Here is a 55976-nt window from a genome sequence, read left to right as displayed (position 1 = left end):
TATCCGAGGTCGAATTGCTCGGCGATCTCAGCATCCGACAGATACTTTTTTACGTCTGCGTCCTTTTTCAGCAGGTCGAGAAAATCGCCTTCACCACGCCATACCGGCATGGCGTTGCGCTGGACCAGCCTGTAGGCGTCCTCGCGGCTCGCGCCCTTCTGCGTCAGCGCGATCAGCACGCGCTGCGAATGCACCAGCCCGCCGAGTCGATCGAGGTTCTTCTGCATGTTGGCAGGATAGACCAGCAGCTTGTCGACCACGCCTGCGAGCCGGTTGAGGGCGAAGTCGAGCGTGACCGTGGCGTCCGGGCCGATCATGCGCTCGGCCGAGGAGTGCGAGATGTCGCGCTCGTGCCAGAGCGCTACGTTCTCCAGCGCCGGCGTCACGTAGGCGCGCACCATGCGGGCAAGCCCTGTGATGTTTTCGGTCAGCACGGGATTGCGCTTGTGCGGCATCGCCGACGAGCCCTTCTGTCCCTCGGAGAAGAACTCCTCGGCCTCAAGCACTTCGGTGCGTTGCAGATGGCGGATCTCGGTGGCAAGCCGTTCCATCGATGCGGCAATGACACCGAGGGTTGCGAAGAACATCGCGTGGCGGTCGCGCGGAATCACCTGCGTCGAGACCGGCTCGGGACTCAATCCCATCGCCCTGGCAACGTGCTCTTCAACGCGCGGATCAATCTGCGCGAAGGTGCCGACCGCGCCGGAGATCGCGCAGGTCGCGACCTCCTTGCGGGCAGCGATCATGCGCTCCCTGGCGCGCGAGAACTCGGCGAAGGCGTATGCCATCTTGAGGCCGAAGGTGACGGGCTCGGCATGGATGCCATGCGAACGTCCGATGGTCGGCGTCATCTTGTGCTCGAACGCGCGCGTCTGCAGCGCGGCAAGCAGCTTGTCGATGTCGGCAATCAGGATGTCGGCTGCGCGGGTGAGCTGCACGTTGAGGCAGGTGTCGAGGACGTCCGACGACGTCATGCCCTGATGCACGAAGCGAGCCTCGGGACCGACGATCTCGGCCAGGTGAGTGAGGAAGGCGATGACGTCGTGCTTGGTCTCGCGTTCGATCGCGTCGATGCGCTCCACGTCGAATGTCGCGTCCTTCGCCTTGGCCCAGATGGTTTCGGCTGCCTGCTTCGGAATCACCCCGAGTTCGGCCTGGGCGTCGGCGGCGTGAGCTTCGATCTCGAACCAGATCTTGAAACGGGTCTGCGGCTCCCAGATCGAAGCCATTTCCGGGCGGGTGTAGCGGGGGATCATCGACGATCCTTGATGTTTTGAGGATTATGCCTCGCTTTAGCAGAGCCGTCGTGAGGAGACAAACGATGCGGAACTGGCGTTGCTTTCGCGAACGGCCTATCGTCACGTCATGCGTTTGAAATCGAGCATATGGGTCTCCGCCTATCTTCGCCGCTGCCAGAGCGAGGGTATCTTCGGTGCGGTTCGCCGGCGCGGGGCGGAGGAGGCCGGCGCCGTGTTCGTCAAGATCGCGCTTATGAACGGCAATGCAATGCTGTACGCCCCGGCGCCGCAGGCCGTATACGACGACAGCCGGCCCATCGAGCGGGTTTTTGTCCCGTCGTCGAGCGCACCGGTTGCCGAGCAGGCGGTGGAAGAGCGCCTCGCCAAGGAAGTCGGGTTCGATCCGGACGCCTGGATCGTGGAAATCGAAGACAGGGCCGGGCGGCACTTTCTGGATTTGGCGCCTTCATGACAGACGCGGCCTTCGCCAGCGGCGAACTCCGCGACCGAGGGCCGCAGCGCTGCCGGACGACAAGCCTTTCTTTTTGCTCCCGGCTACCCATGTTACAGTCGTTTCCCCCTGCCGGGGAATAAAGGAACACCACATGAAATCGACCCAGCGGGCATTCGGCTTGATGAAGGCCTTCGCCATCGTCCTGTCGTTGGCATTTCCGTTGATGCTCGCCGTTTCTTCGGCGGACGCTCGCATCGGTGGAGGGAAGAGCTACGGCTCGCGCGGCTCGCGCACATTTTCCGCGCCGCCGGTCACCAATACCGCGCCGAACGCGGCGCGTCCGTTCGATCGCACCATGACACAGCCCGGCCGTCCGGGTGCAGGCACGGCGGCAACCGGCGGCTTCAATCGGCCCGGCATGGGCATGCTTGGTGGCCTTGCCGCCGGCTTTCTAGGCGCGGGCCTGCTCGGCATGCTGTTCGGCGGCGGCCTGTTCGGCGGTCTCGGCGGCCTGTCGTCCATCATCGGGCTCTTGCTTCAGATCGGCCTGATCGTTCTCGTCGTCCGCTTTGCGATGTCATGGTGGCAACGGCGCAACGCGCATGCCTATGCCGGACCAGCGCCGACCCCGGGTCCCGCTGCCCAGGCAAATCCACGCAGCGGTTTGGGTTTCGGTTCAACGGCGTCCGCTGCGCCGCTGGAAATCACCCCGTCGGACTATGAGGCTTTCGAACGTCTGCTCGGAGAAATCCAGACGGCGTGGTCGAACGAGGACGTCAACACCCTGCATACGATGGCGACCCCGGAAATGGTGTCGTACTTCACCGAGGATCTTCGGGCCAACGACGCCCGTGGCGTCGTCAACAAGGTGTCCAACGTCAAGCTGCTGCAGGGCGATCTTGCGGAGGCCTGGCGCGAGGGCAATACCGATTACGCCACGGTGGCGCTGCGCTATTCGCTGGTCGACAAGACCGTCGAGCGCGCGAGCGGCCGGGTGGTCGAGGGCGGCGATCAGCCGCAGGAGGTGACCGACGTCTGGACGTTCGCCCGCCGTGGAGGCGGAAAATGGGAGTTGTCGGCTATTCAGCAGACCTGATCCGCGGCCGTGACTTTTCAACAGAAGGCGCCACGACAACCTCGTGGCGCCTTTTTTGCGTTGAACGAAGGGCCGGATTGCGCGTTATCGCGAGATTAATCCGCAGCGCGCAGACGCCATAAATCGATCGGAGAAGGCAATGATTGCAACAGACAGGATTCTTCCGCGAATTTGTCTTGGCCTCGTCACCGCAATGCTGACGGTGGCTGCTCAGCCGGCCGGCGCGCAGACGGCCAACATGAGCTTCTTCGTGACCAGCGTCGGTATCGGCAACGGCGGCAATCTCGGCGGACTGGCCGGCGCGGACAATTATTGTCAGACGCTTGCGCAGGCTGCGGGCGCGGGCGCGAAGACATGGCACGCCTATCTGTCGACCCAGGCGGCCGACGGCAAACCGGCCGTCAACGCGCGCGATCGCATTGGCAGCGGGCCGTGGCAGAACGCCAAGGGCGTCGTGATCGCGAAGGATATTGCCGAGCTTCATGGCGCCAACAACCTCACCAAGCAGACGGCATTGAGCGAGAAGGGCGAGATCATCAACGGCCGCGGTGACAAGCCCAACCGCCACGACATGCTGACGGGGTCGCAACCTGATGGCACCGCGTTCGCGGGCACTGACGACCGGACTTGCAAGAACTGGACGAGCAGCATGCAGGGATCGGCGATGCTTGGACATTCCGACCGTCAGGGCTTGAGCGATGATCCCGTAGCGAAGTCATGGAATTCGTCGCATCCTTCGCGCGGACCAGACGGCGGCTGCAGCCAGAACGATCTCAAAAGCACCGGCGGTGACGGGCTGTTTTATTGTTTCGCTGTCAATTGACGCGGACGTCCCCGGCGTGATCGGCCTCCGGCCCTGGCCTGACGGCTCGGTCCACTCGTGATGGCGCAGTGAGAATCGCGCTCGCCCGAGTGAGCTGTGCCACGGGAAGGGTGTCATGACTTACGAGCTCTATTACTGGCCCGGCATCCAGGGGCGCGGCGAATATGTCCGGCTCGCGCTGGAGGAGGCCCGCGTCGATTACACCGATGTCGCGCGAACGGATCGCGGCATGTCTGCGATGACGCGCATGATGGATATGGAAAGCGGCACGCCGCCCTTTGCGCCGCCGTTTCTGAAAGCCGGCAAGCTGGTGATCGGCCAGACCGCCAACATCCTGCTCTATCTCGGCTCACGTCTTGGCCTTGCGCCGAAAGCCGATGCCGGCCGGCTTTGGGCTCATCAGTTGCAGCTCACCGTCATGGACTTCGTGGTGGAGATTCACGACACCCACCATCCGCTGGGACCAACGTTGTATTATGAGCACCAGCGCGCGCCCGCTAAACGCCGAACCGATGAATTCTGGAAGGAGCGGGCGCCGAAATATCTCGGATACTTCGAGCGGCTACTCGCGGATCGCGGCGGCAGCTTTATCATCGGCCGCAGGCTCACCTACGTCGATCTTTCATTGTTCCAGATCGTCGCGGGTTTGCGCTATGCCTTCCCGAAGCGGATGAGCCGCTTCGAAAGCGATATCCCGGCGCTCATTGATTTGCACGATCGCGTTTCGCACAGGCCGCATATCAATGCCTATCTCGCGAGCGACCGCCGGATTGCCTTTAATGAAGACGGCATCTTCCGCCGTTACAAGGCACTCGATCTTTAGAAGCTGCGCCCGTCGACCGGCGTCAGGGTAAGCTGGGACAACTCGATGCCGTCGATGCAGCTCACATTGAGCGCCACGACCTCGCTCCCGTCGGGCTTCTTGCCGCGCGCGAACACATCGACACCGCAGTCGACGCAGAGTTGGTGCCGGATGGCGCGCTTGTTGAACAGATATTCCTTGAGATTGTCTTCGCCAGCCCGGAGCTGAAAGCTTTGCGGTGGCAGGAACGTGAAGTGAAGGCCTTTCTTGGTGCAGATCGAGCAGTTGCACGCGCTGACCATCGCGAGATCCGTCGTGCATTCGAAGCGCACCTGACCGCAATGACAGCCGCCGGTATATGTTTTCACATCGGGCATTTGGCTCTCCGTCCAGAAGGAGCGATCAGACTACCAGACTCCGGGCAATAGCCGGTAGCGAACCTCCGCGACGTAGTTCCGATAGTCGGGCAGGCCCGCGATCAGAGCTTCTTCCTCGATCACAGCCCGTATCGCGAATAGCCCGATGAAGATCGGAGTGATTGCGGCACCCCACCATGATCCCAGAAGCAGGGAGACTCCGAAGAAAAAGAAAATCGCGCCGCTGTACATCGGGTGCCTGACCAGCGCGTAGGGACCCGTGCGGACCACCCGATGTCCGCGCTCTGCCTGTATCTTCACCACTGGCGCTGCGAATGTGTTCTCCCGCATCACCCAGAACGACATGGCGATCGACAGCACGAACAGCGCGAAGCCAAGGACCTGGAACCGGAAGCTCATATCTGACCACTGATTACGCTCATCGAGGCCCATGACGATGAGCCAGATCACGGCAACAGGTCCGAACACCATGATGAAAAGCTTGTCCGCTTTCGGCTGGTCCTCCTGTATCATCGGCCGCAGGCGCTCGATCAGCAATCCGGGATTGATCTTCACGAACCACAATCCACCAAGGACGCCGACGCCGCCGAGCGTCGCCAGAAACACCCAGGCCGCCCGCCAGCGCAGGCTGCCTGCCGGTATGAACAGCAGCGCGCCCAAGGCAGCCATCCAGATCGTGTTCTGGACCATCAACCGGCGGATCAGGTCGCGCTCGTCATCCATGCGTTCCGCATTACCGCGTCTTCACGGCGAACTTGCGACAAGCTCGCCGGCGGCGAGATTCGAGCCGGTGGCGGTTTCCGCGCCGGGCTGCCGTCACTCGTCATTGCCGCGGGACACGGCGATGGCGGCGCTTGTCCTGGTGCGGGTGCAATGCATGTTCAGTCGCCGATAGCGCGTGCGGACGTCGTCGCCGTGCAACAGGCCCATGCGCTTGATGCAGCGGGTGACGCCTTTCAGTGTGTCGGCCTTCGGGATCGTGAAGATGATGGCGGAGGCCTGCGCCACCAGATCGTAAAACTCCGGCTTCGGCTTGCGGCTGTCCGCGCCAGCGATCAGTTCGTTGGTGAATTTTCGGTTCTGACAACCGAGGATCAGTTGTTGGGTTGCGGGATGCGACAGGAAGATGGCGTTGGCGGCGGTCTTGCCGATACGCAGACCGTCGATCTGGCTCTTGAGTTGAGCGGCGAGATCGTCGCAGCGGTCGGCGCGCGCCGGCGAAGAGGCAAAGGCCATCGCGGCCGCGAGGCAGAGGCTGGCGGTGAGGGAAGGGCGCAGGCTTGTCATTTCAGGAATCTCCAAACGGAAATAATCAAGCTGGCTGATGCGCGCTGGTGAAATTCGGATCGCTTCCCACGGCATATTCCGGAAATATCGGGCCGGAGAAAAGACGATTCACGGCTCCAGCGTCACCCTCGGACCATCGTTGCTTTCGACGTGAACATAGCGCGGCGCGATCGGACGGCCTCGTCCGCTGGCAACCGTTACGATTTCTTCGAGCGGCGCGGCCTGAACATCAGCCGCCGGCCGCGAAAGGATCAGATCGGCATGAAGCAATCCCTCGGACTCGAGGCCGGTAGGGTCGATTTGCGCGGCCGCAAGTGTTGCCAGGCTGTTCTCAAACTCTTCGGCGTCGCGGAAACGGCGCTGGATAAAGGTCACCCCGCTCAGTCGTTCCGTGACCAGGCCGCGCTGCGCGAACGTTTTCGCAAGCGCGTCGTAAGGAAACATTCGCAGCACGAAGGAAATGATCCACGGCTTCTTCTCCGTCGCGTCGAGAAGCCTGCTGAATGTTTTGTCCGTTACGTAACCGATGCAGCCCGTCGACATGATGACATCGACGGGGCGGATAATACGCGCGCTTTCCGCTGAAAGCGCTTCATTTTCAAGGTCGGCGACGACGCCCTGATCGAGCAGCCCGACGCGCGTCGCGTAGCGGACGGCCGGCGCCGAAACGTCGAGGCCGATGAAGCGGGCGAGCCCGTGATCGGGCCAGCCCGCATAGAAATTGTGATCGAGCCGCATCAACTCTTCGGAACTGATCGCCTTTATTTCGCGCCGGGCGTAGCGGTGACGCAAACCTCCGAATGTCAGCGGGAATCGATGCACGGCGGCATTGATGCCGTATGAACAGCCGACGTCGAGGACGACGGGCTCGGCATTGGTCGCAGAAGCTCTGGCGGATAGAATCTGACGAATGACGGGCTCGGCTACATCCGTGATCATATAGTCGAGATCGCCGAGGACCGAGAAATACGACCTCGGATCGTCCTGGATATAGATGTCGTCGAAAACTGCTTTCGCTTGATTTATCCGTGAGAATTCCGCCCTCAGCAATGCTTCGTCCTTTTCCGAAAGTTCAATGGCCACTCCGCGCGTCTGACGCGAATTCTTTATCGCAGAAACCAAAGCGAAGATAAACCCGCCATAGTGTGATGGCTTGCGCAATCGGGACAGCACCGACAACGAGAGTGCGGCTTCTCACCGCAGCGCTAGCTCTTCAACGGCTTTATCGTTGCGGCATAGTCGTGTTGCGGCGCGATAGATATCGAGCCGGAAACAGCGCTGGACGCACCTGTCAATCCACGCATCCTCTTGTAAAACCGTGGGAAGGTCCGATCAGGAAAGGCGAAACCCCTGACAATGCCTGCGGAATCATGGCAAACAAGATGCTTGTGATTCCTCCAGTTAAGCCAGAGCATTAGTTCAGCCGACCATGCCCGAGATTTCTCCGAACAAGCCTTATCGAATCGGCCGCTCCCGCACCGGGCTCGGCCTCTTCGCCACCAAGCCCATCAAGAAGGGCACGAAGATCATCCGGTATTTCGGTCCGCTGCTCGATTGCAACAAGAAAAAGGACGACGCGGTCGAGAACAAATACCTGTTCCAGATCACCAGCCGCTGGACCATCGACGGTTCGGTGCGCAAGAACATCGCGCGCTACATCAACCATTCCTGCAAACCGAATGCGGAATCCGACGTTCGCAAGAAAAAGCGGCGTGTCGATATCCGCGCCATCAAGGACATCGCGCCCGGCGAGGAGATCAACTACGACTACGGCACCGACTACTTCAAGGAGTACCTGAAGCCGATCGGGTGCAAGTGCGAGGCGTGCGAGAAAAAACGCAAGAAATTGCGGGCCGCAGCGCGGGAGGAAAAGAAGCGTGTCAGGGCGAGGGCCGAAAAGCGGGCCGGGCCCGCACGCGGCCGCAAGCTCAATGGCCACAAGGCGGTCGGTTCCGTTACAAGAAAAGCGAAGGCCGGATCGGCGGCTGTAAAGACCGGCACCGCAAAAAAACGTTCCAAGCCGTCGCGTTGATCTTGACCCAGTCCGGTTAGGTATCCTCGTAAAGCGCCGATCGCGGCGGGCTAATGGGCGTGGTTTTTCCGAGAACGCCGCGCCGTTTTTCGCCGGTGTGATCCGCTTGTGGTGGGATGGAAATTCCGCGATCCCCCTGACCTCGGTGTTGCCGAGAGACTATATGTGGGCGTGTAATCGGGCCGCAGGTAACAGGCCGCATGGGAGCACGACCATGACCGCCAGCATTGTCGGATGGGCGCATACGCCGTTTGGCAAACTCGACTGCGAAACCGTTGAAAGCCTCGTGGTGAGGGTAGCGATCGAAGCTCTGACCGATGCGGGCATTGCCGCGCGCGATGTCGACGAGATCGTGCTCGGGCATTTCAATGCCGGCTTCTCGCCGCAGGATTTTACCGCGTCGCTTGTCTTGCAGTCCGATCCGGAACTTCGCTTCAAGCCGGCGACACGGGTGGAGAACGCCTGCGCCACCGGATCGGCGGCTGTGCATCAAGGTATCCGCGCCATCGCGTCGGGCGCGGCGAGGATCGTGCTGGTTGTCGGCGTCGAGCAGATGACGCGCGCGCCCGGTCCCGAGATCGGACGCAATCTGCTGCGCGCCTCCTACCTGCCTGAGGATGGCGATACTCCTGGCGGCTTCGCCGGCGTGTTCGGCAAGATCGCGCAAGCCTATTTCCAGAAATACGGCGACCAGTCCGATGCGCTGGCGATGATCGCGGCGAAGAATCACAGGAATGGCGTCGCCAATCCATACGCGCAGATACGCAAGGATTTCGGCTACGACTTCTGCCGTTCCGAGAGCGAGAAGAATCCGTTCGTCGCCGGGCCGCTGAAGCGCACCGACTGTTCGCCGGTGTCGGACGGCGCCGCCGCGCTGGTACTGATGGATGCGGAGGCGGCGAAAACCGCGCGCAAGGCGGTGACCATCCGCGCGACTGCTCACGCGCAGGATTTCCTGCCGATGTCGAAACGCAACATCCTTGATTTCGAGGGCTGCGCGGTGGCCTGGCAGCGGGCGCTCGCAACGGCTGGCGTGACGCTGTCCGATCTCTCCTTCGTCGAGACCCATGATTGCTTCACCATCGCCGAACTAATCGAATACGAAGCCATGGGCCTGACGCCGAGGGGGCAGGGCGCACGCGCCATCAAGGAGGGCTGGACAGGCAAGAACGGCAAGCTGCCGGTCAATCCGTCCGGCGGCCTCAAAGCTAAAGGCCATCCAATCGGTGCTACCGGCGTCTCCATGCACGTGATGAGCGCGATGCAGCTCGCCGGCGAAGCGCCGGGGGGCATGCAGATAAGCGACGCGAAACTCGCCGGCATCTTCAACATGGGCGGCACGGCAGTCGCCAACTATGTCTCGATTCTTGAGCCGGCCAGGTAACTGGCTAAGTGGTAAAGAGCTTTTCGTCGGAGGCGTAGCAGAAGGAGAGGCCGTCAGTTCCAGCGTGCGCCTTTTTGGGTTGCGCGTGGAAGCTCTTTCAAGACCTGAAAATACAGGTCAGGATGCACGGACGACCTTGCAGACCCGCCGGGAGGAAACATGCGCACCATCGGACACTTTATCGGCGGCAAGACTGTCAGCGGCAAGTCCAAGCGGTTCGCCGACGTTTACCAGCCGATGACCGGCGACGTGCAGGCCACCGTCGCGCTGGCGTCGAAAGCGGAAGTGCGCGAGGCGGTGGAAAATGCCAAGGCGGCGCAGCCGGCCTGGGCCGCGACCAATCCGCAACGCCGTGTCCGCGTGCTGATGAAGTTTCTCGAACTGGTGGCGCGTGACAACGATGCGATGGCCGAACTGCTCGCGCGCGAACACGGCAAGACCATTCCCGATGCCAAGGGCGACATTTTCCGTGGCGTCGAGGTCGTCGAATACGCCATCGGCATTCCCGAACTGATGAAAGGTGGCTACACCGAGGGCGCCGGTCCCGGCATCGACAGCTATTCGATGCGTCAACCCCTCGGCGTCGTCGCCGGCATCACCCCGTTCAATTTCCCGGCGATGATCCCGATGTGGAAGTTCGCGCCGGCGATCGCCTGCGGCAACGCTTTCATCCTGAAGCCTTCGGAGCGCGACCCCGGCGTGCCGATGCGGCTGGCCGAACTGATGCTGGAAGCCGGCCTGCCGCCGGGCATTCTCAATGTCGTCAACGGCGACAAGGAGGCGGTCGATGCCATCCTTGACGACCCGGATATCTCGGCGGTCGGCTTTGTCGGCTCATCGTCGATCGCCCATTATATCTACTCACGTGCGGCAGCGGCCGGCAAACGCAGCCAGTGTTTCGGGGGCGCCAAGAACCACATGATCATCATGCCGGACGCCGACATGGATCAGTCGGTGGATGCGCTGGTTGGCGCGGGCTACGGTGCGGCCGGCGAGCGTTGCATGGCGGTATCGGTCGCGGTACCCGTCGGCAAGGCTACCGCGGACCGCTTGATGGAAAAGCTTATTCCGCGCGTGGAGAACCTGAAGATCGGTCCCTCCACAGATGCGTCTGCCGACTTCGGGCCGCTCGTCACCCGGGCGGCGCTCGAGCGCGTCAAGGACTACGTCGAGATCGGCATCAAGGAAGGCGCGACGCTCGCAGTCGACGGCCGCGGCTTCAAGCTGCAAGGCTACGAGAACGGCTTCTACATGGGCGGCTGCCTGTTCGACAATGTCACCAGGGACATGCGGATCTACAAGGAAGAAATTTTTGGCCCGGTGCTGTCGGTGGTGCGGGCGAAGAATTTCGACGAGGCGGTGGCGTTGCCCTCGGAGCATGAATATGGCAATGGCGTCGCGATCTTCACACGCGATGGCGATGCAGCGCGCGAGTTCGCCTCCCGCGTCCAGATCGGCATGGTCGGCATCAACGTGCCGATCCCGGTTCCGGTCGCCTATTACAGTTTTGGCGGCTGGAAACGTTCAGGATTCGGCGATCTCAATCAGTACGGCTCCGACTCGGTGCGCTTTTATACCAAGACCAAGACCGTGACCTCGCGCTGGCCCTCCGGCGTCAAGGAAGGAGCGCAGTTCGCGTTCCACAGCAAGTGATCGGCAGCCAAGCATGCAGTTCGCGCTCACCGAGGATCAGGTCGCCGTTCGCGACGTGGCGCTCGCTTTCGCGGCCGACAAGATAGCGCCATTCGCCCTGAAGTGGGACGAGGAGAAGCACTTTCCGATCGATGTGATGCGCGAAGCAGCGGCGCTCGGCATCGGCGGCATCTATATCAGGGACGATGTCGGCGGCTCGGCGCTGAGCCGTTTCGATGCCGCGCTGATCTTCGAGGCGCTGGCGTACGGATGCCCAACGGTATCGTCGTTCATTTCGATCCATAACATGGCCGCGTGGATGATCGATGCCTATGGCTCGGATGAGCAGCGGCGCAAATGGCTGCCGAAACTTTGCGTCATGGACCTGATAGCGAGCTACTGCCTCACCGAGCCCGTTGCTGGTTCGGACGCGGCGGCGTTACGGACACGCGCTTTGCGTAACGGCGATCACTACGTGCTCAACGGGCAGAAGCAGTTCATTTCCGGCGCCGGCGAAAGTGACATCTATGTCACTATGGTTCGTACCGGCGACGACGGGCCGGGGGGCATTTCGACGCTGGTGGTCGAACGCGACACGCCAGGCCTTTCGTTCGGCGTCAACGAACGCAAGATGGGATGGAACGCGCAGCCGACCCGTGCGGTGATCTTCGAGAACGCGCGGGTGCCGGTCGCCAATCGACTTGGTGATGAGGGCATCGGCTTCAAGATCGCGATGGCCGGACTCGACGGGGGGCGGCTGAACATCGCCGCCTGTTCACTCGGCGGCGCGCAATCGGCGTTCGACAAGGCGCTTGCTTACATGAAAGAGCGTACGGCGTTCGGCAAGCGGCTCGACGAATTCCAGGCATTGCGATTCAAGGTCGCCGACATGGCCACTGAATTGGAAGTGGCGCGGACGTTTCTGTGGCGTGCGGCCTCCGCGCTGGACCGGCAGGATTCTGACGCTGCGATGCTGTGCGCGATGGCAAAACGCTTTGCGACGGATGTCGGATTCGAGGTTGCCAATCAGGCGCTGCAATTGCACGGCGGCTACGGCTATCTCAGCGAATACGGAATCGAGAAGATCGTGCGCGATTTGCGCGTGCATCAGATTCTCGAGGGCACCAACGAGATCATGCGTCTGATCGTGTCGCGCAAGCTGATCGAGGGTAAGGTTTCTAGATGAAGGGTTACACGGGCGACGAGCCGGATCTGATCACGCGGCGCGAGGGAGGTGCGGGTGTCATTCGTCTCAACCGGCCGAAGGCGATCAATGCCGTCACGCTGGAGATGTTCCGCGGGATCGACAGGGCGCTGGACGAGTTTGAGAACGACCCCGCCGTCGGTTTGATTCTGCTGGAGGGAGCGGGCGAGCGCGGCCTGTGCGCGGGCGGCGATATTCGCGCGCTCTGGGAAAGTGCGAACGAGGGGAGGAACCTCGGAAAAGTGCTATGGTGCGAGGAGTATCTCCTCAACGCGCGGATTGCGAAACTCGCCAAGCCCTATGTCGCTTTCATGGACGGCCTGGTGATGGGCGGCGGAGTCGGATTGTCGGCGCACGGCGCGCACCGTGTCGTCACCGAGAGAACGCGGCTTTCCATGCCGGAAGTCGGTCTCGGCTTCTTTCCGGATGTCGGCGGCACCTGGTTGTTGTCGCACGCGCCGGGCGAAACCGGAACGTATTTCGGGCTGACCGGCCAGCCCATGACCGGGCCGGATGCCATCTATGCCGGTTTTGCCGACACCGTAGTGTCGTCTCGAAAACTTGCCTTGCTTCGCGAGGCGCTGGTCGATCTCGGCGCTGGTGCGGATTCGGCCCGCGTGAGAGCCGCAATCGCTGGTTTTGCAACGGGCGAAGTGACAAGCCCCGTTGCAGCGATCCGGCCACGGATCGATGCGTGGTTCGCCCATGGTCGAATGGACGATATCATCGCGGCCCTGCATCGTGACGGATCGGAACTGGCACGTTCGACGCTCAAGACGCTGAACGAGAAATCTCCGCGCGGCCTGGTGGTGACGCTCAAGCTGTTGCGGCTGGCGCGCGCGTCGGCCACGCTGGAGGAATGTCTCGCGCGTGAATATCGTGCCGCGCTCGCGGTGTTTGCGAGCGCCGACTTTCGCGAAGGAATTCGAGCTGCCGTCATCGACAAGGACCGCGAGCCAAAATGGTCGCCGCCGCGGATCGAGGAAATTACGCCGGAAATGATTGCGCCATATTTTGCCAACATCGGCGCGGATGAACTCGTATTCGACTAGAGAAGAAACCTTGATCGGAGGATGAGCATGGCGACCATTGCGTTCATCGGTCTCGGCAACATGGGCGGGCCCATGGCCGCCAATCTGGTCAAGGCCGGCCACGATGTCATCGGCTTCGATCTGGTCCCGGCGCTGACGGATGCGGCGAAGGCGAATGGCGCAAGGATCGCCGACAGCGCCAGGGCGGCGGTGAAGGACGCGAACGTCGTTATCACCATGCTGCCGGCTGGCAGGCACGTGGTGTCGGTCTGGACCGATATCGTTCCTTCCGTCGCAAAGAGCGCCCTGATGATCGATTGCTCGACCATCGACGTCGAAAGCGCGCGGCAGGCCCACGCGTTGGCAGGGAAAGCGTCGCTGCTTTCGATCGATGCGCCGGTTTCGGGCGGTGTCGGCGGCGCAAGGGGCGCAACGCTGACTTTCATGGCCGGTGGCGCGGAGAAGGCATTCGTGGCGGCGAAGCCGATTCTTGAAGCCATGGGCAAGAAGATCGTTCATTGCGGCGATGACGGCGCGGGGCAGGCGGCCAAGATCTGCAACAACATGATCCTGGGCATCTCGATGATCGCGGTCGGCGAGGCCTTTGCGCTGGCGGAAAAGCTCGGCCTGTCGCATCAGGCATTGTTCGACGTCGCTTCGACCTCGTCGGGCCAGTGCTGGTCGCTGACGAGCTATTGTCCAGTGCCGGGTCCGGTTCCGTCGTCGCCGGCCAATAACGATTACAGGCCCGGCTTCGCGTCGGCGCTGATGCTCAAGGACCTGACGCTTGCGCAGGAAGCGGCGAACTCCGTTGGTGCAGTCACGCCGCTCGGTCAGTACGCGCAGGAAATCTACAAGACGTTCGATGCAGCCGGAAATGGCGGCGTCGATTTCTCCGGCATCATTCGCCACATTCGCGCCCTTGCGGACAACAGGGGCGCCCGATGACGACGTTTGCCGAGGCGCGGGAATTCCTGCTGCGGCATCGCACCGACTACGATGCCGCCATCAACGGTTTCAGATGGCCGGAGCCGGTGCCTTTCAACTGGGCGCTTGACTGGTTCGACGCTGGGCTCGCGACCGAACCGGTAAGCAAGGACCGGGCGGCGCTGTGGATCGTCGATGCCGCCGGTGGGACTGAGACCAAAGTGACGTTCGAGGCGATGTCGCGGCGTTCGAACCAAGTCGCGAATTTCTTTCGCGCGCAGGGGCTGAAGCGCGGCGATCACCTGCTGTTGCTGCTCGGCAACGTCGTGCCTCTATGGGAGACCATGCTGGCCTGCATCAAGCTCGGCATCGTGATCATTCCGGCGACGACATTGCTTACGCCCGATGAACTGCGCGACCGTCTCGACCGCGGCCGCGCAAAAGCGGTCATCGCGACGCAGGATCAGGTCACGAAATTTACAAGCCTCGGCGGCGAGGGCTTAACCCGCCTCGTCGTTGGCGCGTCGGCGTCGTACTCGGGCTGGTTGCCCTATGAGACGACGAACGATTTCCCCGAAAGCTACAAGCCGGACGCGCCGACCAATGCCGACGATCCGATGCTGTTGTATTTCACATCCGGCACCACGGCGAAGCCGAAGCTGGTGCTCCACAGCCAGCGCAGCTATCCGGTGGGCCATCTGTCCACCATGTACTGGATCGGGCTGAAGCCCGGCGACGTTCACCTGAACATTTCCTCGCCGGGATGGGCCAAGCATGCCTGGAGTTGCTTCTTCGCGCCGTGGAATGCAGGCGCGACCATCTTCATCTGCAATCAGCCGCGCTTCGAGGCCAAAAGCCTGTTGGCGACCATCGGGCGCTGCGGCGTGACGACGTTGTGCGCGCCGCCGACGGTGTGGCGATTGTTCATTCAGGAAAAGCTGTCGGACTTCAAGGTCGCGCTGCGCGAAGTCTGCGGCGCTGGCGAACCGCTCAATCCGGAAGTGATCGATCAGGTCAAGTCTGCATGGGGCTTGACGATCCGCGACGGCTACGGCCAGACCGAGACGACGGCGCTTGCGGGCAATCCTCCGGCGCAGAAGGTCAAGGTCGGCTCGATGGGCCGGCCGATGCCGGGTTACAAAGTGAAGGTGATCGACGCGGATGGCAACCCGGCCACCGAGGGCGAGGTGACGTTGACGCTCGGCGGAGATCGGCCCGCCGGGCTGATGCAGGGCTATCAGGGCGAGGGAGGCCAACTGAGCGGCGCCGATGGCGATCTCTATCATACTGGCGACGTGGTGTTCGTCGATGACGATGGCTATCTCACCTTCGTCGGCCGGTCGGATGATGTGTTCAAGTCGTCCGACTATCGCATCAGCCCGTTCGAACTGGAGAGCGTCCTGCTCGAACACGATGCCGTGGCGGAAGCTGCCGTGGTGCCGAGTCCCGATCCGATCAGGCTGGCGATCCCGAAGGCATATGTTCTGCTCGTCGGCGGCGCGGAGCAATCGCGCGAAACCGCGCTGTCGATCTTCAGACACATGTTTGAGCGAATGGCGCCGTTCAAGCGTATCCGCAAGCTCGAGCTCGTCACCGAATTGCCGAAGACGATTTCGGGGAAGATCCGCCGTGTTCAGCTTCGCCGCCTCGAGCACGACAACGATCGCGGCGATGCGTTGCGCGGCGTGGAATTTTGTGAAGAGGACTTTCCGGAGCTTCAGGCGCTGAAATCGAAAGCTGCGGAGATCTGAATTGTGAATGACGTCTGGAAGACCACGCCGGTTTCGCTCGATGCCTATCGACAAATGGTCGGACAGGAGATCGGCGTTTCCTCGTGGCACCTGATCGACCAGAAGCGGATCGATGCCTATGCCGACGTGGTCGACGACCATCAGTTCATCCATGTCGATCCGGAGCGGGCCGGTCGCGAAACTGAGTTCGGTGCCACTATCGCGCATGGATTCCTGACCTTGTCGCTGCTCAGCGTCATGTCATACGAGGTGATGCCGCGGGTCGAGGGCGTCACCATGGGTGTTAATTACGGCTTTGACCGCCTCCGGTTCATTTCGCCGGTCAGGTCCGGCTCGCGTGTCCGGGGCCGCTTCATGCTGACCGAGGCGTCGCTTCGCAAACCCGGCGAACTGCTGTCGCGCACCGCCGTCAGCGTGGAGATCGAGGGCGGGAAGCGGTCGGCGCTTGTCGCTGACTGGCTTGCCGTCTTGCACTTTTCCTGACGGCCACGCTGCGTCGTGACGTTATGGGTTATGGCGGTACGCGATTGAGTCAGGCATACCCATCGCATGCCTGACGTTCTCCATGTCCAAGCCGCGATCATCGGCGCCGGTCCCGCCGGACTGATGGCTGCGGAGATTCTCGCGAAAGGCGGCGTGCGCGTGACTGTGTTCGACGCGATGCCGTCCGCGGGCCGCAAGCTCCTGATGGCGGGCCGCGGCGGGCTCAATCTGACACACAGCGAGCCGCTGCCGCAATTTGTCACGCGCTACGGCGCGGCAGAGTCGTATTTGCAATCCGCCGTTCATACGTTCACGCCGGAGGCCTTGCGAAAGTGGGCTGACGATCTTGGACAGCCGACATTCGTCGGATCGAGCGGGCGGGTGTTTCCGAAAACGCTCAAGGCCTCGCCGCTCCTGCGCACGTGGCTCAAGCGGCTCGATACGCTTGGCGTGGCGCTGGCGCTGCGGCATCACTGGAGCGGTTGGGATCGCGATGGCCGCCTTGAATTTCAGACGCCCGAAGGCGAGCGCATGGTTATGGCCGACGCGACAATCATGGCGCTCGGTGGCGCGAGCTGGCCGCGGCTCGGCTCCGATGGTGCGTGGGTTGAACGGCTGGCGGGCAAGGGGGTTGCTGTCTCGCCGCTACAGCCAGCCAATTGCGGGTTCAGTGTGGCGTGGAGCGAGGTTTTTCGCGATCGTTTCGAAGGCCAGCCGCTGAAGAATGTCGCGCTGTCGTTCGGCTCGCACAACGTGCGCGGTGAAGTTCTCGTCACTCGCGGCGGCATCGAGGGCGGCGCGATCTACGCCCTTTCGGCGATGCTGCGCGAGCACATCAGCGCGTCGGGAAGCGCCGTGCTGAATATCGATCTTCGGCCTGATATCGCAGCAGCGGAACTCACCGCTCGCTTGAGCGCACCGCGCGGGAAACAATCCGTGTCGAACTGGCTGCGCAAGGCTGCCGGTCTTTCGTCCGTTGCGATCGGCCTGTTGCAGGAAGCAGCGAGAGCTGCCGACGATAGCGTAGCATCGATGCCGCCACCTGCGCTCGCGGCGATGATCCGAGCCGTTCCCGTGGTGCTGACCAGAGTAGCGCCGATCGCGCGTGCGATCTCGTCCGCGGGTGGAATTGCATTCAACGAACTCGATGAGGATTACATGATCCGCCGGCTGCCGGGTGTGTTCGCCGCCGGCGAAATGCTGGACTGGGATGCGCCGACCGGTGGGTATCTGTTGCAGGCGTCTTTTGCGACAGGGGCAGCGGCCGGTAGCGGCGCGCTGAAATGGCTGCGGCGTTAGTTTAGCTACGTCGGCCGTGCTTTGCGTCGCCGCGCACTTGCCGACGCGAATACTTTGATCTTCCTCGTGCGGGCTGAGAATTGCCAGGGCGAGCGCACGTTTCATACCGACCAGCTACAAGCCCCATTTTGGGCCATCAACCGAAAGTTGGATCGCGATGGGATCACCGACAACCTCGACTGACGGGCCGCCAAATTCGTTCCAGCGGAACAAGTTGACGTGCCACCCACCCGGGATCATCCGTGAGCGGTCAATGATGCCATCCGCGCCAGCCGCCCGCACCGCGTCCGCATTGCGCCACGACGGTGCTTCCAGCCCGGCCTCGAGGGCTGGCCGCCATCGTGCGTTTGAAAGGTTGCGGTCGATGCCGAGTATCCGACAGGCTTCCTCGTCGTGCTGATCGAACACATGAGCTTCGCTGACCATCAGTGGCACTGTGACACGGAGACGGCCATCTTCACGTATGTAGCCTGACACCGCGATCATCGCCCATTCCAGTTTTGGGCTCATATAGAGCGTGGCTTGTCCCGGACGATGATAACGGCCCGCACTTTCCGGTCCTGGGGGTGCCAGCACATCACCTACACGATCAGCTAAAACAGACCGGAAAAATGGACCGCTAACTGTCTTCAGCCTGATCTGTTTTGCATTCATCATCCAATCCCAAGCGGAGTAGGTGCTTGCCCTATCCTGAATTTTCGTCCTTTCGGATTATATAGCGGCAAAGAGAAGATGCTGTTCACAAGGGCAAAGTAGCGCGGACCCACGATGCAATCTCCACCGCTGTCGCGTGCGGATCGTTGCCGCTATTATCAAATGTGTTTCTATAGTCTGCGCCGTCGTCGAAGAGGGATCGCGTTCGCCGTAGCTCAGGCATTATTGTAGGACTTAATAGCTTCTTGTGCGCCCGTCGTGATGGCAAAGCCATCCGGCGAACTTGCTCGTCAGGCTCGCAATCAAGCGTGGCCGAGTAAAGATGGCATTTCCGATCGCGGGCAAGGTGGCAAACCGCTCGCCAGTGCTCCTCTGCGAAGCCGCTCGGTTCCCCCGTTGCGATGACGTTTGTCAAGATGACGGGGACAGAGGGAGCCAATCGCAAGACGTATTCAAAAGCTATGTCGCGAACCCTGCGAGCTACATCATAGTATTCTGAACTACGGTAATCGGTCAGGGTAATTGCTACATTGAATAATGTATGGCTATCCAGCAATCTGCCTTCCAGAATATCGGCAAGCTCCAGTCCCACCGTAAGCTTCCCAACGCCAGGCCATCCGTTCAAACTTATTATCACTAGGCTGTCACTCTTCTCGCAACATTAGCGATCCGCTATCGCGACATGACAGGGAACAATCAAGCGGCTTGATCTGACGAACACTCAAACGCCCTCTATCTCCTCCCGCAGCATTTCCAACTCCAACCAGCGATCCTCGGCCTGCTGCAATTCTTCCTGCGCTTTGGTTAAAGCAAGCGAGATCGTGTCGAAGGCCGCGCGATCTGTCGCGTAGAGGTTCGGGTCTTCCAGGCGCTGCTGTTGCTTTGAAATCTCGGCCTGAAGTTTCGCGATGGATTTCGGCAGCGTCTCCAGCGCGTGTTTTTCGTTGAAGGTGAGGCGTCGTTTGTCGGGCGAGGCCGTAGGCGCTGCCTTTGCAGGACGCTCCGCCTCGGATGCCGGCGTGGATCGCGGTGCCTCGCGGTTCAAGTCGGCGCCACGTTGCGCCAGCATGTCGGTGTAGCCGCCGGCATATTCGATCCAGCGGCCATCGCCCTCGGGGGCGATGACCGAGGTCACGACGCGATCGAGGAAGTCGCGGTCGTGACTGATCAGGATGACGGTGCCCTCATAGTCGCCGAGCATGTCTTCCAGCACGTCGAGGGTTTCCAGATCGAGGTCGTTGGTCGGCTCGTCCAGCACCAGAAGGTTGGACGGCTTTGCCAGCGCGCGCGCCAGCATCAGCCGGCCGCGCTCGCCGCCGGACAGCACCTCGAGCGGCGTGCGCATCTGCTCCTGCGCGAACAGAAAATCCTTCATGTAGCTGACGACGTGCTTTGGCGTGCCGCCCACCATGACGTGGTCGCCGCGTCCGCCGGTCAGCGCTTCCGCCAGCGTCGATTTCGGGTCGAGACTTTCGCGGTGCTGGTCGAGCGTCGCCATCTCGATGTTGGCGCCGAGCCGGATCGTGCCGCTGTCGGGCGCATCGGCTCCCGTAAGCGTGTTGATTAATGTGGTCTTGCCGGCGCCGTTGGGGCCGACGATGCCGATGCGGTCGCCGCGCTGGATGCGGATCGAGAAGTTGTCGACGATCTTCCGCTCGCCATAACGCTTGCCGACATTTTTAGCCTCAATGACGAGCTTTCCGGATTTGTCGGCTTCAGCAGCGGCGAGGGTCGCGCTGCCGGCGGTGCCGCGATAATCGCGCCGCTGCCGGCGCAGTTCATGCAGGCTCGCCAGTCGCTTGACGTTGCGCTTGCGTCGGCCCGAGACGCCATAGCGCAGCCAGTGTTCCTCGGCGACGATCTTGCGGTCGAGTTTGTGCTGGTCGCGCTCTTCCTCGGCCAGCACCTCGTCACGCCATTCCTCGAATTTCGCAAAGCCGCGGTCGATCTGCCGGATATGGCCGCGATCGAGCCACGCGGTGCTGCGCGAGAGGTTGGACAGGAAGCGCCTGTCATGGCTGATCAGCACCAGCGCGCAGCGGCGCGAGCCGAGTTCGCTTTCCAGCCATTCGATGGTCGTGAGATCGAGATGGTTGGTCGGCTCGTCCAGCAGCAGGATGTCGGGCGAGGGCGCCAGCACCCGCGCCAGCGCCGCGCGCCGGCTTTCGCCGCCGGAGAGATGCGCGGGGTCTTCCTCGCCGGTGAGGCCAAGCTGTTCGACCAGATAACGTGCCTGATAGGGGTCGTCGCCTGGGCCGAGCCCGGCTTCGACATAGGCGAGCGTGGTTTGGAATCCGTCGAAATCCGGCTCCTGCGGCAGATAGCGCACCGTGGCGCCCGGTTGCACGAAGCGGCTGCCGCTATCGGGCTCGGCAAGCCCGGCAGCGATCCGCAGCAGCGTCGATTTGCCGGAGCCGTTGCGGCCGATCAGGCATAGCCGCTCGGACTCGAATACCGTGAGTTCCACGCCGCCCAGCAACGGCGTGCCGCCGAACGTCAGGGCGATATCCTTCAACTGGATCAGCGGCGGCGCCATGGTCTCAGTCCTGCTGCGCATGGGCGCGCTGGATGCGCCGGATGGCCTGGTCCAGCGCCGACAGGAACGCCGAGCGGTCGCGCGGCTGGAACGAGCGCGGGCCCCCGGTGACCTCGCCGCTGGCGCGCAGGTCTGTCATCAGGTTGCGGACGGCCAGCGTCATGCCGATCGACTGCTCCGTGAACGGCTTTCCGTTCGGCGCGATCACGCTGGCGCCCGCCTTGACGCAGCGGCTCGCCAGCGGAATGTCCGCGGTGACGACGATATCGGTTTTGCCGGCGCGCGCCGCGATCCAGTCGTCGGCTGCGTCCATGCCGGGGCCGGCGGCGATGCGCTCGATCAGGGGATCGTCGGGTACGCGGATATATCCGCCCGCGACGACGCTGACCGGCAAGCCGTGACGTGCGGCGACGCGATAGATCTCGTCCTTCACCGGGCAGGCATCGGCGTCGACGTAGATACGGATGGAGGTCAAAGGCGGATCATCGGGCTTTGTGAGCATCGTGGGAGCGCGTGTTACTCCATGTCACGGAATATTGCGACACCGGATTTTTTGCAGTGCGATAGGTTATCGGGCGCCCGGCGGGGGAAGGAGCCGGCTGTCAGGACGGGTGAGGCCGGTTGCACTGGCGGGCTGCGCTGCTAAACTTTCCGTGAAAAGGCATTGCTCGTTGAGCGAGTATTCCGAATTGACGTTTGCCCCCGCGGAAAGACGATTTCATGAATGACGATACGCTGTGTCGCGCTGACCCCGAGCCGCGCGGCAGTCCGCAGGAACCAGCCATGACCATGGCAAAGGCTCTCGGCGAATCGCCGAGCGACGGGTCCGGTGTTTACGCCGCGCTCGATCTCGGCACCAACAACTGCCGTTTGCTGATCGCCTGCCCGGCAAACGGGAGTTTCCGCGTCATCGACTCGTTTTCGCGGATCGTCCGGCTGGGAGAAGGCATCTCGTCCACCGGGCGCATCAGCGAGGCGGCGATCGAACGCGCCATCGCGGCGCTGATCGTGTGCCGCGACAAGATGCGTGCGAGGAAAGCAGACCGGTTGCGGCTGATCGCGACGGAAGCCTGCAGGGCGGCGTCGAACTCCGAGAATTTTCGCAGCCGCGTCGCCGCCGCGACCGGTATCGAGCTTGAGGTGATCGATCGGGAGACGGAAGCCGCGCTCGCGGTGGTCGGCTGCTCGCCGCTGATTCATCCGAAAGCCCGCGGCGCGATCCTGTTCGACATCGGCGGCGGTTCGACGGAACTGGTCCGGATCGAACGCGACCGCGAAAGCAGCGAACCGCGCACCAAGGCATGGATGTCGATTCCGATCGGCGTCGTGACGCTGGCCGAGCGTTTTGGCGGACACGACGTCACGCCGCATTCCTACACAGCGATGATAGAGGAGGTCACTGCCAATCTTGGCGCGTTCGCAGCCGAGCATGGCTTCAATCTCTACGGGATGCACCTTCTCGGCACCTCGGGTACGGTGACCACGCTCGGCGGCCTTCATCTCGGCCTTGCGCGCTATGACCGCCGGAAGGTCGATGGAATCTGGATGAACGATATCGAAATCACCCAGACCATCGCGCGGCTGTGCGGCATGGATTATCAAAAGCGGGTGGCCAACGGCTGTATCGGGGTCGAACGCGCTGATCTGGTTCTGGCCGGATGCGCCATCCTGGATGCCATTCGGCGGGCCTTTCCGCTGCCGCGGCTGCGGGTGGCGGATCGCGGCCTGCGCGAGGGCATGCTGGTTGAGATGATGCGTGAGGACGGCGTCATTCAACTGAATTGATACACAAGACGGCGTCACTTCGTTCGCCTATGACCCCGGCGATCCACTTCTTCCTTGGAGAACTGATGCTGGCTACTGGTGCGACACGTGCGGGCATGAGGGTATGATGGATGCCCCGTGCGGCTTGTTCTTTGATGGATGCCGGATCAAGTCCGCGCAAGACAGTTAGACATGGCGAAAGACACCACCGGCCGGCTGCGCGTGACCGTCAAGACCGGCGGCAAGCGAAAACTGTCGTCCAAGCTCTGGCTGGAGCGGCAGCTCAACGATCCCTATGTCGCGCAGGCCAGGCGCGACGGCTGGCGTTCGCGCGCCGCCTACAAGCTGATCGAGATGGATGACAAGTATCATTTCCTGAAACCCGGTCTGGCGGTGGTCGATCTCGGTGCGGCGCCCGGGGGCTGGAGCCAGGTCGCGGCCAGGCGCGTCGGCGCCACCGACGGCAGGGGCAAGGTGATTGCCATCGATCTTCTCGAGATGCCGGAGATCGTCGGCGTGACGTTCGCCCGGCTCGACTTTCTCGATGCCGCAGCGCCCGAAAAGCTGATCGCGATGATGGAAGGCGGCGCGGACGTCGTGCTGTCCGACATGGCCGCCAATACCACCGGCCATCGCAAGACCGACCAACTCCGGATCGTTGGTCTGGTCGAGAGCGCGGCGGCGTTCGCGGCAGACGTATTGCGTCCCGGCGGAACGTTCATCGCGAAGGTATTTCAGAGCGGGGCGGATGCCGATCTGCTGGCGCAGCTCAAGCGCGATTATCAGACGGTGCGCCACGTGAAGCCTGCGGCGAGCCGGCAGGATTCGTCGGAGCGCTATGTGATGGCGACGGGATTTCGCAGGCCGGCCGACGCATGAGGCACGGCTAACCAATTGCCTCGCAGGCTTCAACTCAGCTTCTGATCCCGTGCGGTGACGGTCTCGCGGGCGGCTTCCTCCTCGGCCTCGGATTCGCGGGTGGGATCGGAGATCACCACCATGCGTCGGCCCGAGACCTGATGGCCGGCATCGGCGGGCATCCGGAAGAAGTAATAGGACGACATCGCTGCCAGCAACGAGACCACCAGAAATCCGGGGCCGAAATCCGCTGCCGTCAGCTCCGTGCTGTGATGATACGACATTGTCGTTTCCACCGAGAAGGCGCCGAGCGCGACGCCCGCCGAAATCGCCAGTTGTTGATTGACGCTGACCAGTGTGGTTGCGCGACTCATCCGTTCCGGCTCGACGTCGGCATAGGCCAGCGTATTGATCGCGGTGAACTGCAGCGAACGGAAGAAGCCGCCGACAACGAGAATGATCATGATGAGTAGCAGCGGCGTGGTGACGGTGAACAGTGCGCAGGCCGCGAGGAAGGCCGAACTGACGACCGCGTTGACGGTCATGATGTTGCGGAAGCCGAAGGTACGGATGATGCGGGCGGCGAGCGTCTTCATACCCATGGCGCCGACGGCCGAAGAAAATGTCACGAGTCCCGAACTGAACGGTGACAGGCCGAAGCCGATCTGCATCAGAAGCGGCAGCAGGAACGGCAGCGCGCCGACGCCGAGGCGGAACAGGAAGCCGCCATAGATGCTGGCGCGCAGCGTCGTCAGCCGCAGCAGCGTCAGATCGAGCACCGGAGAGTCGGTGCGCCGGGCATGTAATACATAAAGCGTCATCGAGATCGACCCGAGGCCGATCAGCGCGATCACAACTGTCCCTGGCAGCAGGTTGAGGCCGGCGACGGAGAGGCCGAAGGCGATGCCTCCGACCCCGACGCCGGCCAGCACCATGCCGTAGAGATCGAAGCGTTCAGGCTTCTCGCTGCGGATCGGATCGATATAGCGCTGCGCCAGCACGATGCCGATGAGGCCGACCGGGATGTTGATCAGGAAGATCCAGTGCCACGAGAAATAGGTGGTGATGAAACCGCCGAGCGGCGGCCCGACCACCGGCCCGACCAAGGCGGGCACGGTCACCCACGCCATCGCGCTGACGAGCACGCTCTTGTCGATCGATCGCAGCAGCACCAGGCGGCCGACCGGCGTCATCATCGCGCCGCCCAAACCTTGCAGGGTCCGCGCGATCACGAAATCCGTCACCGATGACGACACCGCGCAGCCGATCGAGCCGATCATGAAGACGGCGATCGCGACGCTGAAGACGTTACGCGCGCCGAACCGGTCCGCGGTCCAGCCGCTCGCCGGAATGAAGATCGCGAGCGACAACAGATATGAGGTGATCGCGAGCTTCAGCGTCAGCGGGCTGGTGCCGATGTCGGCGGCGATCGCGGGAAGCGAGGTCGCGATCACCGTCGAATCCATGTTTTCCATGAACAGCGCGGCGGCGACGATCAGCGGGATCAGGCGTTCCTTGGTCATGCGGGCTCAGCCGAGCAGGTAGATCGAGACCGGGAGCGGGGCTGTAGCATCGATTGGAGCCAGCGCCTATTGCGCAGCGGGCCGGCCTTCCTAAATCCTTGGTGGAGTTTTGGGAGGCCAAACCATGATCTACGTGCTTGCCGCCTTGCTGCCGCCGATCGGGCTGTTGTTCAACGGGCAGCCGTTCTCGGCCATCCTGAACGTGATCCTGATCGTGTTTTGCGCGATTTTCGGGCTGGTTTTCCATATCCTGCTCCTGGTGCCGTCCGCCCACGCCCTGATCGCGGTCCACATGAAACGGGAGGACCGCCGGCACCGCGAGGTGGTCGATGCGATCCGGGAGCACGGGCCGCCGCCCGGCTTTCCGCGCTGACCGTTCCCGGGAAAACCTCCTGCACGGCTGCCAAACGCTTTGATTCCCGAGGCTGCCGTGCTATCGACCACCGCCAACCCAGCCGATGGAACTCGATTCGACGGCGACGCCAAGGCGTCGCTGGCCGGCCAATTCCATCCTGACAGGTTTCGCGGCGACCATGCCGCTCAATGGAGTTGGCGATGGCGCGTGCAAACGGATTTCAGGATATCAAGGAAGCATACACTTTCGACGACGTGCTGCTGAAGCCCGGCGCATCCGACATCCTGCCTTCCGAGGCCGATATCCGCTCTCGCGTGACCCGCGACATTCCGCTCAATATCCCGATCATGGCGTCCGCCATGGATACGGTCACCGAAGCGCGCATGGCGATCGCCATGGCGCAGGCCGGCGGCCTCGGCGTCATCCACCGCAACTTCGATGCCGAGGGACAGGCCGCGCAGGTGCGGCAGGTGAAGAAATTCGAGTCCGGCATGGTGGTAAATCCGCTGACCATCGCCCCTGACGCGATGCTGTCCGATGCGCTAGCGCTGATGACCGATCACGGCTTCTCCGGCATTCCGGTGGTGACCGGCGGCAGCGCCACCGCGCCGGGCAAGCTCGTCGGCATTCTGACCAACCGCGACGTTCGCTTCGCCACCGATCCGCGCCAGAAAGTTTCCGAACTGATGACGCATGAAAATCTCGTGACGGTGCGCGAGGGCGTCAGCCAGGAAGAAGCCAAGCGGATGCTGCACAAGCACCGTATCGAGAAACTGCTGGTTGTCGACGACCAATATCGCTGCGTAGGGCTCATCACCGTCAAGGACATGGAAAAGGCGGTGGCGCATCCGCTGGCCTGCAAGGATGCGCAGGGGCGGCTGCGCGTCGCGGCGGCGACCACTGTGGGCGAAGGCGGCTTCGAGCGCACCGAGCGTCTGATCGACGCGGGCGTCGATCTGATCGTGGTGGATACCGCGCACGGTCATTCCAGCCGCGTGCTGGATGCAGTCAATCGCATCAAGCGGCTGTCGAATGCGGTCCAGGTCATCGCCGGCAACATCGCCACCACGGAAGGCGCGCAGGCGCTGATCGATTCCGGCGCCGACGCCATCAAGGTCGGCATCGGCCCGGGTTCGATCTGCACCACCCGCATCGTGGCCGGCGTCGGGGTGCCGCAGCTCACCGCCATCATGGATGCGGTCGATGCCGCGAGGAAGTCCGACGTGCCTGTCATCGCCGACGGCGGCATCAAGTATTCCGGCGATCTCGCCAAGGCGCTCGCCGCCGGTGCGGAAATCGTCATGGTCGGTTCGCTGCTGGCGGGCACCGACGAAACGCCGGGCGAGGTGTATCTGTGGCAGGGACGTTCATATAAGGCGTATCGCGGCATGGGTTCGGTCGGCGCGATGTCGCGCGGCTCGGCCGACCGCTATTTCCAGCAGGACATCAAGGATACGCTGAAACTCGTGCCCGAGGGAATCGAAGGGCAGGTTCCCTACAAGGGACCGGTCGGCAACGTCATGCATCAGCTCGCCGGCGGCTTGCGCGCGGCCATGGGCTATGTCGGCGCGCGAACGATCCCCGAATTCCACGACAAGGCGCGTTTCGTCCGCATCACCGGCGCGGGTTTGCGCGAAAGCCATGTCCACGATGTCACGATCACGCGGGAAAGCCCGAACTATCCCGGCGTCGCCTGACGACGGATGCCTAAATTGAGCCGCACGGCGGCGCGAAAACGCGTTACTGTCCGTCCTGTGCAACCCTGCCTTTGGGGCAGGATGCGTTTTCCCGGAATGACATCACGGTTCCATTCAGCAGAGAATTTGTAAAACATGATCGATTGGACGGATGACAGGATAGCAGCGCTTTCGGACTCCGACCTGAAAAACCTGCTTGCCAATGCGGAACGGAAATCGGTCGATGATCTCATCGCGCGATGCCAGGCGGAACTGGACAAGCGGGACGCGTTGAAGCCGCGCAAGGCCGCGAAGCCACGCACCGAATTGAAGGATTTCGAGCGCGATATGTCGGCGCAGCTTGCAAGCGTTGGCCGGCGCATGGCGGAGAAATACGATCTTTCCGAGGAGACAGCCAAAGCGAAATCGACGGGCGTGAAGGGTTTTCGCGCGCACAAGCTCGTCGGCAGTGACGGACAGGCCAAGCTTGGCGGACTGCAGCGCGCGGGTTTCGTTGCCATCGATCGCTATATCTCCTATCGGCGAGGCAACGATATCGTTTCACTCGGCGTATTCCTGCCGAAGGATCGGGACATTTCGGAACACAAGTTCTTCGTGATCGCGCCGCAGTCGATGCTTGACCGCGGCGAGCCGGTCGATGCCATCCGCGACAACCACGGCCAGAAGCAGTCCGCCGACGGTGGCCTCGTGTTCGATGATCTCGAGAGCGCAGCGGCGGCTTTCGACAAGGTGCTGGCCAGGATCGCGGCTTGAAACGTTCTGTCCGCGCCGGGAACGGGGCTAAAAAATGTCTGTTCAAATGGTGCTGCTGCCGGTGTTCGTGCTTATCGGGCTCGCGTTCGCGTTGTTGTTGGGGATGGCGGTCGCGCGGACGCGGTCTTTGAGGTCCGGCGAGACTCGGTTCAAGGACATCGCGCTTCGCGAACCGAACTGGTCGGTGCGCGCCACCCAGATCGCGAACTGCTTCAGCAACCAGTTCGAAGTGCCGGTGCTGTTTTATGTCCTGATCGCGCTGGCGTTGCCGCTGCGTCACGCCGACCTTGTCATCGTTGTGCTGTCGTGGGTATTTGTCCTCACACGGTTCGTCCATGCCGGCATCTTTGTGACATCGAACAACGTCCCGCAGCGGGGAATGGCGTGGTTCGCGGGAGTGGTGGTGCTGATGGCGATGTGGATTTATTTCGCGCTGCGCATCCTGCTCGTGTAAGCGCCGCGACTCCAATCGAAAGTCAGCCATGACGCCAGCCGCGCGGCTCTCCGCCGCCATTGAAGTGATCGAGGCTATCGACAGCCAACGGGTGCCGGCTGCGAAGGCGCTGAAGGAATGGGGCACCGCGCACCGCTTCGCCGGCTCGGGCGACCGCGCCGCGATTTCGGGGCTGGTCTATGACGCGCTGCGCCGTCAGGCCTCCGGCGCCTGGATCATGGACGACGCCACGCCGCGCGCGCGTTTGCTCGGAATGCTGAGACTGGAACGGGGACTGGACATCGATGCGATCGCGGCGCTGTGCGACGGCGGCCGCTTCGCGCCTGAGGCGCTCTCCGAAGGTGAACGCGCGGCGCTGGCCTCGCGCAGCGTCGCGGATGCGCCTGCGCATATCGCCGGGGATTATCCGGAATGGCTCGATCCGCATCTTACGGAGATCTTCGGCGATGACCGTGCGGCGGAAGCCGCGGCGATGGCGAGCCGCGCGCCGCTCGACCTGCGCGTCAATACGCTGAAGGCCAAACGCGAGAAGGTGCTGGCCTCGCTTCGACATCTCGGCGCGACGGCGACGCCGTGGTCGTCGCTGGGCTTGCGGATTGCGCTGGGCGCCGATGCCCGCAATCCCGGCATCCATGCGGAGGAGGATTTCATCAAGGGGGCCGTCGAGGTGCAGGACGAGGGCTCGCAACTGGCGGCGCTGTTGTCCGGCGCGAAACCCGGCGAGCAGGTGATCGACCTTTGCGCCGGGGCCGGCGGCAAGACCCTGGCGCTGGGAGCCATGATGCAGGGCAGGGGCCGCCTCATTGCGACCGATCGCGATAAGCGGCAGCTCGCGCCGATCCACGAACGGCTGTCCCGCGCCGGGGTTCATAACGCGGAAGTCCGCTCCCCAAAGGGGGAGGATGATCCGCTGTCCGACATCAAGGCGTCAGCCGATCTCGTGCTGATCGATGCGCCCTGCACCGGGACCGGCACCTGGCGGCGCAATCCGGACGCGAAATGGCGGATGCGGCCGGGCGCGCTCGAGGTCCGTTTGAACGACCAGGCGGAAGTACTTGACCGTGCTGCCGGTTTGGTCAAACCGGGCGGTCGCGTCGCCTATATCACTTGCTCGGTGCTGCCGCAGGAAAATGGCAAGCAAATCCGGAAGTTTATCGGCCGGCATCCAGATTTCAGGGTAACGCCGCCTTCGCAGACCGCTGCCGTGCTGTGGGACAGGACGGACGACTTTCTCGCTGCGGTTTACCTCTCTGACGAAGGGCTTTTGATGACGCCGCGTCGGACCGGAACGGACGGTTTCTTTGTCAGCGTCTTGCGGCGAGGATAGGTGTTCCTTCCGCCCCGAGGGGAGAGGTGAACGTGTGGGCTTCCATCCTTTCTCGTTGCGACGCCGATGCCGGTCGCGTAATTCCTCGCCATGACAGCCTCCAGCAAAGCTTCCGCGTCAGCATCCGGCCCCGCCGCCGGCGCGACCTCCGCGCACGACAAGATTTTGATCATCGATTTCGGCAGCCAGGTCACGCAACTGATTGCCCGGCGCGTGCGCGAGGAGGGCGTCTATTCGGAAATCGTCCCGTTCCAGAAGGCGGAAGCGGCTTTTCTTGAGATGAAGCCGAAGGCGGTGATCCTGTCGGGCGGGCCCGCTTCCGTGCTCGAGCAGAATGCCCCGGCGGCGCCGATGTCGGTACTTACCGCGGGCGTGCCGGTACTGGGGATTTGCTACGGCGAGCAGACCATGGCGCAGCAGCTCGGCGGCACCGTCGAAGCTGGCCATCATCGCGAGTTCGGCCGTGCGGCCATCGAGGTCACTGAACCTTGCGCGCTGTTTGATGGCGTATGGGAAAAGGGCGGCAGATACGACGTCTGGATGAGTCACGGCGACCGCGTCACCAAACTGCCCGAAGGCTTCCGTGCGGTGGCGAAGGCGCCGGGCTCGCCGATTTCGGTCATCGCCGACGATAAGCGCAAATTCTATGCGATGCAGTTCCACCCCGAGGTGGTGCACACTCCCGACGGCGCGAAACTGATCCGCAATTTCGTTCGCAAGGTCGCGGGGCTCACCGGCGACTGGACCATGCGCGCGTTTCGCGAGGAGGCGATCGAGAAGATACGCGCTCAGGTCGGCAAGGGCCGCGTGATCTGCGGTCTGTCCGGCGGCGTCGATTCATCGGTGGCGGCGATCCTGATCCACGAGGCGATCGGCGACCAGCTTACTTGCGTGTTTGTCGATCACGGCATGCTACGCAAGGACGAGGGCAAGACAGTGGTGGACCTGTTCCGCCATCACTATAACATTCCGCTGGTTCATGTTGATGCGTCGAAGCAATTTTTGGGAGATCTTGCCGGCGTTATCGACCCTGAAGCGAAGCGCAAGACCATCGGGCGTCTGTTCATCGACGTGTTCGAGGCCGAGGCCAAAAAGATCGCAGCGTTGGGAAAAGGATCGGCGGAATTCCTGGCGCAGGGCACGCTCTATCCCGATGTGATTGAGAGCGTGTCGTTCACCGGCGGCCCGTCGGTGACGATCAAATCGCACCATAATGTCGGCGGACTTCCGGCCCGCATGAACATGAAGCTGGTCGAACCGCTGCGCGAGCTTTTCAAGGATGAGGTCCGTGTATTGGGACGCGAACTCGGGTTGCCGGAGATTTTCGTCGGCCGCCATCCGTTCCCGGGACCGGGGCTCGCGATCCGTTGCCCCGGCGAGATCACCCGCGAAAAGCTCGACATCCTGCGTGAGGCCGACGCCATCTACATCGACCAGATCAGAAAAGCGGGGCTCTACGACGAGATCTGGCAGGCGTTCGCGGTGCTGCTGCCGGTGAAGACGGTCGGCGTGATGGGAGACGGACGCACCTACGAATACGTCGTCGGCCTGCGCGCGGTGACCTCGACCGACGGCATGACCGCTGATTTCTATCCGTTCGACATGAAATTCCTCGGCGAAACCGCAACACGCATCATCAACGAGGTGAATGGCGTGAACCGTGTTGTCTATGATGTGACGTCGAAGCCGCCGGGCACGATCGAGTGGGAATGATTCAGGTCTCTCGCTGACTATCGCGATCTGTCTTGACACTCGCCATAAATAGCTGAACCGAGAGCAACTCCTTCCGATTGGACAGCGAAGCCTTTCTGCGCAAGCGCGGATCAGCAAGGCCGAAACCGCCATCGTCGAGACGATGTTGCAGGAGGAAGGCGGCCCCGCCGGAGGATCATCCTTCGATTTCGCGCAAAGCGTAACCGCACGCCTGCAACAAGGCATCGGAAACCCGGCTTGAACCAGGGAGGCAATTCAAACGCCCCCGCGTCGGACCACAAGACAACTTGTCCTGCTCCGTCCCGACAACTTGTCCACCGCGGGGAGCCAAACGCGCGCAAGCCGTTGATAACATTACATGACAGAAATGGCACGCGCGTTGCTGAGGGTTCTTTCGAGACGTCCAGGCACTCCGGTGGCGGCGACGACTGAGAGGAAATACGCATCGTCGGTCGACCCGACCTTGATACAGGCGGGTGGCGGGACCGTCAGAACAACGTGAGATCGGAGCTGCTGCTGGAGCCGACTGGTGCATTGGTTGTCAGCCCGATGTCCCGGAGTAACGAAGCAAGCTCGGGAGTGCGACGTGGCAAAAGTCATTGGAATCGACCTTGGCACGACGAACTCGTGCGTTGCTGTGATGGAAGGCAAAAACTCACGCATTATCGAAAATGCCGAGGGGATGCGCACCACGCCTTCGGTTGTCGCGTTCACCAGCGATGGCGAACGCCTTGTCGGTCAACCGGCCCGACGCCAGGCAGTCACTAACCCGATCAACACCATCTTCGCCGTGAAACGGCTGATCGGCCGCCGTTACGACGATCCGACGGTCGAGAAAGACAAGAAGCTTGTTCCCTACGAGATTATCAGGGCCGCGAACGGCGACGCCTGGATCGACGCTGACGGGAAATCCTATTCTCCCTCTCAGATATCGGCATTCATTCTGCAAAAGATGAAAGAAACAGCCGAAGCGAACCTTGGAGAAAAGGTGACACAAGCGGTCATTACGGTGCCAGCTTATTTCAACGACGCTCAGCGCCAAGCGACGAAGGATGCCGGAAAGATCGCCGGCCTCGAGGTCCTGCGTATCATTAACGAGCCGACGGCTGCAGCGCTTGCTTATGGGTTGGACAAGAAGAAGCAGAGCAAGATCGCAGTCTACGATCTCGGCGGCGGCACCTTCGATATTTCAATCCTCGACATCGGTGACGGTGTGTTCGAGGTGAAGTCGACTAACGGCGACACGTTCCTTGGCGGTGAAGATTTTGATATGCGACTTGTGAACTACCTGGCTGACGAATTTCAGAGAGAGCAGGGGATCGACCTCAGGAAGGACAACCTCGCTTTGCAACGGCTCAAGGAAGCCGCGGAAAAAGCAAAGATCGAGTTGTCGACCGCAACTCAGACCGAGATCAACCTTCCGTTCATTACTGCCGATTCGGCAGGACCGAAGCATCTCCAGGTCAAGCTGACCCGCGCGAAACTTGTCTCTCTGGTCGATGATCTCATTCAGAGGACCATCGAGCCCTGTCTCAATGCCCTCAAGGACGCCGGCCTCACTGCTGAGCGTATCAATGAGGTGGTACTGGTCGGCGGTATGACGCGAATGCCCGCCATTCAGGAGGTCGTGCAGAAGATTTTCGGGAAAGAGCCTCATAAGGGCGTCAACCCCGATGAAGTCGTTGCCATCGGCGCGGCCATTCAGGCCGGCGTCCTGCAAGGCGACGTCAAGGACGTTTTGCTCCTCGACGTGACTCCGCTGTCTCTCGGAATTGAAACTCTGGGTGGCGTGTTCAGCCGCCTGATCGAACGGAACACGACAGTTCCGGCGAAAAAGAGCCAAGTGTTCTCGACTGCGGAAGATAACCAGACTGCCGTCACCATTCGCGTGTTCCAGGGCGAACGCGAGATGGCTGCAGATAACAAAATGCTTGGGCAGTTCAATCTGATGGGCATCCCCCCGGCGCCTCGCGGAACGCCACAGATTGAAGTGACATTCGACATCGATGCCAACGGAATCGTCAACGTTTCCGCCAAGGATAAGGCGACAGGCAAGGAGCAACGCATCCAGATTCAGGCGTCCGGCGGCCTCTCCGAGGCCGACATCGAACGGATGGTCAAGGATGCCGAGGTGCATGCCGCCGAGGACAAGAAGAGGAAAGAAGCTGTCGAGGCGAAGAACTCGGCCGAGGCGCTCTTGCATGTCACAGAGAAAAATGTCGCCGAGCACGGTTCAAAGCTTGCGGACGCCGATCGTCGCGCGATCGAGAATGCGATGTCCGATCTCCGGGAGGCTCTGAAGGGCGACGATGCGTCTACGATCAATGCGAAAGAAAGCGCGTTGCAGCAGCAAACGATGAAGCTTGGTGAAGCCATCTATACAGCGTCTCGATCTACGGGCGAACCTGGCGCGCCTCGTACAGGCGAAGAGAACGTTGTCGATGCCGAGTTCACCGAGATCGACGATGACAAGAAGTCAAAATAGCGCCGCGTTGCCTGACGTGGCTCGCCGTCGGCGAATTGAGTTGTTCAACTGATCCCGGTCCATCGAGTAAGGTGGACCGTATTGTCCTGATCGCTTTCCATAACTTTACACGGGAGTTTATATGCGACTTATACAGGAGCTTTATATGCGACGACGTTCGATCATTTTCAGTGCTTTCGCCGGCGGAATGCTCGCGACTTTTGTTTCGACGACAGAAGCTCAGCAGCCGGCGCAAAAGGTGCAGGTCGGTGTGCTGGAGTGCAAAGGCGGCCCGAGCATTGGTTTCATCGTGGGTGCCGTGACCAATCTCGCGTGCGTCATGCGCATCAATGGAATGCCTGAAGACTATTATGTCGCTAAAATTCAGAAGGCTGGCCTCGATATCGGCATTACCGAGAGCACCGCTCTGGCCTGGAATGTGTTCGCGCCGATCGCGCAGCCCGGACACGGGGACATTGCCGGGACTTACGTTGGTGTCGACGCCATGGCGGCGGCCCTCGTCGGCATCGGCGGCAATGTGCTTCTCGGCGGTTCGAACAACAGCATTGCACTCCAGCCCATCAGCGTACAGGCCGAGACCGGAGTAATCATCGCGGCGGGGCTTGAGCGAATGGATCTGCAGCCAGGCCGCTGATAGACGACAGACAGGCGCCGTTCGCCTGTTCTCCCGTGCGAACGGTGCCTGAGGTTTCTACAAATGTTGCCCGTTTTCGTGGACAAAGAGGATGCTAGAATGGGAGCCTGAAGCAGCCACGAAAGCGTTTGCTCCAGAAGATCGTTTCCCGGACGCTTCTTTCTTCTTCTAATGGGAGATTGAAATTGAAAATGTCTGTCGGGTTGGGGGGCAATAGGCAACTCGATGATGGCAAGCCACGTCTGACGGAGGATGATATAACGCGTGCCCAGCTTGGGCCGCGTGGCGTTCCGGGAGGACGGGACCTTGCGCGAATGACGCCTCAGCAAGCAAAGAATTATCCAAAATATGTGGATCCGGGGCATGTTGAATAGCATCAATCCGCAGTCAGGCCCTGCTGTCGCTTACGAAGAATGTCATCTAACGGGCGGAATCGTATTCTGCCGTTCTCGGGAGCCCTAGATGGCAAGCAATCCTTACGACATGCTTGGCGTATCTCCATCGGCTTCCGCCACTGATATCCAGAAGGCTTATCGGAAGTTAGCGAAGAAGCTGCATCCAGATCTCAATCCAGGCGATAAGACCGCCGAAGAGAAGTTCAAGGAAGTTTCCGCCGCCTATAATCTGCTTAGCGATGCCGAGAAGCGCAAGCGTTTCGACAATGGTGAGATTGACGAGGCGGGCGCGGAACGACCGCAACATCAATTCTATCGGGACTTCGCGAACGCCGACGACGGACATCCTTACGCCAGCACCTCCGGCTTCGCTGACTTCATGGACTCGGACGATGCCCTTGCCGAACTCCTGAGGCGCGGACAACGGGCTCGCGAGAACCGGCGCGGCGAAGATCTGCACTATCGACTGCCGATCGATTTCGTCGACTCGATCACCGGCGCAAGCAAGCTTATCACCCTGCCGGATGGAGGAATGCTTGAGGTGAAGATTCCACCTGGGCTGATCGACGGACAAGTCCTGCGCCTGAAAGGCAAAGGCGCGTCCGGCGGAGGAAAGGGTGGACCTGGCGATGCCCTGATCGAGGTAGAAGTCTTGCCCGACCGCCGCTTTACGCGCGACGGCGACGATATCTTGTTGGAGCTGCCTATCTCGCTGTCCGAAGCCGTACTTGGAAGTCAGGTTCGTGTTCCGACTCCGACCGGCGACGTGACGATGTCGGTACCAAAAGGCTCGAACACGGGAACGATCCTTCGTTTGAAAGGAAAAGGCGCGCCGCGCCGCGGTGGCGGGAACGGTGATGAATTTGTGAAGCTGAAAGTCGTTCTGCCGAAATCGCCGGATCCGGAGCTCGAGGCATTTGTATCGAACTGGACAAAGGGTAAAGACTTCAATCCGCGTGGAGGCACGCCGTCATGATCATGAGCAAGGAGCAATTCCTGACATCGTCAGGTGTCCAGATTCAGACATTGGAGTTCTGGCTCGAGCAGCAATGGCTGATACCGGAGGAGACCGTTGTTGGCATGAGTTTTTCCGAGAGAGACATGGCGCGGGCGCGTCTCATTCAGGATCTCACACGCGAATTTGGAGTCAATAACGAGGGGATCGACGTGATCCTCCACCTCGTCGATCAGCTTCACGGGATGCGTCGCGCGTTCGCGCAACTGAACAAGGATATTCGTGGAGCATCGGCCTAAGTGGATTGCTGTGCGTGAATGCGTGCCGCGACCGAGGCTTTCGGTTCAGGAGACCGAGAAAATGATCGAAAGGTTGGAGCGGCCAGGTCGAGGGGAAATGGATAGCCTCATTATCCAGGCTTTGATCCGCAAACTCATTGAAAAAAATGTTCTCTCGCCGGCTGATGTGCGCGATCTTCTTTTCGACGCTGCAACCCGTCTCGACATCGTCGGCAGTGAGCAGACGCCGCAAGCAGCCCGCATCATGGTCGAAGAGAATCTGGCGCCCGTATTCCTGGGCCAAGACCGCGGCGCATCCGATGATGCGCCAACGACGGGACGTGGCTCTCGCAGAAGTAAGTAGGTGAGCTGACGAAGCATACTTACTGGTTGGACCGAAAGGCTTCGCGATAGCGACCAGCGTCGGGAGAAATTCGAATGTCAGTGGATCCAGCCCCCGAAGTCGTTCTACCCACGACTGATCCCGAATTTGGACCGTGGCTCGCTCAGGCTTCGATCCTGGTTGTCGATGACGAGCCGGGTATGCGCAACTTTCTGGTCAAGATCCTGCGACCACGTTGCAAGCTGATTGAGGAGGCCGCGAATGCAAAGGAGGCTTCACGGAAGCTCGATGCGCAACATTTCGATGTCGTCATTCTCGACAACGTAATGCCCGGGAAGACCGGGCTGGAATGGCTTTCCGAACAGCGGTTGATCGGTTTTTTCGCCGACGTAATCCTGATGACGGCCTATGCCGATCTGGACACCGCAATAGAAGCCTTGCGCATCGGGGTCGTCGACTTCGTTATCAAGCCGTTCCGATCCAATCAATTGCTCAACTCCGTGGCGCGCTGTCTTGACCGGACGCGATTGCAGCGCGAGAACTATGTTCTGCGGCACGAACTGAAGTCGGCATCGCATCAGGTCTTTCTTCGCAACAAATTGCTCGGCCAGTCGGCGTCGGTTCAACAAGTACGCGAGACGATCACGCGCGTGGCGCCTTTGCCAACCCCGGTGCTCTTCACGGGCGAGTCGGGGACCGGCAAGGAGGTCGCCGCTCGCTCGCTTCATTCGCTCTCGCTCCGGGCCGATAAGCTTTTCGTGCCGGTCAATTGCGGAGCGATCCCTCCGGACATGATTGAAAGCGAACTGTTTGGCCATTTGAAAGGAGCATTCACCGGCGCCGGCAGAGCGCGCGAGGGGCTGTTCATGTATGCCCAGGGCGGCACCATGTTTCTGGACGAAATCGCCGAACTGCCCTATGTGCTGCAAAGCAAGCTGCTCCGCGTGCTGGAAGACCATCGCGTTCGTCCGGTAGGATCGGAGCGTGAAGTTCCGTTTGATGCTCGTTTCGTTTTCGCGACCAATGCCAACCTGCAAAAGCGCGTCGAGGCGGGCACCTTCAGGGCCGACCTCTATTTCCGCATCAACGTGATGCAGATCAACCTGCCTCCCTTGCGCAACCGCGGCGATGACGTGCAGGAACTCGCCGCGCTCTTCATGCACGAAATTGCGCAACAACTCGGTATGCCGCCCATTCCGATAGACCCCGGAATGAGAGCCGCGCTCGCGCGCTATGAATGGCCCGGCAACATCCGGGAGCTGCGCAATCTGATAGAGCGAGCAGTGATACTTGGCGCTTTTCCCGAGGATTTCGGAAGAACGTCCGATGAAAGCGATCGGGGCGGCCAAAATTTGGCCGAGGTGGAACGACGTCACATCCTGTCCGTGCTCCGCGAGACCGCTGGAGATCGTGAGGAAGCCGCACGCCGGCTTGGCATCTCCCGCAAAACGATCGATCGCAAATGCGCAAGCTGGCAGAGATAGGCTCACGGTTGCCGATCTTTAAGCGCTCGGTCCGTCACCGCCTTCTGGCGATCGCGCTACTGCCGATGCTGGTCATTCTGCCTTTGCTGCTCGGGATCAGCATCTATCGTTGGAACATCAAATTTGATGAAGCGCTCATCTCCAAGGTCAACGACGATTTGACGATCGCGCATCAGTATATGGCGCGCATCGAGGAGAACATAGATGAACAACTCGTCTTCGCAACAAAGTCCGCACGCCTTCAGGAGTTGCTGGGCGGGCAGGGCGTTGCGAGTGACGCCTTCGGAAATCTTCTCGAAGAAATGGCCCAAACACATGGGTTTGATTTTCTCTACGTTGTTACCAATGATGGATATGTAAAAGCCAGCGCGCATCCGATGGCCCAGCCCTCCATCCGCTGGAATTGGCCGGTCATCAGTGCGGCGCTTGAGGGGCGCTCAAAGACCAGCATCGACGTCTTTGAAGCAACGGAGCTTGCCGCGATTTCGCCCGAGTTGTCTCACCGAGCACGTATCAAGCTGGTTCCGACGATCGCCAGCATCCCGACTGCCCGCACCGAGGAAATGCGCGGGTTGGTTCTTCAGTCGGCAAGCCCTTTGGCATTGCCGGACGGAGGCCGCGCCGCGTTGGTTGGCGGCATTCTTTTGAACCAGAATCTCGGCTTCGTCGATACGATCAATGATCTCATCTATCACGGCTCCGGCCTGCCGCGAGGCAGCCAGGGTACTGTTACGCTGTTCCTCGACGATGTTCGCGTCAGCACAAATGTCCGTCTATTCCAGGACCGACGCGCGATCGGGACGCGGGTCTCCGCAGCGGTTCGGGAGGCCGTGCTCGAACGGGGCGGTACGTGGTTTGACAGCGCCTTTGTGGTCAACGACTGGTACATCTCGGGATATGAGCCGATTCTCGACAGCTACAACCGTCGAGTGGGTATGCTCTACGCGGGATTTCTTCAGAGACCCTTCACCGAGGCAAAACGTCAAACACTGCTCGAGATTGCGCTTGCCTTCCTGATCGCAGTCGCGGCGACCGTTCCGTTGTTTTTGAGATGGGCCGCGGGAATTTTCAGACCTCTTGAGCAAATGACCGGAACGATCGCCAGGGTCGAACGCGGCGATCTCGATGCCAGAACCGGGCATGTCGACGATAGAGATGAAATCGGGCAGGTTGCAACTCACTTCGACCGTCTGCTTGACCGGCTTCACGAGCGCGATGCTTGCCTGCGTCAATGGAATGACGAACTTAATCGTCGCGTCGAGGAACGCATGAATGAGCTTCGTTTTGCGAACCGGCAGCTTGAAGAGGCGACCAAGCAGCTCATCATGTCAGAAAAGCTCGCGGCTATTGGTGAAATAACCGCCGGCGTAGCCCATGAGATCAATAATCCGATCGCGGTCATGCAGGGCAACCTCGAAGTGATCCGCAGCCTGATGGGGAGCAACGCCGATGCAGCCAGCACGGAGTTTCGGCTTATCGACGAGCAGTTGCGCCGGATAACCGAAATCGTGACCAGGTTGCTTCAGTTCGCCAAGCCGCAGGAATATGCCGGGCTTGCCGAGCAATACGATGCTGCATCTATCATCACAGACACGCTGCCGCTGATCCAGCATTTGCTTAACAGGACCACCATCACAGTTGAAAAGGAATATCGCGCGTCGCGCCTTATTATGATGAACAGGACCGAACTTCAGCAGGTGCTCGTGAACCTGTTAGTCAATGCCATTCACGCGATGCCGGATAGCGGGCGGCTCATCCTGCGCACGTTCGACCGCGACGAGGGTATGCGCCCTGGCGTCGTTATCGAAGTGGCGGATACAGGTTCGGGTATGGCGTCCAATGTCATGCAACGAATCTTTGATCCGTTCTTTACAACAAAGAGGCGGGAGGGCACGGGGCTTGGCCTCTCGATCAGTCAGATGCTCGTCACCCGGCAGGGTGGGAAAATCTCCGTGGCAAGCGAGCCGGGAAAGGGAACGACGTTTTCTGTCTGGCTACCCGAGGCATCCTGATCTGGACGCGATGGACAATTTGTCTGTTTCATTTCGACAAACTGTCCGCCGCCTCTTGGAAAGAAACTTCACGATGTCCGGTAACATTCTTATTACATCGGCCATTGCAGCCGTCGATCTGATGACATCAGAGGTTTCCACGATTATCTCTAGGATTATGTCGAGGCTTGGTTTAAGGAAGCACTATAAGCGATGTCCATCATACCGCTTGGAACAACGGGAAGCTTCACGCTTGATGTGAAGCCGGAACATCTGGCCAGCCAGGTCAAGAACCCCGCGCTTCCGGATGTACTTGCGACGCCGATCATGATCCTGGTGATGGAGAATGCGGCGCTGAACGCCATTTCACGCTATCTGAAGCCAGAGGAGCGGGCGCTCGGCACCGAGATCGATGTTCGTCATTTCGCGGCAACTCCTGTTGGATTGCGCGTTGTCGCGACTGCCGTCGTCACGAAGGTCGACGGGCGACGCATTGTTTTCGACGTGACCGCGCACGACGAAATCGAGGAGATCGGGAAAGGCACGCATGAGCGCACGATCATCGATCTCCATCGATTGCAACAGCGCCTCGACGCAAAGAGCGCTCGATCGGCTGCTGCCCGGAAGAGCTAAGGCCGCACTCACGCCTTCGGCCGCGCGCGCGGCTTCGAATATCGGCAGAGCGGTTTGACTTGACATTCAATGGCAAGAGCATCGCCGCTATGAATGAGGAAGAGGGGGAGACGTTTGAACGCAAAAGTACGTATACGTAAGAGCAGAGGAGAGCGACATGATGACGAACAGGATCAAGCACAACATGGATGTCATCGGTGCCGACGGCGTTCACGTCGGCACGGTTGATCACGTTGAGGGCAATCGTATCAAGCTCAGGAAGAGCGACAGTTTCGGGTCCCACGAGGGACATCATCATTTCATCGAGATGGGTTTTGTGGCCGGTGTTGAAGGCGACAAGGTCCGTCTTTCTGCGAACGCCGACGTCGCCGTCACTCTGGAGGAAGAGTCGTCCGGCCGACCTGTCAAGTTGGGATGATTTCTCGACGTATTCGCGTTGGCTAGTGTCGCACTCACCTGGGCGGCGTAGAGTAAGGTTTCTGTTGGAGTCGGTTGCCACTTCATGAGGCGATGGACATCCGCAGTCGCGGACAGAATGTTCCGTCATCTTGGGCGGAATTCGTCAGTCTATTGAAATTATATATGCGCCGATTGGCGTGGCGATTGCTTGGTGATCGAAGTAGCCGCGCAGGCTTGAATCCAGGGAGAGCGCTAGATGAATGAATATGATCTCTATATCAATGCCAAGAAGCCGGCCATCGGGCTCTACGTGCCAAAGGGTGCCAGCCTTCCCGATCTCGCCGATAAGAAAGATTGGGTTTTTGATGGCACCGCCGCGCAGGATCTGCTGCCTCCGGAGGTGATTGAAGGGATAAAGGCTGACGGTCACGCGTTCCGGGACATGGATTAGGCTGCCAAACGCGGTCGTCGCGCGCGACGGCATGCCATTCGGCGATATCAACAGCGGCGAGTTTGACGCCTATTTTACAGCCATGTGCCGTCGCCGCGGCGGCGATGTGGAAGCATGGTCGAGTTGCACATGCCGTTCGAATTGTCACCGCAACAGATCGACGGCCAAGCATATCCGTGCAGTTGGAGTAGGACGTTGGAAAAGAGACGTTCTTCTGGGAGAAGTGAGATGACGAAGAGATTCGAGATCGGCGATCACGTGGCCTGGAATTCCGAGGCCGGTCTGGTTTCGGGCACGATCATCGCCGTTCACACCAGCGACTTTGATTACAAAGGTCACACCCATCACGCTTCCGAAGAGGATCCTCAATACGAAATCAAAAGCGACAAAACTGACCATATCGCAGCCCACAAAGGCAGCGCGCTCCATTATGTGTGAAGCCGACAGGCCGAGCCCTTCATCATCGGCCCTCTCACCGCAAAATTGCTGACCGCGCCATACGAACATATCGTGGCTGTGAGTGGTCGTAGAAGAGCGGGGAGCGCGCTTTCGAGACGTCCATGGCTCGTACCGATCGTCGAGCACAAGGACGTTGTTACGTCTTGCTGCATCGATTGAATCGGGAAATGTTAGTCCCGATCATGACGTCCTCATCGTCAGAGCCGGTTCATTGAATTCAAAGATTGTTGCGCAGGCGACCTTGCGCGTCGGCGACTCTGCCGCACATCAGCGTATCCAGCGCATGGCGCGAGGAATGACACCGCTTAGCTAAAAATAAAATGCCCTGCCGAAGCAGGGCAAATTCTTTTCAGGGAGGCCAACTCTTCAATGGGCTCCAAACTCTGTCTTGATCCAATCGTCGACAGCCTTTTTTGACTGCAGTTCGTGATATCCATAAAGCTTTTGCAGCTTCCCTTCGAGCAACTCGCGTTTGCCATCGATCTCATCGAAATCGTTGTCAGTGAGCTTGCCCCATTGCTCTTTAATCTTGCCTTTGAACTGCGCCCAGTTTCCTTTGATCCGGTTATCCCAGTCCGCCATGGGGCTCATACTGTTCATGCTGCTCTCCTCTGGTTGCAAAGAAAAACCTGCAAAGAAAAAAACGTGCAAAGAAAAACGGTCCGAAGGTTTACCTTGTTCCAAGGTGCCGGCTCCGTTGCACGTGCTCGTGAACAAAAGCAATGAGCATGCCAATCAAACCAAACCACATATCAATGGTTTGGCGCGGCGTGTTTGCCAAAGGCGGACAAATTGTCGGCCTGTCATCAGACAATTTGTCTGCGACATCAGTGATAGGATGTGCTTGCTCAAAGCGTCGCGCTCGATGATGACACGGACCTGAGTTGTCGATGACACGAAGGCATGCGTACCGGGCCGCTGAGGACGATCCACAAAAGCAAAAGCCTTAGTCCCTAGATCAGGGTGGGAAGCTTTTACGATGGAATATCAATATGATATAATGACAAGAGATAGCCGGATGGATGATCCATCGCGCATGCAACGATGCCTTGGACCCGTTCGAAATTCTCGGTTGACGAGCGCAGGTGCGCCGCCATAAGCAGGCGCACAGCAGCCGCGGGCCCGCATTCCGCCGCTGTCATCCGCATGGATCTTGGATTATTGCCCGAATAAGCACTGGGTTTCGGTGTTCACTGAGTGCCGGCGTAGCACAGCGGTAGTGCAGCGGTTTTGTAAACCGAAGGTCGGGAGTTCGATCCTCTCCGCCGGCACCATTGCCCTTCAGCGTTAGGCTGGGATCTCTTTCGACATCCTCGGCAGTCCAACCTCGGCTGTCCGGAGGGCGCCGGCGGAAGCCGCCGAGCGCTGGATCCTACGCTTGCCCGCAAACTTGCGGCCGTCCGTCTGGTTTCGTCGTGACCGGATTGTGTGACCCAGATCACGGCGGTGCCATGGGTTGCTGAACTACACAGGTGTCACGGAGGGAATGGTTCTTCCGAGGCACAAACGGAGATCAGCAATGACAAGCGGAATGCGGGGCCTCACGATCGATGAACTGGATTCAGTCAGCGGCGGCGCGGTCCATACAGAGGTCCGGAAAACGACGTTAATCGGGATCGAAGGCAAGGGAATTCTGGCGATCGGGACCGTCAGCATCGATGGTGGACCGGCGCTGCCGTCCGCGGAATGGATCCCGCTGAAATAAGAAATCCTAGCTTCATCCCCACACCGATCAAAACCCACAAAGATCAGCAGACGGGACGACTATGTCCGTCGCGAACTTCAAGGAGATTTACAATGACGAATTCCGACATGCGCGAATTGACGATGAACGAACTCGATGCAGTCAGCGGCGGAGAGGTCATGGCGCAGGGTACGGTCATCAAGATTTCGATGGACAAGGGCACGCTTACCGTCGGCTATATCAGCACCGACGGCGGCCCGACCCTGCCATATGCGAAATGGCAGCCGAAGTAAGGCCGTGGCTACGAGACGCTGAAAGCCTCGACCCCAACCGGGCCGAGGCTTTTGTGCACCGAGGCTTTCATGTGCGATTCGGCCTCGCTCAAAATCGTAAACGACTTCTGAATCCCCACAGGCTTGCCGGAAAAATATCGACCGGGACTCAAGCGATGGAATCGCCTGATGGTCCGGTCATGGACACGATGTCGACACCGGCGACCGACGGCCTGCAGCTCGCGCTTGCCATCGCATTATTTGCGGCCTGTTCGGTGAATTTGGTTCTGCTCAGCTTCTGGCTGTAGCAGGAACCCCGACTCGTCCGCCCCGTTAACATTTCGATAGTGGAATGCTTCGCAATTGATTGCCGGCGCAGGCTTGCACATTAGGCTTACCGGCAGTTTCGGCGGCGGCTTTAACCCTTGCCGACATCGGTTCGATTAGGGTCGGCGAGAAACCGGACTCTTGTAATGCGTATTGGATCTGGACTTGCGCTGGCTCTTCTGATCGGAACGTCGTTGCCCGCTCACGCCGACAGCGGGCCGGTGATCGTGATTCCCGGCCGTCCCGGCGTTCCGATCATGATCAACGGCATCGACGCCTCCTATGCGGTCGTCGAAGGCGACTGGGGGCTCGCCCGAAGGATTCACGTGCAGCCCACGGTGTACGGCGGACGCTACATCGATCCCGAGCCGCACGTCGGTCATTATTATCCGAGCCTCGGTCAGCGGCCCGGTTACGGTCGCCTCGAAATCGAACCTCCGGCGAACCGCAAGCTGCCGCCGCGCGCCGAAAGTTTTCATCAGTCCTGGTCGGCGCGCTCCGACCCGACGCCTGCGCAGTCCGATATTCCGCAGACGCCTCCTGCGATCATTCTCGCACCCGAGATCGGACCCACGGGTCCGGCGCAGGACTTTCAGCACCGGATTCCGCCGTTTCGAAAGCCCGGACCGTAGAATCAATTTCAAGAAAAACAAGCAAAGCAGGAGAGAGTAAATGCGTCAGATGATTTCAGGATTGGTTGCGGCCGCTGCCCTGATGGCCGCGAGCGCCGCGCCGGCGATGGCGTGCGGTGGTTTATTCACGAGCGGAGGATGTTCGCCGTGCAGCCCATGTGCGCAAGGCTATTATCCAGGCTATTACGGCGCGGGCTACGGCATCGCCGCCTACGAACGTCTGCCGTCTCCAACGCAGTATTATTATGTCAATCAGGGACCAGCCTTCAGCGGCCCGGGCAACTTCGCACCGGTGCCGACCTATCAGGAAGCTGCCGTTTCCGGATGGAACGCCTACAGCCGTCCTTATTATTACCCCTACGACGGCGGTCGTTACGCCCACGCCATGCACCACTATTATGACGGTGCGCCCGTGACCGGCCCGGTCGTGTACAGCTATCGTTGGCCTCACGCCCACCGTGGCCATCGCCACAGCTTTCGGTACGGCCATGCCGTACACCATCATGGCCATGTCCACGGTCCGCGGCATCATCACCACGGCCATCATCATCCGGCGGCGTCCCATCACCACTGATCGGCCCGCTTCTTAAAGAGACGCCCGTTCGCAATTGCATCCGCGAGCGGGCGTTTTTTTGTGCCGTCAGAGCCTTTCCGCTTCTGATGGAATCAGAAGCGCGGCTCCATGATTTTGATTTGACGCGTTTTCTTCACGCGAATCGGTATCCACTTCGCTCGAAAATGCTCTAGCGCATCAGACCGAGACGGCTGGCGCCGATATAGAGCGCCAGCACCGCCGCGTTCGAGACGTTGAGGCTCTTGATGTCGCCGGGCATGTCGAGACGCGCGACCGCGCTGCATGTTTCGCGCGTCAATTGCCGCAGACCCTTGCCTTCGGCACCGAGCACCAGCGCCAGCGGTTGCCGCAACGGGACGGCGGCGAGATCCTCGCCCCCGGCGCTGTCGAGGCCGACGGTCATGAAGCCGCGGTCGTTCAGTTCGCTCAGCGCCCGCGCCAGGTTCTGCACCAGCACGAGCGGCACAAGTTCCAGTGCGCCGGAGGCGGATTTCGCCAGCACGCCGGTGGCCTCGGGACTGTGGCGCGCCGTGGTGACGATCGCCTTTACCGCAAACGCCGCCGCCGACCGCATGATCGCGCCGACGTTGTGCGGATCGGTGATCTGGTCGAGCACCAGCACGATGCCTTCCTGCGCCAGCGTGTCGATATCCGGCGAGGGCAGGGGGTCTGCTTCGGCGAGCAGCCCCTGATGCACCGCGTCGGGGCCGAGGCGCTGGTCGATCGTAGCTGGACGCACGATCTCGGGTATAATCCGCGTGTCGATGTTTTCATCCGTGAGCCGCCGCGCTGCGTTCTCGGTGAGCAGCAGCTTTCGGATGGTCCGCCGGGGATTGGCCAGCGCGGCTGTCACCGTGTGCCAGCCGTAAAGGATCGCCGGGCTGTTGGCGCCGGCGTCGCGGCCATTCCGTGCCGAGCCCCGTCCGGGGAAGCGCTGCCGGTCGCCGGTCTTTCCGGCGCGGCTGTCCTTCCCTGGCCGGGAATCCCGCCGGAATCGCGGTCCTCGATCACGATCGCTCATGCGTGCTTGTCTCACGGGCCTGAAACAATGGCAATTTCCACCGTTGGATGCGTGGAAGTCCGCAATCCTCGCCGCTCTCGGTTGACTTTGCCGGGCCGCTTCGCCCATAAACGCGCGCAACCGTAGGCCCGGTATCCGGGCAGGTGCCTTCAATGTCATCCGCGGTCGGTTCGGCCACCTTTCAGTGGGTGACATGCGATGGCGTTGCGGGGGAGTGTCCCGAGTGGCAAAGGGAGCTGACTGTAAATCAGCCGCCTCATGGCTTCGTAGGTTCGAGTCCTACCTCCCCCACCATATTAATTCCATTGCACAAAATTCGTTTTCTGTTTTCAAAAAAGTGCGCCTTCGCCCCGTATTTTCGGTTGAGGGGTAACAAGCTGGGCAACAGTGTCTCTGGTTTTGTCGAGTGCGGTCTAATGCCGCACGTTGCGTGATTAAGGCTGCTCGCACCTTTTGGGCAGGTCGCTGACGATCGCTCGCAGAGGAATCATGCACGCGAGATTCGTGCGGGCAGGGGCGATCGCCGGAAGGGCTTTTTTCGAAAGGTAAAGCCCGAGCGTTGTTTTGGCCTCTACGCTGGGGCTTATTATCCGTTGGAAGGGCTAGGTTGACGTTTCTATGCGGGACAATGAGCGGTGATTATGCAGGACCAGGCGGGAGCGCTCGGGGCGGAAGCTCTTTCGGGAAAGGTCGACGATGCTTCCATAGCAGTTCTGATGAAAGCGCTCGATAATCAGGAGCTAAAGGGCCGGCTGACCGAAAAAGATCGCCGATGGCGCGGTGCGATGCTTTCCCGGTCATCAGATTACCCGGACGCTTCGTCGAATATTTCCACCCTGATAGAGCGTTGGGAAAGGCTACAGGGCGAAGGCGATTCCACACGGAGAGTCCGCCATCTAAGAAACAAAAAGCTTGGACATGTCACGATAGGGTGCAAGAGCGAGGTGTCAGCTTCGCCAACGGTGGGGTATCGGGATGGGCACGGATCGGTGGTCGGTATTTTCGCATTGGTGCCCGGTACTGTTGGCGTCCTCGGCGCTAACGCGGCAAGCCATTCGACTTCTGCCGAAAATGCCATACGTAAATCAAGGCTTTGTCGGAGGATCGACGCGAATACGATCAAGGTGGTGTGAAATCGTGTGGAGCAGAACGGTCTTGACCAGATTATCGCCCACAACCGCCATCGGAGTGGTGATCAGTGTGATGTGGCTGCCGTTTGCCGATGAAGCAACGGCGCAGACCGCCACGTGGATCGGCGGCACGTCCAGCGATTACCATACCGACTCCAACTGGAGCCCCGCCGCCGTCCCCAACTCAACAGCCATAGACCTCCAGTTCGGTCCCGCGGCGTTAAACACGACGATATCGGCGCTCGCGGGAAGCAACGCAGCCGCCTTTGTATTTGAGGCTGGCGCTCCGTCCTTTGTCTTTAACATCGGTCCGGCGCCCACCGGCTTCGGATTACATGATGCGGGGATCGTCAACAATTCCGGTTTGGTCCAGACCATCAACATGGTGAGCGCTGGCCTGATAATGAATAACAACGCCTCGATGGGCGGGAATATCGTCGTGAATCTGACGGGTACGGGTCAGATCGACCTTAAGGACACCTCGTCCGGAGGTCTGGCGGCATTCAATCTGAATGGTAGCGGCGGCGTTCTCATCGACGGCAACAACCATGCCGTGTCCATGGGATCATTGAGCGGAACAGGTTTTCGGGTTCAGTTCAGTGGACAGAATCAATCGCTGACCATCGGCGGCAACAATCAGTCGACGAGTTACTCAGGCCAGCTTTGGGAGACAAGCTCCGGCGCCAATGCATCATTGATCAAGGTCGGCACCGGCACACTTACACTGTCCGGCATCACCAACTATAGCGGAGGGACGACAATATCCGGCGGCACGCTGTCGGTGTCGAGCAACGGCCGTCTCGGCGCATCCTCAGGCGCATTGACCCTCAACGGCGGCGCGCTGCAAGTGACGGGAACGACCTTCAATTCAACCTCGCGCAGCATAACCCTGGGGAGCCTTGGAGGCGGCATCGATATTGCCAACGCCGCAAATAACTTGACGATAATGCAAGGCATCACCGGTCCGGGCGGCCTGACCAAGACCGGCGCGGGGACGCTGAGGCTTGCGGGCAACAGCATATATTCCGGCGCAACGACGGTGAACGCCGGCACGCTCTCGGTCAACGGCTCGATCGCATCGTCGTCGCTGACGACGGTGGAGGCCGGAGCGACGCTGGGCGGCAACGGCACGGTCGGCAACACCATGATCAATGGCGGCACGCTGTCGCCGGGCAATTCGATCGGCGCATTGACGGTGGCGGGCAATCTGGTGCTGACAGCCGCCTCGACCTACATGGTCGAAGTCTCGCCAACAGCGTCAGACTTCACTCATGTGACCGGTTCGGCGACGCTGGGTGGCGCGACGGTCGCGGCGCAGTTCGCTCCCGGCACCTACGTCGGAAAGCGCTACACCATTCTCACCGCCGACGGCGGCGTCAGCGGCACATTCTCAGGCCCGGTGAACACCAATCTGCCGACCAACTTCAACACCACGCTCGCCTATGACGGCAGCAACGCCTATCTCGATCTGAACTTGAATTTTGTTATGCCCAGCGGCCTCAATCGCAATCAACAAGCGGTTGCGACCACGCTGACCAACTTCTTCAACAGCACTGGCGGGATTCCGCTGGCGTTCGGCGCGCTGTCACGGCAGGGGTTGACGCAGGTTTCCGGCGAACTTGCCACCGGTACCCAGCAGGCCACCTTCAACGCAATGGGCCTGTTCATGGGGGTGATGACCGACCCGTTCATGGCCGGACGCGGCGGCGATGGTGCGTCAGTCATTCCGACGGCCTATGCGGACGATACCAGCGCACTCGGCTATGCCGCCGATGGCAAGAGGCGCAGCGCTTCCGAGCGCGATGCCTATGCCGCGATTTATCGCAAGGCGGCTCCGCCGGCACCAACCTTCGGTCAAGGCTGGAATGTTTGGGCGGCGGGCTTCGGTGGTTCGCAGACCACCGATGGCAACAGCGTTGTCGGCTCTAACACCGCGACCAGCAGTGTTTATGGTGGCGCCGTCGGCGCCGATTACCGGATATCGCCGGATACGCTGGTCGGCTTTGCAATGGCCGGCGGCGGAACCCAATTCCGCGTCGACAACGGCTTCGGTACGGGGCGCTCCGATCTGTTCCAGGTCGGTGTCAACGCACGTCACCGTATCGGCAATGCCTATCTCAGCGGTGCTCTGGCCTATGGCTGGCAGGACATCACCACCGATCGCACCGTGACGGCGAATGGGATCGAGCGGTTGCGTGCGAATTTCAACGCCAATGCTTTCTCCGGGCGGCTCGAAGGCGGCTATCGCATTGCCACCTCATGGCTGGGCATCACGCCCTATGCCGCGGGGCAGTTCACCAGCTACGACCTGCCGGCCTATGCCGAGCAGAGCATTGCCGGCGGCAATCTGTTCGCGCTCAGCTACGCGGCGAAGAATGCAACCGCATCCCGCTCCGAACTCGGCGTGCGTACCGACAAGTCGTTCGCGCTCAACGATGCCATCCTGACATTGCGCGGCCGCGCGGCGTGGGCTCACAACTTCGATACCGATCGCTCGATCGCGGCGACGTTCCAGTCGTTGCCGGGCGCGTCATTTGTTGTCAACGGCGCAGCGCAAGCACGCGATGCCGCATTGGTCACGGCTGCCGCTGAGATGACGTGGGCCAATGGCTTCGCAGCCGCTGCCACCTTCGAAGGCGAGTTCTCCAACACGACCGAAAGCTACGCAGGCAAGGGGGTGTTAAAGTACTCTTGGTGAGCGGTCAGTTCGCATTCGCATCATCCGAACACCCGGGCAGTCCACCGTTTCTAATGCACGCCCAATAGGCCCACGGCACGACATACGGTCCGGCCCAAACACCACGGGCCGCGCGCTCTGCTTCCTTCTGAGCGCCTGCATACTTGCCGCGTGAATACGTGTCGCCGTCGAGGCTCGTAATCATGCCGGGCAGGCGTCAAGAACTTTTGCGCGTCCGCAATCCGAATTACGGTTCCGGCGATTTCGAGCGCGTTAGCCGGCTTTCATGAGGTTGCGGATCACGGGTTGGCCGCGCTCGCGCCAGCCACAGCACCAATCGTCACCTGTATGGGCGTAGCATTTTCTTTCTGCAGAGAGCAGAAAAAACCGCGCCATTCACTTTGGTGTATGGCGCGGGAAAGTCCTGGGAAACGTTAGCGACCTGGACCGGTCACCGACAGCCGCCTCGCGGCTGAATACGAACGAAAGAGGAGCAACTCATTCGTCGTATTCGTTTGTATATATCGTAATATTCGTAAGACGTACAGCTAAATTTCCGGTCGGCCATGACACATGCCAGCGGCGTAGACATCTTAAACCTGTTACGATATATTCATATGGAAATAGCGTATGGAGCGTCAAAATGGTCAACCCCGATGTCTGCAAATCTGCCCTTACAGAACTCGCGGATGATGCTGACGAGAAGATTAGCCCGTCTCCACATGGGCCTGAGCGATACGCGCTCCTGAAAGCAATCTGGCAGGCTGATAACGCTATAATACTTGAGAAGTGGGTCAATTCACCGGGATTGCAGCCGCCGAAGTGAACCCCGTTAGCTTTGCCTATGTGCTGGTGCGCTCAAATCGTCACCGCCGCTACCAGGCCGCGGGGCTCCATAGGAATCTGCCTTCACTGCGTTCTCAGCTGGACGGGTCTGCAGCCAACTCCCCACGAGAGCTCTGGATAGGTTGCGGTCTCCCGCCGGGGCCCGCCGGTGACCCACATTGCCGGCGGGTTTTTACTGCGCACCGCCTGCGTTTCGCCTGAATTTAGCCCCGCCGCTGCAGGCAGCATTCATCGGGACGGGCTTTTGCAATCCCCCTTATCCCGATACCCAACCCGTCGTTGCACTCCGCACCGGCAGGTTTGGCGGCCAAACGGCAGTTCACGCAAGGACTACGCCAACGCCCGCGATTGATTAGCGACAATGACGTACTTCCCGCGCGAAGTTTTGCGAGCACGCGCTGTCACATGTTGTGTCAGACGAAACAGAAGCGGCCTACCGGCGTTCAGACGCTCTGGCGAAGCTTGAGCGGCCGATGAAGGACTGGTCGGCTTACCTTCTGGGGTGTTATGCGGATTTGCCAAAGACGCAACGAAGTGGCCGGTTGCAATATACACTGATTGGTCGGTTGCCGTGAATGTTCTCTGGCTCTAAAGTTCCCGCATAAACAGTTCTAGTTGAGTATAGTCATGGAAGATTTTGAGGATGTTTTCTACGTCGTTTATATTGTTTTCTGTTTTTTCGCATCATGCGCGGCTATCCTTGCATACCAAAAGTCAGGCGCAAGAAAATCGCCAGTAAAAAAAGCCGATGCGACAATGGGCGGGGCAATGGGGCTCGTCGGGCGACTCGAGAATGCAGGTACTCCTCATAATCAGGACCCCCAGGCATCTTGGTATTGTGCCGTGGGAAATAACCAAACGGGACCGTTTACTCTAGTTCAATTGAGACACGTTCTCTCTCGCTTTGCATCAGACGAACTTTACGTCTGGAATGTCGAGATGGAGGATTGGAAACGTCCGTACGAGATACCGGAACTGACCGTTCTACCGACGTGGGCTCACTGATAAGAACCCGCATCATCGGAACACCCGGGCCGTCCACCGTTTCTAATGCACGCTCGATCTCTTTGAGTATCGACGCCAATCGAATGCGAAGCCATTGCCCACACGCCATGTCGCAACGTCTTCGCCATCAATTAAGCCAACCCGCGACCGTACGCTCCCGGCCGACGCTCTCGCAGCTAACCGACCTGCCCGCGATATGCTCGTCAAGTGCGTTCGCGGCTTTCGCACCACAACGATATTGCAGGCTATCGTCACCTCGACAAGTTCGGAGGACTTGGGCGCATCTATGCCAGATAGGCGAATGCGCTGCCCATGGATTTTGTCACCGTCAACGACGGATGCGTGGCGACGATGGCAAGAGCGGACGACGAAAGAAATACGGCGAGCGCAGCCATCAAGAGAGGCTTTTTGATCTTGAGTCACCACTTGATCCTTGGTTTTATCGTCGCGCATCTTTGCGCTACAACAAGGCATTCATGAAAAGACGCGGGTATTGTTGATTTAATCGGCGCTATTTTTTCGTTCCGTGGCGCTGGTGATGGGCCGCCAAGGTGCTTTTCAACGCTTTGGCGGTCTTTTCCTTGGCTGTTGCTATCGTCCTGCCGGTCGTCGTCCAAACCGACACATATCAACCGGCTCGCGTAGCCGCAGCAAGCCTTTCGGCCGATCCGGTCTCAGCCGCCTCAAGCCGTTACGTAGACGATGAGCACGACAAAGCCGCTGATCGCGAGCGTGGCGTGAATGCCGATCAGCGTGCCCGAGAGCCGCCGCTTGCGAAGGCGGGCTGAAAAGAGGGCAAGGCCGACGACGGCTGCCAGCCCGATCAGCACGGCTGCAATCATGCCGAACGAGCCGGCCCCCTGATCGAGCCCACGAGGCGGCCCACGCAAGGCGAGACCGAGACAGCCGAGACCGCTGATGGCGATCAGTCCGTGCAATGCCGCCAGCCGCCAGGACGGCGCTGCGGCGCCTTCACGCATATACATAACCGCAAGCACGGAGCCCAGCAGCACGGCAATTCCGAGGATGGTGAAAGCGATGATCAGCACTGGCTCAACCCTTAGTTTCCTGCGGAGAGTATATCGCGTTCCTTGCTGGTTTTGTCTCAATGATAATTGTTGGCGGCGCTTCCGATAGGTTATCGCAAGGACAGGGGAGGCCCGTGATTGCGAACGCGCTCGGCGTCAATCCGAACTTTGGCCGGTGTTACCAATGGCAGTCGTTCTGGCTGTTGAAGTATTCGGTTCGCGAAGTCGTGGCCGATAAAAATCAATTTTCAGTGGCAGTCATCGGACGGACAAGCTGACAACGATTCGTCTGCCGTGGCGTGATCGGAAGATCATCCAACGAGCCGGCTGGGTTACGGCCCTAGTGATCGTGTTCGCCTTCATGGTGGTAGCGATGCGTTGAGCTAAACGGCGCGATATGACACCTAATCGCGTCTCTAAGCATCCGTCCCATCTTCCGTCGATAAAAGTTTATAACCCGCAAGGTCGCGTCGATCCGCCTCATCAATATCTTGAAACGTGATACCGTTATACCCACCGTTAGATATTGCAGATCGAACGTCATCAACCGAGTAACCAAGGGCTTCCGCAATATCCTCGAACATATATTGCTGCGTGGTATCGGGATTGTTGGCAACGAGCCTATTTAGATAGGCGGCTACCTTACGAGCGGTTGCGTTGTATTCCCGATTTTTTTGGGCCGCCCTTTCTTGCGAACCGCGATACTTCTTTAGGTTTGGCCTTAAGGGAAAACGAGGCATGACAACCGAACGCACCTGCTAAATAGTAGTCGCGAAGAGCGCAGACACTATCAATGCGCAGGTTGCACGCAACACGTTCAAGTTTAGAATGCATCTTAGCGGTGGCCTAAAGTGGTGATCTCCAGCCGGTAGCGGAGCCTCAATTGACCAGCACAGCCTTTGCTTTGATCGGCTTCATAGCGTGGACTGTGACGCTGTTGGTACTCATGGAAACGGTCCGGACCTGCCTGGTCGTCGCAGGCAAGGTGCCTGCGAACGGGTTCACGCCTGACAATGGCAATTTGTCGCCATTTATGCAGCGTCTAGCTCGTGCCCATGCCAACTGTATCGAAGGGCTACCGGTATTCGGAGGTCTGCTGATCGTTGCGATTATCCTGGGAAAGACAGCGGCTACCGACGGTTTGGCGCTATGGTTCCTGGCGGCGCGTATTGCTCAATCGATCATTCATCTAATTTCGATGAGCGTCGTAGCAGTGAGCGCTCGTTTTGCCTTTTTCGCCGTTCAGATGGCGATTGGCGTCTATTGGATCGTTGCTCTGATATAGAACTGATCTGTGGCTTTCAGTCCCTTTTGGTCGGGTACCATCCTGAAGGAGCCTCATCGCCCGCCATGCCCGGCGGTTTTTTTTGACGGAACTCTTATCCCGTTCCCCCGCATTGCCTCACTGGCTGCAAGTTTTCCTCTGGCTAGGAACCTCTCTCATCTCACCGCGTAGTACTCAGCTCGATGGTATTCGCCATTCGCTGACAAGGAGAGTTCAATGTCAAATCCGAATGAGAAGGTAGACCACAGTGCGAACGCACCGCTGAAGTCCGACATGAAGGCCGGCGTACAGCCCAATCAGCAGCCGGGCGTAAAGATTCCAAAGCAGGACGATCAGAAGAAGTCCGACGAAGATAGGCCCAATAAAGGTCAGGGCAATGAAAACACCGAGTATAGCGGCGGCACCTGATGAAGCCGTCACCGCCTTACGGTGGACTTCCCGCGCGCGATGACATTTCACTCAACCTTGGCCCGCCGAATTGGCGGGCCTTGTCTCGCGGTCACAACGGCAACGCCGCTCCGCTCCATAGATTAACCGAGCGGACGGGCCGTGCCCCCATGCTCGTCTACACCAGACCCGCCAGTGAGAGGGCGGCAAGTGCTCGCGAATCTTGCAGAGCGCATCCGTGGAGAATGCAACTCGCAGCAGAGGTCGATAATCGAAGTCGCCGCCAGCCCCTTTACGAGCGCTGACGGCTTCCTCGGCACTTTTCGCGCGCTACGGAATGATGTCACTCCTGCCCGGTGGAACGTGCTTGATGCTCTCGCCGCTCTTCTTTTCCTTTTCGGAAAGATGCTTATCCGCCTCGTCCGTTAGTTCTTGCATACTCTTGCCGAGCGTCTTCTTCGGATCCTCCTTCGGCTGTCCGGCAGGAGGAAAGTTCGTGCTGCTATCGTTGCCCATCTGCATCTCCTTTTGCTGATAAGGAGACAACGGTACGCTCCGCAATGCGTTCCTCGGGAACCTCCATTCCATTGTTACGGAGACTTCACGTCTGAGCCCTTATGTTACCCGCTCTAACCGCCATCTCAATCAATCGGCCGCGGCTCAATCAGGTGTTGGCCGGATTGGTAACTTTGAAGCTGAGAAAGAGACGGGATCCGGTGGCGCTCGTGCGTCGTTCGCGCTAAATCCTATATGGCCCTATGGCCCCAGTCCCCTGGCAATGTGAGGGATATAATGGCCTTCAGAGTCTTGATGCGATCGTTAGGCGGTGCGGTGTATGAAAAAACGTTTGAAGACTCAGCCAGCGCGCATCATTGGGCTGCCGAAGGACAGCCGTTCTTTCGCGATAAAGTCATAAGCTATGAGGTTTTTGAAGACGGCAAGCTGATCGAGGCGAAGCGAAGCGCAACAGCGGACCAAGAAGAAGAGGAGCTTCGGCAATATTCCGCGCTAGCGGTCACGGTGATCACGTTCGTGATCCTCGATTTGATCGTCATTGCGGTTGTGGGGGATTGGGGTCTCGTGTGGGGATGGATTCCAACAGGACTGATCGGGTTGATAGTTGGCAATCAAGTTCGCTCGGTAAGAT

General features: G+C 60.3%; 57 protein-coding genes and 2 tRNA genes (1 of these 59 running past the window's edge). 45 read left to right on the top strand and 14 right to left on the bottom strand.

Annotated features, from left to right (window positions below; genetic code table 11):
- A protein-coding gene (purB, locus tag ACS3WB_RS07520; protein ID WP_438274944.1) for an adenylosuccinate lyase crosses the window boundary here: on the bottom strand, positions 1-1256 show its 5' portion. It extends 52 nt beyond the left edge of the window; only the first 1256 of its 1308 coding nucleotides appear in the window; it begins with the start codon at positions 1254-1256; the stop codon falls past the left edge of the window.
- 109 nt (positions 1257-1365) lie between these two features.
- On the opposite strand from purB, the gene ACS3WB_RS07515 reads away from it, so the two are divergent.
- The 4 genes from ACS3WB_RS07515 (at position 1366) to ACS3WB_RS07500 (ending at position 4434) form a co-directional block, all read left to right on the top strand.
- A complete protein-coding gene (locus tag ACS3WB_RS07515; RefSeq protein WP_438275076.1) occupies positions 1366-1710 on the top strand; it encodes a DUF1491 family protein in 345 nt (114 codons plus the stop codon).
- A gap of 133 nt (positions 1711-1843) precedes the next feature.
- Positions 1844-2788, top strand: a complete 945-nt coding sequence (locus ACS3WB_RS07510; RefSeq protein WP_438274943.1) for a Tim44 domain-containing protein — start codon at positions 1844-1846, stop codon at positions 2786-2788.
- A 193-nt stretch (positions 2789-2981) separates the two neighbouring features.
- Complete coding sequence (locus ACS3WB_RS07505) at positions 2982-3611, top strand: lectin (protein ID WP_438275075.1); 630 nt, start codon at positions 2982-2984, stop codon at positions 3609-3611.
- 115 nt (positions 3612-3726) lie between these two features.
- Positions 3727-4434: a glutathione S-transferase gene (locus ACS3WB_RS07500; RefSeq protein ID WP_438274942.1), complete on the top strand. Its 708-nt coding sequence runs from the start codon at positions 3727-3729 to the stop codon at positions 4432-4434.
- Here the strand turns inward: ACS3WB_RS07500 and ACS3WB_RS07495 are convergent.
- The 4 genes from ACS3WB_RS07495 to ACS3WB_RS07480 form a co-directional block, all read right to left on the bottom strand.
- Positions 4431-4790 (bottom strand): GFA family protein, encoded by a 360-nt coding sequence (locus tag ACS3WB_RS07495; RefSeq protein WP_438274941.1) that lies wholly within the window; start codon positions 4788-4790, stop codon positions 4431-4433. The genes ACS3WB_RS07500 and ACS3WB_RS07495 overlap by 4 nt on opposite strands.
- A gap of 30 nt (positions 4791-4820) precedes the next feature.
- Positions 4821-5513, bottom strand: coding sequence for a methyltransferase family protein (locus ACS3WB_RS07490; RefSeq protein ID WP_438274940.1), 693 nt, complete (start codon positions 5511-5513; stop codon positions 4821-4823).
- A gap of 93 nt (positions 5514-5606) precedes the next feature.
- Positions 5607-6077: a hypothetical protein gene (locus tag ACS3WB_RS07485; RefSeq protein WP_438274939.1), complete on the bottom strand. Its 471-nt coding sequence runs from the start codon at positions 6075-6077 to the stop codon at positions 5607-5609.
- 108 nt (positions 6078-6185) lie between these two features.
- Positions 6186-7154, bottom strand: a complete 969-nt coding sequence (locus ACS3WB_RS07480; protein ID WP_438275074.1) for a class I SAM-dependent methyltransferase — start codon at positions 7152-7154, stop codon at positions 6186-6188.
- Positions 7155-7506: 352 nt separating this feature from the next.
- Here ACS3WB_RS07480 and ACS3WB_RS07475 point away from each other — a divergent pair, with 352 nt between their 5' ends.
- The 9 genes from ACS3WB_RS07475 to ACS3WB_RS07435 all read left to right on the top strand — a co-directional run bounded on the left by ACS3WB_RS07475 (position 7507) and on the right by ACS3WB_RS07435 (position 17820).
- Positions 7507-8109 carry an SET domain-containing protein gene (locus tag ACS3WB_RS07475; RefSeq protein WP_438274938.1) on the top strand — a complete coding sequence of 201 codons (603 nt, stop codon included), beginning with the start codon at positions 7507-7509 and terminating at the stop codon, positions 8107-8109.
- Positions 8110-8323: 214 nt separating this feature from the next.
- Positions 8324-9493: an acetyl-CoA acetyltransferase gene (locus ACS3WB_RS07470; protein WP_438274937.1), complete on the top strand. Its 1170-nt coding sequence runs from the start codon at positions 8324-8326 to the stop codon at positions 9491-9493.
- A gap of 159 nt (positions 9494-9652) precedes the next feature.
- Entirely contained in the window at positions 9653-11146 is a 1494-nt protein-coding gene (locus tag ACS3WB_RS07465; protein ID WP_438274936.1) for a CoA-acylating methylmalonate-semialdehyde dehydrogenase, read from the top strand.
- Between the two features lie 13 nt (positions 11147-11159).
- A complete protein-coding gene (locus ACS3WB_RS07460) occupies positions 11160-12311 on the top strand; it encodes an isobutyryl-CoA dehydrogenase (RefSeq protein WP_438274935.1) in 1152 nt (383 codons plus the stop codon).
- Positions 12308-13381, top strand: coding sequence for an enoyl-CoA hydratase/isomerase family protein (locus ACS3WB_RS07455; protein WP_438274934.1), 1074 nt, complete (start codon positions 12308-12310; stop codon positions 13379-13381). The genes ACS3WB_RS07460 and ACS3WB_RS07455 overlap by 4 nt, the downstream gene beginning before the upstream one ends.
- Positions 13382-13408: 27 nt before the next feature.
- Entirely contained in the window at positions 13409-14308 is a 900-nt protein-coding gene (mmsB, locus tag ACS3WB_RS07450; RefSeq protein ID WP_438274933.1) for a 3-hydroxyisobutyrate dehydrogenase, read from the top strand.
- Positions 14305-16038: an AMP-binding protein gene (locus ACS3WB_RS07445; RefSeq protein WP_438274932.1), complete on the top strand. Its 1734-nt coding sequence runs from the start codon at positions 14305-14307 to the stop codon at positions 16036-16038. Before mmsB ends, ACS3WB_RS07445 begins: the two co-directional genes overlap by 4 nt.
- Positions 16039-16041: 3 nt before the next feature.
- Positions 16042-16521 carry a MaoC family dehydratase gene (locus tag ACS3WB_RS07440; RefSeq protein WP_438274931.1) on the top strand — a complete coding sequence of 160 codons (480 nt, stop codon included), beginning with the start codon at positions 16042-16044 and terminating at the stop codon, positions 16519-16521.
- A gap of 66 nt (positions 16522-16587) precedes the next feature.
- The gene (locus ACS3WB_RS07435; RefSeq protein ID WP_438274930.1) at positions 16588-17820 is read left to right on the top strand and encodes an NAD(P)/FAD-dependent oxidoreductase; all 1233 of its coding nucleotides are present in this window, start codon (positions 16588-16590) and stop codon (positions 17818-17820) included.
- A gap of 114 nt (positions 17821-17934) precedes the next feature.
- On the opposite strand, the gene ACS3WB_RS07430 is transcribed toward ACS3WB_RS07435, so the two are convergent.
- The 3 genes from ACS3WB_RS07430 to ACS3WB_RS07420 all read right to left on the bottom strand — a co-directional run bounded on the left by ACS3WB_RS07430 (position 17935) and on the right by ACS3WB_RS07420 (position 21512).
- On the bottom strand, positions 17935-18477 hold the full coding sequence (locus ACS3WB_RS07430) for an RES family NAD+ phosphorylase (RefSeq protein ID WP_438274929.1): 543 nt from the start codon (positions 18475-18477) through the stop codon (positions 17935-17937).
- 718 nt (positions 18478-19195) lie between these two features.
- Positions 19196-21010 (bottom strand): ABC-F family ATP-binding cassette domain-containing protein, encoded by a 1815-nt coding sequence (locus ACS3WB_RS07425; protein ID WP_438274928.1) that lies wholly within the window; start codon positions 21008-21010, stop codon positions 19196-19198.
- Positions 21011-21014: 4 nt separating this feature from the next.
- A complete protein-coding gene (locus ACS3WB_RS07420) occupies positions 21015-21512 on the bottom strand; it encodes a YaiI/YqxD family protein (RefSeq protein ID WP_438274927.1) in 498 nt (165 codons plus the stop codon).
- A gap of 218 nt (positions 21513-21730) precedes the next feature.
- Here ACS3WB_RS07420 and ACS3WB_RS07415 point away from each other — a divergent pair, with 218 nt between their 5' ends.
- Both ACS3WB_RS07415 and ACS3WB_RS07410 read left to right on the top strand, forming a co-directional pair.
- Positions 21731-22795: a Ppx/GppA phosphatase family protein gene (locus ACS3WB_RS07415; protein ID WP_438274926.1), complete on the top strand. Its 1065-nt coding sequence runs from the start codon at positions 21731-21733 to the stop codon at positions 22793-22795.
- A gap of 171 nt (positions 22796-22966) precedes the next feature.
- Positions 22967-23653 (top strand): RlmE family RNA methyltransferase, encoded by a 687-nt coding sequence (locus tag ACS3WB_RS07410; protein WP_438274925.1) that lies wholly within the window; start codon positions 22967-22969, stop codon positions 23651-23653.
- A 29-nt stretch (positions 23654-23682) separates the two neighbouring features.
- On the opposite strand, the gene ACS3WB_RS07405 is transcribed toward ACS3WB_RS07410, so the two are convergent.
- On the bottom strand, positions 23683-25155 hold the full coding sequence (locus ACS3WB_RS07405) for a DHA2 family efflux MFS transporter permease subunit (RefSeq protein ID WP_438274924.1): 1473 nt from the start codon (positions 25153-25155) through the stop codon (positions 23683-23685).
- Between the two features lie 124 nt (positions 25156-25279).
- Here ACS3WB_RS07405 and ACS3WB_RS07400 point away from each other — a divergent pair, with 124 nt between their 5' ends.
- From ACS3WB_RS07400 to ACS3WB_RS07320, 17 genes are all read left to right on the top strand, one after another.
- Positions 25280-25528, top strand: coding sequence for a hypothetical protein (locus tag ACS3WB_RS07400; protein WP_292609916.1), 249 nt, complete (start codon positions 25280-25282; stop codon positions 25526-25528).
- Between the two features lie 182 nt (positions 25529-25710).
- The gene (gene guaB, locus ACS3WB_RS07395; protein ID WP_438274923.1) at positions 25711-27207 is read left to right on the top strand and encodes an IMP dehydrogenase; all 1497 of its coding nucleotides are present in this window, start codon (positions 25711-25713) and stop codon (positions 27205-27207) included.
- Positions 27208-27342: 135 nt separating this feature from the next.
- Complete coding sequence (locus ACS3WB_RS07390) at positions 27343-27960, top strand: hypothetical protein (RefSeq protein WP_438274922.1); 618 nt, start codon at positions 27343-27345, stop codon at positions 27958-27960.
- Positions 27961-27994: 34 nt separating this feature from the next.
- Complete coding sequence (locus ACS3WB_RS07385) at positions 27995-28414, top strand: MAPEG family protein (RefSeq protein ID WP_438274921.1); 420 nt, start codon at positions 27995-27997, stop codon at positions 28412-28414.
- A gap of 28 nt (positions 28415-28442) precedes the next feature.
- Positions 28443-29741 carry an RsmB/NOP family class I SAM-dependent RNA methyltransferase gene (locus ACS3WB_RS07380; RefSeq protein WP_438274920.1) on the top strand — a complete coding sequence of 433 codons (1299 nt, stop codon included), beginning with the start codon at positions 28443-28445 and terminating at the stop codon, positions 29739-29741.
- Between the two features lie 90 nt (positions 29742-29831).
- Positions 29832-31454 carry a glutamine-hydrolyzing GMP synthase gene (guaA, locus tag ACS3WB_RS07375; protein WP_438274919.1) on the top strand — a complete coding sequence of 541 codons (1623 nt, stop codon included), beginning with the start codon at positions 29832-29834 and terminating at the stop codon, positions 31452-31454.
- 586 nt (positions 31455-32040) lie between these two features.
- Positions 32041-33939 carry a molecular chaperone DnaK gene (gene dnaK, locus ACS3WB_RS07370; RefSeq protein ID WP_438274918.1) on the top strand — a complete coding sequence of 633 codons (1899 nt, stop codon included), beginning with the start codon at positions 32041-32043 and terminating at the stop codon, positions 33937-33939.
- A gap of 145 nt (positions 33940-34084) precedes the next feature.
- Positions 34085-34573: a DUF992 domain-containing protein gene (locus ACS3WB_RS07365; protein ID WP_438274917.1), complete on the top strand. Its 489-nt coding sequence runs from the start codon at positions 34085-34087 to the stop codon at positions 34571-34573.
- Between the two features lie 462 nt (positions 34574-35035).
- On the top strand, positions 35036-35944 hold the full coding sequence (locus ACS3WB_RS07360; RefSeq protein WP_438274916.1) for a DnaJ C-terminal domain-containing protein: 909 nt from the start codon (positions 35036-35038) through the stop codon (positions 35942-35944).
- Positions 35941-36222, top strand: coding sequence for a chaperone modulator CbpM (locus tag ACS3WB_RS07355; protein ID WP_438274915.1), 282 nt, complete (start codon positions 35941-35943; stop codon positions 36220-36222). Before ACS3WB_RS07360 ends, ACS3WB_RS07355 begins: the two co-directional genes overlap by 4 nt.
- A gap of 61 nt (positions 36223-36283) precedes the next feature.
- Positions 36284-36565 carry a hypothetical protein gene (locus ACS3WB_RS07350; RefSeq protein WP_438274914.1) on the top strand — a complete coding sequence of 94 codons (282 nt, stop codon included), beginning with the start codon at positions 36284-36286 and terminating at the stop codon, positions 36563-36565.
- Between the two features lie 74 nt (positions 36566-36639).
- Positions 36640-38028 (top strand): sigma-54-dependent transcriptional regulator, encoded by a 1389-nt coding sequence (locus tag ACS3WB_RS07345; protein ID WP_438274913.1) that lies wholly within the window; start codon positions 36640-36642, stop codon positions 38026-38028.
- Positions 38007-40040, top strand: coding sequence for a sensor histidine kinase (locus ACS3WB_RS07340; protein WP_438274912.1), 2034 nt, complete (start codon positions 38007-38009; stop codon positions 40038-40040). Before ACS3WB_RS07345 ends, ACS3WB_RS07340 begins: the two co-directional genes overlap by 22 nt.
- Positions 40041-40232: 192 nt before the next feature.
- Positions 40233-40652 (top strand): thioesterase family protein, encoded by a 420-nt coding sequence (locus tag ACS3WB_RS07335; RefSeq protein ID WP_438274911.1) that lies wholly within the window; start codon positions 40233-40235, stop codon positions 40650-40652.
- Positions 40653-40812: 160 nt separating this feature from the next.
- Complete coding sequence (locus ACS3WB_RS07330; protein WP_438275073.1) at positions 40813-41070, top strand: DUF2171 domain-containing protein; 258 nt, start codon at positions 40813-40815, stop codon at positions 41068-41070.
- A gap of 237 nt (positions 41071-41307) precedes the next feature.
- A complete protein-coding gene (locus ACS3WB_RS07325; RefSeq protein WP_438274910.1) occupies positions 41308-41502 on the top strand; it encodes a hypothetical protein in 195 nt (64 codons plus the stop codon).
- Between the two features lie 228 nt (positions 41503-41730).
- On the top strand, positions 41731-41940 hold the full coding sequence (locus ACS3WB_RS07320; protein ID WP_438274909.1) for a DUF2945 domain-containing protein: 210 nt from the start codon (positions 41731-41733) through the stop codon (positions 41938-41940).
- Positions 41941-42327: 387 nt separating this feature from the next.
- On the opposite strand, the gene ACS3WB_RS07315 is transcribed toward ACS3WB_RS07320, so the two are convergent.
- Positions 42328-42543: a CsbD family protein gene (locus ACS3WB_RS07315; RefSeq protein ID WP_438275072.1), complete on the bottom strand. Its 216-nt coding sequence runs from the start codon at positions 42541-42543 to the stop codon at positions 42328-42330.
- A 617-nt stretch (positions 42544-43160) separates the two neighbouring features.
- Here ACS3WB_RS07315 and ACS3WB_RS07310 point away from each other — a divergent pair.
- The 6 genes from ACS3WB_RS07310 (at position 43161) to ACS3WB_RS07285 (ending at position 45450) form a co-directional block, all read left to right on the top strand.
- Positions 43161-43235 (top strand) — tRNA-Thr (locus ACS3WB_RS07310).
- A 245-nt stretch (positions 43236-43480) separates the two neighbouring features.
- Positions 43481-43666, top strand: a complete 186-nt coding sequence (locus ACS3WB_RS07305; RefSeq protein ID WP_438274908.1) for a hypothetical protein — start codon at positions 43481-43483, stop codon at positions 43664-43666.
- 92 nt (positions 43667-43758) lie between these two features.
- Positions 43759-43938: a hypothetical protein gene (locus tag ACS3WB_RS07300; RefSeq protein ID WP_438274907.1), complete on the top strand. Its 180-nt coding sequence runs from the start codon at positions 43759-43761 to the stop codon at positions 43936-43938.
- The gene (locus tag ACS3WB_RS07295) at positions 43923-44225 is read left to right on the top strand and encodes a hypothetical protein (RefSeq protein WP_438274906.1); all 303 of its coding nucleotides are present in this window, start codon (positions 43923-43925) and stop codon (positions 44223-44225) included. Before ACS3WB_RS07300 ends, ACS3WB_RS07295 begins: the two co-directional genes overlap by 16 nt.
- A 165-nt stretch (positions 44226-44390) precedes the next feature.
- The gene (locus ACS3WB_RS07290) at positions 44391-44876 is read left to right on the top strand and encodes a hypothetical protein (RefSeq protein WP_438274905.1); all 486 of its coding nucleotides are present in this window, start codon (positions 44391-44393) and stop codon (positions 44874-44876) included.
- Positions 44877-44916: 40 nt separating this feature from the next.
- Complete coding sequence (locus ACS3WB_RS07285) at positions 44917-45450, top strand: hypothetical protein (RefSeq protein ID WP_438274904.1); 534 nt, start codon at positions 44917-44919, stop codon at positions 45448-45450.
- 169 nt (positions 45451-45619) lie between these two features.
- On the opposite strand, the gene ACS3WB_RS07280 is transcribed toward ACS3WB_RS07285, so the two are convergent.
- Positions 45620-46471 (bottom strand): TrmH family RNA methyltransferase, encoded by an 852-nt coding sequence (locus tag ACS3WB_RS07280; RefSeq protein ID WP_438274903.1) that lies wholly within the window; start codon positions 46469-46471, stop codon positions 45620-45622.
- 208 nt (positions 46472-46679) lie between these two features.
- On the opposite strand from ACS3WB_RS07280, the gene ACS3WB_RS07275 reads away from it, so the two are divergent.
- The 4 genes from ACS3WB_RS07275 to ACS3WB_RS07260 all read left to right on the top strand — a co-directional run bounded on the left by ACS3WB_RS07275 (position 46680) and on the right by ACS3WB_RS07260 (position 52129).
- Positions 46680-46765 (top strand) — tRNA-Tyr (locus ACS3WB_RS07275).
- 347 nt (positions 46766-47112) lie between these two features.
- The gene (locus ACS3WB_RS07270) at positions 47113-47604 is read left to right on the top strand and encodes a hypothetical protein (protein WP_438274902.1); all 492 of its coding nucleotides are present in this window, start codon (positions 47113-47115) and stop codon (positions 47602-47604) included.
- Positions 47605-47626: 22 nt separating this feature from the next.
- Complete coding sequence (locus ACS3WB_RS07265; protein WP_438274901.1) at positions 47627-50299, top strand: autotransporter outer membrane beta-barrel domain-containing protein; 2673 nt, start codon at positions 47627-47629, stop codon at positions 50297-50299.
- A gap of 1452 nt (positions 50300-51751) precedes the next feature.
- Positions 51752-52129 carry a GYF domain-containing protein gene (locus ACS3WB_RS07260; RefSeq protein WP_438274900.1) on the top strand — a complete coding sequence of 126 codons (378 nt, stop codon included), beginning with the start codon at positions 51752-51754 and terminating at the stop codon, positions 52127-52129.
- Between the two features lie 683 nt (positions 52130-52812).
- Here the strand turns inward: ACS3WB_RS07260 and ACS3WB_RS07255 are convergent.
- Positions 52813-53178 (bottom strand): hypothetical protein, encoded by a 366-nt coding sequence (locus ACS3WB_RS07255; protein WP_438274899.1) that lies wholly within the window; start codon positions 53176-53178, stop codon positions 52813-52815.
- Positions 53179-53573: 395 nt separating this feature from the next.
- The gene (locus ACS3WB_RS07250; RefSeq protein ID WP_438274898.1) at positions 53574-53897 is read right to left on the bottom strand and encodes a hypothetical protein; all 324 of its coding nucleotides are present in this window, start codon (positions 53895-53897) and stop codon (positions 53574-53576) included.
- A gap of 143 nt (positions 53898-54040) precedes the next feature.
- Between ACS3WB_RS07250 and ACS3WB_RS07245 the strand changes: the two genes are divergently transcribed.
- Complete coding sequence (locus ACS3WB_RS07245) at positions 54041-54442, top strand: MAPEG family protein (protein WP_438274897.1); 402 nt, start codon at positions 54041-54043, stop codon at positions 54440-54442.
- Between the two features lie 216 nt (positions 54443-54658).
- Positions 54659-54850 (top strand): hypothetical protein, encoded by a 192-nt coding sequence (locus ACS3WB_RS07240; protein ID WP_438274896.1) that lies wholly within the window; start codon positions 54659-54661, stop codon positions 54848-54850.
- A 309-nt stretch (positions 54851-55159) separates the two neighbouring features.
- Here ACS3WB_RS07240 and ACS3WB_RS07235 read toward each other — a convergent pair whose 3' ends face one another.
- Complete coding sequence (locus tag ACS3WB_RS07235) at positions 55160-55345, bottom strand: hypothetical protein (protein ID WP_438274895.1); 186 nt, start codon at positions 55343-55345, stop codon at positions 55160-55162.
- 276 nt (positions 55346-55621) lie between these two features.
- Between ACS3WB_RS07235 and ACS3WB_RS07230 the strand changes: the two genes are divergently transcribed.
- The coding region (locus ACS3WB_RS07230; protein ID WP_438274894.1) for a hypothetical protein at positions 55622-55976 on the top strand (355 nt) is incomplete at its 3' end.

Source organism: Nitrobacter sp., from assembly GCF_051535215.1.
In the GTDB taxonomy this organism is placed as follows: domain Bacteria; phylum Pseudomonadota; class Alphaproteobacteria; order Rhizobiales; family Xanthobacteraceae; genus Nitrobacter.
Note: the sequence above shows the minus strand (reverse complement) of the source record. Positions and strands in the feature narration are given on the sequence as shown.

Bases quoted from the DNA above. Each gene is read 5' to 3' on its own strand.
- ACS3WB_RS07515 (WP_438275076.1), top strand. From the start codon at position 1,366: ATGCGTTTGAAATCGAGCATATGGGTCTCCGCCTATCTTCGCCGCTGC.
- ACS3WB_RS07510 (WP_438274943.1), top strand. From the start codon at position 1,844: ATGAAATCGACCCAGCGGGCATTCGGCTTGATGAAGGCCTTCGCCATC.
- ACS3WB_RS07505 (WP_438275075.1), top strand. From the start codon at position 2,982: ATGCTGACGGTGGCTGCTCAGCCGGCCGGCGCGCAGACGGCCAACATG.
- ACS3WB_RS07500 (WP_438274942.1), top strand. From the start codon at position 3,727: ATGACTTACGAGCTCTATTACTGGCCCGGCATCCAGGGGCGCGGCGAA.
- ACS3WB_RS07495 (WP_438274941.1), bottom strand. From the start codon at position 4,790: ATGCCCGATGTGAAAACATATACCGGCGGCTGTCATTGCGGTCAGGTG.
- ACS3WB_RS07490 (WP_438274940.1), bottom strand. From the start codon at position 5,513: ATGGATGACGAGCGCGACCTGATCCGCCGGTTGATGGTCCAGAACACG.
- ACS3WB_RS07485 (WP_438274939.1), bottom strand. From the start codon at position 6,077: ATGACAAGCCTGCGCCCTTCCCTCACCGCCAGCCTCTGCCTCGCGGCC.
- ACS3WB_RS07475 (WP_438274938.1), top strand. From the start codon at position 7,507: ATGCCCGAGATTTCTCCGAACAAGCCTTATCGAATCGGCCGCTCCCGC.
- ACS3WB_RS07470 (WP_438274937.1), top strand. From the start codon at position 8,324: ATGACCGCCAGCATTGTCGGATGGGCGCATACGCCGTTTGGCAAACTC.
- ACS3WB_RS07465 (WP_438274936.1), top strand. From the start codon at position 9,653: ATGCGCACCATCGGACACTTTATCGGCGGCAAGACTGTCAGCGGCAAG.
- ACS3WB_RS07460 (WP_438274935.1), top strand. From the start codon at position 11,160: ATGCAGTTCGCGCTCACCGAGGATCAGGTCGCCGTTCGCGACGTGGCG.
- ACS3WB_RS07455 (WP_438274934.1), top strand. From the start codon at position 12,308: ATGAAGGGTTACACGGGCGACGAGCCGGATCTGATCACGCGGCGCGAG.
- mmsB (WP_438274933.1), top strand. From the start codon at position 13,409: ATGGCGACCATTGCGTTCATCGGTCTCGGCAACATGGGCGGGCCCATG.
- ACS3WB_RS07445 (WP_438274932.1), top strand. From the start codon at position 14,305: ATGACGACGTTTGCCGAGGCGCGGGAATTCCTGCTGCGGCATCGCACC.
- ACS3WB_RS07435 (WP_438274930.1), top strand. From the start codon at position 16,588: ATGCCTGACGTTCTCCATGTCCAAGCCGCGATCATCGGCGCCGGTCCC.
- ACS3WB_RS07430 (WP_438274929.1), bottom strand. From the start codon at position 18,477: ATGATGAATGCAAAACAGATCAGGCTGAAGACAGTTAGCGGTCCATTT.
- ACS3WB_RS07425 (WP_438274928.1), bottom strand. From the start codon at position 21,010: ATGGCGCCGCCGCTGATCCAGTTGAAGGATATCGCCCTGACGTTCGGC.
- ACS3WB_RS07420 (WP_438274927.1), bottom strand. From the start codon at position 21,512: ATGCTCACAAAGCCCGATGATCCGCCTTTGACCTCCATCCGTATCTAC.
- ACS3WB_RS07415 (WP_438274926.1), top strand. From the start codon at position 21,731: ATGAATGACGATACGCTGTGTCGCGCTGACCCCGAGCCGCGCGGCAGT.
- ACS3WB_RS07410 (WP_438274925.1), top strand. From the start codon at position 22,967: ATGGCGAAAGACACCACCGGCCGGCTGCGCGTGACCGTCAAGACCGGC.
- ACS3WB_RS07405 (WP_438274924.1), bottom strand. From the start codon at position 25,155: ATGACCAAGGAACGCCTGATCCCGCTGATCGTCGCCGCCGCGCTGTTC.
- ACS3WB_RS07400 (WP_292609916.1), top strand. From the start codon at position 25,280: ATGATCTACGTGCTTGCCGCCTTGCTGCCGCCGATCGGGCTGTTGTTC.
- guaB (WP_438274923.1), top strand. From the start codon at position 25,711: ATGGCGCGTGCAAACGGATTTCAGGATATCAAGGAAGCATACACTTTC.
- ACS3WB_RS07390 (WP_438274922.1), top strand. From the start codon at position 27,343: ATGATCGATTGGACGGATGACAGGATAGCAGCGCTTTCGGACTCCGAC.
- ACS3WB_RS07385 (WP_438274921.1), top strand. From the start codon at position 27,995: ATGTCTGTTCAAATGGTGCTGCTGCCGGTGTTCGTGCTTATCGGGCTC.
- ACS3WB_RS07380 (WP_438274920.1), top strand. From the start codon at position 28,443: ATGACGCCAGCCGCGCGGCTCTCCGCCGCCATTGAAGTGATCGAGGCT.
- guaA (WP_438274919.1), top strand. From the start codon at position 29,832: ATGACAGCCTCCAGCAAAGCTTCCGCGTCAGCATCCGGCCCCGCCGCC.
- ACS3WB_RS07365 (WP_438274917.1), top strand. From the start codon at position 34,085: ATGCGACGACGTTCGATCATTTTCAGTGCTTTCGCCGGCGGAATGCTC.
- ACS3WB_RS07360 (WP_438274916.1), top strand. From the start codon at position 35,036: ATGGCAAGCAATCCTTACGACATGCTTGGCGTATCTCCATCGGCTTCC.
- ACS3WB_RS07355 (WP_438274915.1), top strand. From the start codon at position 35,941: ATGATCATGAGCAAGGAGCAATTCCTGACATCGTCAGGTGTCCAGATT.
- ACS3WB_RS07350 (WP_438274914.1), top strand. From the start codon at position 36,284: ATGATCGAAAGGTTGGAGCGGCCAGGTCGAGGGGAAATGGATAGCCTC.
- ACS3WB_RS07345 (WP_438274913.1), top strand. From the start codon at position 36,640: ATGTCAGTGGATCCAGCCCCCGAAGTCGTTCTACCCACGACTGATCCC.
- ACS3WB_RS07340 (WP_438274912.1), top strand. From the start codon at position 38,007: ATGCGCAAGCTGGCAGAGATAGGCTCACGGTTGCCGATCTTTAAGCGC.
- ACS3WB_RS07335 (WP_438274911.1), top strand. From the start codon at position 40,233: ATGTCCATCATACCGCTTGGAACAACGGGAAGCTTCACGCTTGATGTG.
- ACS3WB_RS07330 (WP_438275073.1), top strand. From the start codon at position 40,813: ATGACGAACAGGATCAAGCACAACATGGATGTCATCGGTGCCGACGGC.
- ACS3WB_RS07325 (WP_438274910.1), top strand. From the start codon at position 41,308: ATGAATGAATATGATCTCTATATCAATGCCAAGAAGCCGGCCATCGGG.
- ACS3WB_RS07320 (WP_438274909.1), top strand. From the start codon at position 41,731: ATGACGAAGAGATTCGAGATCGGCGATCACGTGGCCTGGAATTCCGAG.
- ACS3WB_RS07315 (WP_438275072.1), bottom strand. From the start codon at position 42,543: ATGGCGGACTGGGATAACCGGATCAAAGGAAACTGGGCGCAGTTCAAA.
- ACS3WB_RS07305 (WP_438274908.1), top strand. From the start codon at position 43,481: ATGACAAGCGGAATGCGGGGCCTCACGATCGATGAACTGGATTCAGTC.
- ACS3WB_RS07300 (WP_438274907.1), top strand. From the start codon at position 43,759: ATGACGAATTCCGACATGCGCGAATTGACGATGAACGAACTCGATGCA.
- ACS3WB_RS07295 (WP_438274906.1), top strand. From the start codon at position 43,923: ATGGCAGCCGAAGTAAGGCCGTGGCTACGAGACGCTGAAAGCCTCGAC.
- ACS3WB_RS07290 (WP_438274905.1), top strand. From the start codon at position 44,391: ATGCGTATTGGATCTGGACTTGCGCTGGCTCTTCTGATCGGAACGTCG.
- ACS3WB_RS07285 (WP_438274904.1), top strand. From the start codon at position 44,917: ATGCGTCAGATGATTTCAGGATTGGTTGCGGCCGCTGCCCTGATGGCC.
- ACS3WB_RS07280 (WP_438274903.1), bottom strand. From the start codon at position 46,471: ATGAGCGATCGTGATCGAGGACCGCGATTCCGGCGGGATTCCCGGCCA.
- ACS3WB_RS07270 (WP_438274902.1), top strand. From the start codon at position 47,113: ATGCAGGACCAGGCGGGAGCGCTCGGGGCGGAAGCTCTTTCGGGAAAG.
- ACS3WB_RS07260 (WP_438274900.1), top strand. From the start codon at position 51,752: ATGGAAGATTTTGAGGATGTTTTCTACGTCGTTTATATTGTTTTCTGT.
- ACS3WB_RS07250 (WP_438274898.1), bottom strand. From the start codon at position 53,897: ATGCCTCGTTTTCCCTTAAGGCCAAACCTAAAGAAGTATCGCGGTTCG.
- ACS3WB_RS07240 (WP_438274896.1), top strand. From the start codon at position 54,659: ATGTCAAATCCGAATGAGAAGGTAGACCACAGTGCGAACGCACCGCTG.
- ACS3WB_RS07235 (WP_438274895.1), bottom strand. From the start codon at position 55,345: ATGGGCAACGATAGCAGCACGAACTTTCCTCCTGCCGGACAGCCGAAG.